The following is a 42,444-nucleotide window of genomic DNA, read 5'->3' as shown; positions in this document are numbered from 1 at the left end:
CATCAACGCAAACGTCGCCGCGGTCTGCACCGTCTCCGGAACACTCACCACCGCAACCGAGACCAGGATCTTTTCGAGCTCCGCACACTTGGCCGGACTCGTGTACTTGCCGGCTTGGCGCAGCGCGTCACGGATCACCGTGATGTGCCCGTCGGTGATCGTGGCATCGGCCAACGCCGCCGCACACCCCGGCAACAACGGCGCCAACACCTGCCCGTCCATGGCGTGGCGCGGCCCCAACTCCTTGGCGGCCTTGACCCGCCGACCCGCCTCCGCCTCGGACAGCCGCATCCGCGTCGAGAGCACATCGGCCCAGGTTTTCCCACCGATCTCGTGCGCGGTGGCCCGATCCATCAACGTCGCCAGGATCCGGTGATCAACCGCCGCATCGGCGCGGGCACGTTCTTCGCGATCGGACTGGATCGCCAACAACTCCGCGGTATCAAAACACGTGAAATCGGCATCCAACAACGCCTTCACCGATGCAGCGCGGTCGGCCAGCGCATGCTGCACCGCTTCCCGACTCGCCACCGCATCCGACTCCATGACCTCAACATATGCGCGACCACCGACAAAACAGGTCGACATGTGACACCAGAGACCAACGGGGCCAAAGAAACTCGAGTCGCTCGAAAGTCGCTCGCAGATGGGCACTTTCAGCGCCACGTGGGCACTTTCAGTGCCAAGCTACATCGAGCGCGAAAGCACCCGACCGAACTGCAGCAGCCGTTCCATCTGCGCCAGCCCGCCGTTGTCGACGGTCTTGGTGTACCGGAAGGACTCGCAGTACAGATCGCTGTCGGTGACCGAGGTCCGCCGCGCCCGGGTGATCAGCTGGGTGTACATCCGCAGCCGCACCTCGGCGAGCCGCCGCGTGCCGTCGGCCAGGACGTCGAACTGGGTGCTCAGGATGTGATCGCTGATGGTCGACAGCAGGATGGTCCGCACCGAGGAGGTCAAGGTCCGGCGATCGTCGTCGTAATCGTCATCGGCGCGCCAGAGGATCAGCCGCAGCCCGTCGGTGGCCACCACCTCCTGCCACAACGCCGTGCCCCAGGACTCCTCGGACTCCCCTCGCGACATGATGAACGCCGCGATGCCCGGGAACTCGACCACCGAACGCAGCTGATCGAGCGCCAACTCAGGATCACGCAGGTACACATTCGCGGCGTCCTGCAAGCTCATGTACGGCGCCCAGTCCTGCGGCACGCTCATCGGTCGCTCACTACTCCGAACTCTGAGATGGCCGCAGCGCCGCGGCGGCCGCCCGAATCTGCGGGGTCACCAACATCACCTGCCCGAGCACACCGTTGACGAAGCCGGGCGAGTCATCGGTGGACAGTTCCTTGGCCAGTTCGACGGCCTCGTCGACGGCCACCGGCTCCGGGACGTCCTCGGCGTGCAGCAGCTCCCACACCGCGACCCGCAGGATCGCGCGGTCCACGGCGGGCAGCCGGTCCAACGTCCAACCCTGCAGATGTGTGGCGATCAGATCGTCCACGTGCGCGGCGTGTTCGGTGACACCATAGGTCACCGTCACGGTGTACGGGTTCAGCGGCGAGATATCGGCTTGGGTGTGCGACAGGGCATTACGCCCGTCGGCCGCCTCCGCAGCGGTGATCCCCCGTGCCTCCGCCTCGAACAGCAGGTCGACGGCACGCTTACGAGCCTGATGGCGACCCTTGTCGCCCTTACGGTCAGACATGATGTTCAGGCGTTGACGCGGCCCAGGTATGAGCCGTCGCGCGAATCCACCTTGAGCTTGTCACCGGTGTTGATGAACAGGGGCACCTGCAGCTCGGCCCCGGTCTCCACGGTGGCGGGCTTGGTGCCGGCATTGGAGCGGTCGCCCTGCAGGCCCGGCTCGGTGTGGGTGACGACGAGCTCGACGGTCACCGGCAGCTCCAGGTACAGCGGCGCGCCCTCGTTGAACGCGATCTGCACGGTCATGCCCTCCAGCAGGAAGTCGGCCAGCCGGCCCACCAACGCCTCGGACAACGGGTTCTGCTCGTAGTCCTCGGAGTCCATGAAGACGAAGTCGGTGCCATCGCGGTACAGATAGGTGGCATCGCGGCGGTCGACGGTGGCGGTCTCGACCTTCACACCGGCGTTGAACGTCTTGTCGACGACCTTGCCGGACAGGATGTTCTTGAGCTTGGTCCGCACGAAGGCCGGGCCCTTGCCGGGCTTGACGTGCTGGAACTCGGTGATCTGCCACAACTGGCCCTCGATGTTGAGGACGAGTCCATTCTTGAAGTCGGCGGTTGATGCCACGGTGTGTACAGCTCCTAGATCAGGTGAGTACGGCCAGTTCCTTGGGGAACCGGGTGAGCAACTCGGGTTCGGGTGCGTCCTGGCTGCCGACGACCAGTGTGTCCTCGATTCGGACACCACCCCGGCCGGGCAGATAGACGCCGGGCTCCACGGTGACCGCAGCGCCAGCAAGCAGTGTACCGACGGCTGACGCGCTGATTCCCGGAGCTTCGTGTATCTGCAGTCCGACACCGTGACCGAGTCCGTGCCCGAAGTGCTCGGCATGGCCCGCATCGGCGATCACCTGACGTGCGGCACCGTCGACGGCCTGCAGGTCCGCCCCCGGCGCGACCGCCGCGCGGCCGGCCGCCTGCGCGGTCGCGACCAGGTCATAGATATCGCGCTGCCAGTCCGCGGCGTGGCCCAGCACGAAGGTCCTGGTCATATCGGAGTGGTATCCGGCGACCAGCGCGCCGAAGTCGATCTTCACGAAATCGCCGTCGGCCAGCACCGTGTCGGTGGGCCGGTGGTGCGGAATCGCCGAATTCGCGCCGGCGGCGACGATGGTCTCGAAGGACACCCCGTCGGCGCCGTGGTCGAGCATCAGCGATTCCAGTTCCCGTCGCACCTGCTTCTCGGTGCGGCCCGGGCGTAGACCGCCGGAGGCCAGCAGATCGTGCAGGGCGGCATCGGCGGCCTCGCAGGCCAGCCGCAGGATGGCGATCTCACCGGCATCCTTGATCTCGCGCAGCTTCTCGACCATGCCGGCCGCTCGGACGAATTCCAGGCCGTCCCCGGCGCGCTCCAACAAGGTGAATCCGTCGACGGTCACCACGTGGCTCTCGAAGCCGAGTCTCCGCACACCGGCGGCGGCCGCGCGGCCGGCCAGGCACGGTCCGCAGGCCCGCTCGATGACCAGTTCGGCATCCGGTGCCTGCGCGGCGGCCTGCGTTACATATCGGCCGTCGGTTGCCAACACCGGCGTGTCTTCGTCGACGCGCACCAACAGGGCCGCGTTGGAACCGGTGAATCCGGACAGATAACGCACATTGACCAGGTCCGTTACCAGCATGGCGTCCAGTTCGGCGGCGGCCAGCCGACGTCGCAGCCGGTCCCGGCGCTGAGAAATCGTCACGGTAGATGACGCTACTCGCTAGGCTGTCCGCTCATGAGCAAGTGGTTGCTGCGCGGACTCGTGTTTGCCGCGCTCGTCGTGGTGCTGCGATTGATCCAGGGCGTGCTGGTGGATTCGTTCCCGACACAGGCAGGCTGGATCAGCCCCACACTGGGTCTGTTCCTGGCGATTCCGGTGTTGTTGTGGGCCTTCAGCGACGGCCGTGCCGATGCGCGGGCCCAGATCGACCCGGACCGCCGCCAGGACCTGGCCATGGTCTGGCTGGTGGCCGGCCTGATCGCCGGTCTGCTCGGCGACCTGGTCTGCTGGTTCATCGGGCTGTTCTACCCGGCGCTGTACACCGGCAACCTGCTCAGCGAGCTGACCTCGTTCGCGGCGTTCACCGCACTGCTGGTGTTCGTCGCCGGTGTCGTCGCGGTGACCATCGGCCGCTGGACGGTCGACCGCAAGGCCCCGCCGTTCGTGCGCCGTCGTGAGGGCGACGAGGACCGGGCCGACACCGACGTCTTCGCCGCCGTACAACCCGGGCCGGAAGAAACCGCCAAGTCCTAGAGGCGACGGCCTAGCGGGTGCCGACCACGGAGTAGGCCGCGGCCAGCAGCGTCGGGTCCGGCCCCTCCAGTCGGCCCGGCTTGGCGAGACCATCGAGCACCACGAACCGCAACACCCCGGACCGGTTCTTCTTGTCGCCGGCCATGTATTCGAGCAGCTGCGGCAGCGCATCGGTGTCATAGGTGGTCGGCAGACCGAGTGCGGCCAGCACCCGGGCATGCCGGTCGGCGGTGTCATCGTCCAGACGCCCGGCGAGGCGCCCCAGTTCGGCCGCGAACACCAGCCCCACCGACACCGCGGCACCGTGGCGCCACTTGTACCGCTCGCGCCGCTCGATGGCGTGCGCCAGGGTATGTCCGTAGTTCAGGATCTCGCGCAGCGCGGATTCCTTCTCGTCGGCGGCCACCACCTCGGCCTTGACCGCGATGGCACGCCGAATCAGTTCGGGCAGTACCGATCCGGCCGGGTCCAGTGCAACCTCCGGATCGGCCTCGATGAGGTCGAGGATCACCGGGTCGGCGATGAATCCCGCCTTCACGATCTCGGCCATCCCGGCCACGATCTCATTGCGCGGCAATGTTTCCAGCGTGGCCAGATCGACGAGCACCGCCAGTGGCTGATGAAACGCACCGACCAGGTTCTTGCCCGCGTCGGTGTTGATGCCGGTCTTACCGCCGACCGCGGCGTCCACCATGCCCAGCAAGGTTGTCGGCACGTGCACGATGTCAACCCCGCGCAGCCAGGTCGCCGCGGCGAAGCCGGCCACGTCGGTGGCCGCGCCGCCGCCCAGGCTGACGATCGCGTCCCTGCGTCCGATCCCGATGCGCCCCAACACTTCCCAGATGAAGCCGACGACGGGCAGTTCCTTGCCCGACTCGGCGTCCGGGATCTCGATGCGGTGTGCGTCGACACCGAGGTCGGCCAGGTGCTCCCGGATCGCCTCGGCGGTCTGCGCCAGGGTCGGCTGATGCAGGATGGCGACCTTGTGCCGGCCGGTCAGGGTGCGGCCCAGATCCGCCAGCAGACCGGTGCCGATGATGACCGGGTACGGCCGGTTGACCAGAACATCCACGGTGACGGGTTCACTCATTGCGCGCCTCTGCTCGTTTGGCCAACGCCGCCGGGGTGGGCGGGGCGTCGGTGGTCGGTGCGGGATTCAAGATGGTGGGGCCGCGCCGCCAGGCCGGCCGGCGCCGGCGCCGCGGGCGGGCTGGGCCGCAGCCCTGCAACCGGGTGACGATATGGCGCACCACGGCACCGGGATTGCGCCGGTTGGTGTTCACCCGCATGGTGGCCACCTCGCGGAACAGCGGGACCCGTTGGTCCATCAGCGACCGGTACTTCTCGGCCGGGTCGTCCCCGGCCAGCAGCGGCCGCGCACTGCCCGCGGTCCGCCGAACACCTTCTGCAGCACTGATTTCCAGGTAGATGACGGTGTGCCCGGCCAACGCCTCACGCACCGCCGGGGTGGTCACCGCACCACCGCCGAGGGATATCACGCCGTCGTGTTCGGCCAGGGCGGTGCGCACCACGTCGGCCTCGATCTGACGGAAGCCGGCCTCACCCTCGGTGAAGATCTCCGCGATACTCCGGCCGGTGGTCTCCACGATCGCAACATCGGTGTCCAGCAACGGAACTCCGAGTGCCTTGGCCAGCCGCCGTCCGATGGTGGACTTGCCGGATCCCGGCATGCCCACCAGAACAGCCTTGGGTGCCATGGTTATCCCGCCTGAGCGGGTTCGCGCTCCGCAACGGCACGCAGATAGCTCTCGATATTTGCCTTGGTCTCGGCCAGCGAGTCCCCACCGAACTTCGCCAGTGCGGCCCGGGCCAGCACGAGGGCGACCATGGTCTCCACGACCACTCCGGCGGCCGGGACGGCACACACATCGGAGCGCTGGTGGATGGCGACGGCCTCGTCACCGGTGGACATGTCGACCGTCGCGAGGGCGCGCGGCACCGTGGAGATCGGTTTCATCGCCGCACGTACCCTCAGCTGCTGCCCGTTGGTCATGCCACCTTCCAGGCCGCCGGCCCGGTTGGTGGAGCGGATGATGCCGTCCGGCCCGGGGTAGATCTCGTCGTGGGCGACGCTGCCGCGGCGGCGCGCCGTCTCGAAACCGTCGCCGATCTCGACGCCCTTGATGGCCTGGATGCCCATCACGGCGGCGGCGAGCTGGCTGTCCAGTCGATCGTCCCCACTGGTGAATGAGCCCAGCCCGACGGGCAGGCCGGTGACCACCACCTCGACGATGCCGCCGAGGGTGTCACCGTCCTTCTTGGCCGCCTCGATCTCGGTGATCATGGCTTCCTCGGTGTCCTTGTCGAACGCCCGCACCGGGCTGTCGTCGATGGCGGCCAGATCCTGCGGCAGCGGCGGCGGACCGTCATAGGGCTTGGACGCACCGATCGAGATGACATGCGAGACGACCTCGACCCCGAGCGCCTGCTGCAGGAACGCCCGGGCGATGGTGCCCGCGGCGACGCGCGCCGCGGTCTCCCGCGCGCTGGCGCGCTCCAGCACCGGGCGGGCATCGTCGAATCCGTACTTGAGCATGCCCGCATAGTCGGCGTGGCCGGGACGCGGCCGGGTCAGTGGCGCGTTGCGGGCGGCATCACCGTCGAGCTGGTCGGCGGGCACCGGGTCCGAGGCCATCACGGTCTCCCACTTGGGCCACTCGGTATTACCGATCTCGACGGCGATCGGGCCACCCAGGGTGCGACCGTGGCGGACTCCGGCCAGCAGTGTGACCTGGTCCTTCTCGAACTTCATCCGGGCGCCGCGGCCATAACCGAGGCGGCGGCGCTGCAGCTGGGTGGCGATATCGTCCGAGGTGATGGACAGCCCGGCGACCATCCCTTCGAGCATCGCCACCAGGGCGCGGCCGTGGGATTCACCAGCAGTAGTCCATCGCAACACGGGAGCCATTCTCCCATAACCTGTTGTTCGGATTTGTCATGCCAAAGCCAGCGCGCAGGCCGCCGCGCTCGCCAGGCACATCGACGGACCGTGCGGCACGGGTTGGCGGCGCCCGAGGACCGACGCCGTCAGCGCCCACAGGGCAGTCAACAGTGGGGCGCCGATGGCCGCCAGCGTCCAGACGTCCATCCCGAATGCTCCGGTGAGCGCACCCGATCCGAGTGCGAGCTTGACGTCACCAGCCCCGAGATCGGTCGGGGCCACCAGATGGATCAGCAGATACAGGCCGAAAAGGACCACTGCACCCAGCAGCGCCGGCCAGCCCCGCCCGCTCAGCACGGCGACGGTGAGGATCACCCCGGCCCCCGGCAGGGTCAGCACGTTCGGCAACCGGTGCTCACGCAGGTCGTACAGACTGAGGAGCGTCAGCCAGATTCCGACGGCCACCAACCCCATGGATCGAGGCTAGGTCGCCGCCAGGGCCGCTCTCATCACTTCTTCGGGGGCCGGCATCCCGGTGAACTGCTCGACCTGGGCGATGGCCTGGTGCAGCAGCATCTGCAGACCCGAGATCACCCGTCCGCAATCGGCTGCGACGGCCGCGGCGAGCGGGGTCGGCCAGGGGTCGTAGAGCGCATCCAACAGCACCGGGACACCCGCGACGGTGTTCGCGTAGCTGCCGCCGACGTCGGCGGGCAGTGTGCTCACGGCGACGTCCAGACCGGTGACCGCCGTACCGAGCTCGACCCAGCGGATGTTCAGCCCCAGGCGTTCCCCGACGGCCAACAGGGGCGCCGCCTTGTCGGGGTTGCGGGCCACCACCGAGATGTCCTGCACGCCCAGGCGCGCCAGTCCCGCGACCGCCGCGGGTGCGGTACCGCCGGAGCCCAGGACCGCGCCGTGCCGCGGGTCGACGACCTCGGCGCACAGTGCGCCGACGACGCCGTCGATATCGGTGTTGTCGGCCCGCCAACCCGTGGCGGTGCGCAGCAGGGTGTTGGCGGATCCGACCATCGCGGCGCGATCGGTGACCTCATTGGCGACCGCCAGGGCGGCGAACTTGCCCGGTTTGGTGATCGACAGCCCGACCCATTCCGGGCCGAGCCCGGCGACCAGTCCGGGGAGCTGCTCGGCGGCGCATTCGATGCGGTCGTAGCTCCAGGTGGTCAGCCCGAGGGCCCGGTAGGCGGCCAGGTGTATGTCCGGGGACCGGGAGTGCGAGATCGGTGAACCGAGTACGGCGAGCCGCCGTACCTCAGCTCGTACGTCGGCGGGCCGACTATCTGGCACTGTCCAGGACACCGTTCTGCAATGCCAGTTCGATATTGGCCAGGTGCTCTTCGTAATCGCGGGTGAAGTTGGTGGTCCCCTGCAGATCGACGGTGACGAAGTAGAGCCAGTCCCCGATCGCCGGATTCTCGGCCGCGGAGACCGCCGGGCCACCGGGCGAGCAGATCGGTGTCTTCGGCAGCCCCAGCGAGGCGTAGGTGTTCCACGGTGTCACCCGCGCCCGGTCGGCATCGGTGGTGGCCACCTCGGTGCGGTCCAGCGAGTAGTTGACGGTGGAGTCGAACTCCAGTTTCCGGTTCTCGGCCAGTCGGTTGTAGATGACCCGGGCCACCTTGGAGAAGTCCTGCGGCTTGGATTCGCGCTGCGTCAGCGAGGCGACGATGAGGACCTCATAGGGGGTGATGTCGGCGGCGGTGGCCGCATCCAGCAGCCCGTTGGCCTCGTACAGCGCTGTGCTCGAGCCGATCAGTGCGGCCAGGATGTCCTGCGCCGAACCCGACGGATCGACGTTCCAGCTGCCCGGCGCGATCAGGCCCTCCAGCCGGCGATGGTCACTGCCCATCGCGTCGATGCCCGGCGTCGCCCAGACCGGCACCGACAGTGCGGTGGGATCCGCGGTGCCGGCGGCCTGCTTCAGATCGTCGGCGGCCACACAGGTGCGGTCGCCGTCGAGGTCAACACAGGACGCATTGGAGATCAGCGTCAGGATTCCCTCGGTCACCGCGTTGGTCCTGACGTCGGCGACGTCGTCGAGCTGACGGCCCTCCGGGATGACCAGCTGACCGACGCGGTTGGCCGGGTCGGCCAACCGCTCCACAGCACTCGCCGCCGGAATCTCGGTGCGCACCTTGTAGAAACCGGGCTGGATGGCCGCGATCGCCGGGTTGGACGCGGCGGCCGTCACGAAGGTCTGCGCCGAGGACACCACGTTCTGCTGCTGCAGGGTCTGGCCGATGGCGGTGGTGGTGTCGCCCGTGTGCACCTCGATGACGACATCGTCGACACCGTCACCGGCGAAGTCGTCGGTGGAACCGAACATGTTGTGCCACAACCGTGATCCGACGAACACCGCGCCAACGACGACCACCACCAGGATCACCACGGCCAGGCCGGTGTACCACCGGCGGCGTCGCGCCAGCCGCCGGGCCCGCGCGCGGCTCGCCCGGTTCATCCGGCGACGCGGCGGTCCGACGGCGATCGGCTCATGGCGATCTTCGGCCCAATGCTCGCTTGGCTCGCGATCCCACTCGTCATTCATCGGCAACCCTTAATGCGGACCTGCGTTGGTCCAACCAGATCTGCAGAATTCCCACTGCTGCAACCTGATCGACCATGGCCCGCTGGTTCTTGGCGCGTACGCCTGCATCGCGCAGCGCCCGTTGTGCACTCACCGTGGTCAGTCGTTCATCGGCCAGCCGCACCGGTATCGGTGCGATCAGCTCGGCCAGCTTGTCGGCCACCTCGATGGCGTCCTGCGCCGACGAGCCAGAACGGTCCGCCAGGGTACGCGGCAGGCCGACGATGACCTCGACCGCGCCCACGTCCTGCACCAACGCCACCAGCCTGCGCAGGTGGCGGCCGGTCCGCTCCCGCTTCACGGTCTCGATCGGGGTCGCCAGGATCCCGTCCGGGTCGCTGCCGGCCACGCCGATCCGCACGGTGCCCACGTCGACACCCAGCCGTCTACCCCGCCCCGGATCATCGGGACCGGGCCGGTCGGGGCCACGGGAAGCGGGATCGGCCACGCCGCTAGCTCCGGGCGATCTCTGCGCGCAGCGCGGCCAATGCCGCGTCGATGCCCGCCGCCCCCTTGCCGGAACCCTGTGCCAGATCGGCCTTGCCACCCCCGCGGCCGTTCACCGGACCGCCGAGCACCTTCACCAGGTCCCCGGCCTTCAGACCCAGATCCTGGGCACCGGCGTTTACTGCGACCACGAACGGCACGCTGTCCTCGTCGCCCTCTGTTATCAGGGCCACCACCCCGGCCTGGGAGCCCAGCTTGCCCTTGATATCGCCGACCAGGCTGCGCAGGTCGGCGGCCGACACACCGGACATCCGCTGCGCGACCAGCCGGACCTTGCCGACCAGCTCGGCGCCGGCGGCGGCATCGGCAGCGGCCGCGCGGGCGCCGGCCAAGCGCACCTTGTCCAGTTCCTTCTCGGCGGCGCGCAGCCGTTCGATCAGGTTGGCCACCCGGCCCGGCACCTCCTCCGAAGGCACCTTGAGCGACGAGGCCAGACCGGCCATCAGGGCGCGTTCCTTGGACAGGTGCCGGAAGGACTCCAGCCCGACATAGGCCTCGACCCGGCGCACACCGGAGCCGACCGAGGATTCACCGAGCAACGTCACCGGACCGATCTGGGCGGAGCTGCGTACGTGGGTGCCACCACACAGTTCCAGCGAGAACGGGCCGCCGATGTCGACCACCCGGACCACGTCGGGGTAGTTCTCGCCGAACATCGCCATGGCGCCCATGGCCTTGGCCTTCTCGAGTTCGGTGTTGAAGGTGTTCACCTGGTAGTCGGCCTGGACAGCCTCATTGGTGACCTCCTCCACCTGGGCACGCTGCGCGTCGGTCAGGGCGCCCTGGAAGTTGAAGTCGAACCGCAGGTATCCGGGGCGGTTCAGCGAACCGGCCTGAACGGCGTTGGGACCCAGTACCTCTCGCAGCGCGGCATGCACCATGTGGGTACCCGAGTGGCCCTGGGTGGCACCGTGTCGCCATTTCGCGTCGACCGCGGCGGTGACAGTGTCGCCCTCGACGAACTCACCGGATTCCACCCGGACCCGGTGCGCCCACAGCGTCTTGGCGATCTTCTGCACGTCGGTGACACCGGCCTGCGCGGTCGCCGACGACCCGGTCCCGGAGATGGTGCCCTCGTCCGCGATCTGACCGCCGGACTCGGCGTAGAACGGGGTCCGGTCCAGGATCAACTCGACCACCCGGGACTCTTGGCCCTCGCCACCGTGGCTGACCACGGGCACCCGCACACCGTCGACGAAGATCCCGAGAACCCGGGCCTGCGAGGACAGTTCGTCGAAGCCGGTGAACTCGGTGGGCCCGCCGTCGACCAGGTCGCGGTACGCCGACAGATCGGCATGGGCCTGCTTGCGCGACGCGGCATCGGCCTTGGCCCGTTGCCGCTGCTCGGCCATCAGGCCGCGGAAGCCCTCCTCGTCCACCGACAGGCCCGCCTCGGCCGCCATCTCCAGGGTGAGGTCGATCGGGAATCCGTAGGTGTCGTGCAGCGTGAACGCATCCGAACCGGACACGACCGTGTTGCCCGCCGACTTGGTGGCCTGCGCGGCATCGTCGAACAACTTCGAACCGGCCGCCAGCGTCCGGTTGAACGCGGTCTCCTCGGCCACCGCGATGCGGTGGATGCGGTCGAAGTCGGTGACCAGTTCCGGGTAGGACGGTCCCATCTCGTCACGGACGGTGACCATCAACTCGCTCATGATGGGCTGCTCGACACCGAGCAGTTTGGCCGCGCGGATGATGCGGCGCAGCAGTCGGCGCAGCACGTAACCGCGACCCTCGTTGCCGGGGGTGACACCGTCGCCGATGATGATCGCCGCGGTACGGCTGTGGTCACCGATGATCCGGTAGCGCACATCGTCGGTGTGGCTGCCCTGGCCGTATCCGCGGGGAGCGTATTCGGCAACCTTGTCGATGACGGGCCGGACGAGGTCGGTCTCGTAGACGTTGTCCACACCCTGCAGCAGGCAGGCGATGCGCTCGACACCCATGCCGGTGTCGATGTTCTTGCGCGGCAACGGGCCCAGGATCTCGAAGTTGTCCTTGCTGGTGCCCTCACCGCGCTCGTTCTGCATGAAGACGAGATTCCAGATCTCGATATAGCGGTCCTCATTGGCCTCGGGCCCACCGTCGACGCCGTATTCGGGTCCGCGGTCGTAGTAGATCTCCGAGCACGGTCCGCACGGGCCGGGGATGCCCATCGACCAGTAGTTGTCGGCCATCCCGCGGCGCTGGATGCGCTCCAGCGGCAGTCCGGCGACCTCCTGCCACAGCCCGATCGCCTCGTCGTCATCGAGATAGACTGTGGCCCAAAGCTTTTCCGGGTCGAACCCGTAACCACCGTCGTCGACCGAGTTGGTCAACAGGGTCCAGGCCAGCTCGATGGCGCCCTTCTTGAAGTAGTCCCCGAAGGAGAAGTTGCCGGCCATCTGGAAGAAGGTGTTGTGCCGGGTGGTGATGCCGACCTCGTCGATGTCCGGCGTGCGGATGCACTTCTGGACGCTGGTGGCCCGGTCGTACGGCGGGGTGCGCGCGCCCAGGAAGAAGGGCACGAACTGCACCATGCCGGCATTGACGAACAGCAGGTTCGGGTCGTCGAGGATCACCGAGGCGCTGGGCACCTCGGTATGTCCCGCCTTCACGAAATGATCGAGGAAGCGTTTCCTGATCTCGTGTGTCTGCACGTGCTGCTGTCCTTACGGTTTAACCTGCGAATACAACGACCCGACCACAGTACCGTTTGGGAATCTCAGCCCGACACGAAGCTCAGTCGCACCGATCGGCGCGGGTTGTCCCTGTTCAGATCCACCAGCACGATGCTCTGCCAGGTGCCCAGCAGCGGTGTGCCATCGCCCACCGGCACGGTGACCGACGGGGACACCAGGCCGGGCAGCACGTGATCGGCGCCATGGCCGGGTGAGCCGTGTGCATGGCGGTAGCGGCCGTCGCGCGGCAGCAGACGCTCCAGCGTGTCGATCAGGTCGTCGTCGGAGCCGGCGCCGGTCTCGATGACCGCGATGCCCGCGGTGGCATGCGGGACGAACACATTGCACAGCCCGTCACCTCTGCCTGCACAGAACCGCTCCACCTCGGTGGTCAGGTCGACGAAACGGCGGCGCGAGGTATCGAGATCGAGGACTTCGGTTTGCACGATTCGAGCCTACGAGCAGCTTCTGGAATTGACACAGGCGTTTATTGCCGATCGGGCGAGGGTACTTCTGCGGCAATCGAACACAACACGGAGGAATCATGACCGTCACCGGCATCTTCACCGCAGTTCTGATCGGCATCGTGGTCGGCGTCCTGGGCCGGCTCGTCCTTCCCGGTAAACAGAAGATCGGCATGCTGCTGACCATCCTGGTCGGCATCGTCTCGGCGCTCGTCGGCACCGCGCTGGCCCGGGCCATCGGTATCCCGACCGCGACCGGCGGGGTGGACTGGCTCGAGCTGCTGGTCCAGGTACTTGTCGCCGCAGCGGGCGTCGCACTGTTGACCGCCCTGATGGATCGACGCCGGACCGGGCTGTTCGGCAGCCGCCGGTCGGGCATCCTGCGCTGACAGCGCACCCAAGACCGACCATTGTGTACCGGGCGCGGCCGGAGGACAGTTGATGTCACCGGCCGCGCCGCCGGGGCGCTGCCCCGTTCTGAAGGGGGTGGATCGTGTTCGCACGCTCTACCACGGTGATGGCGCGTATCGATTCCATCGATGCCGGCGTCGCCTATGTCCGTGACGAGGTCATGCCCGCAGTCCAGGAGATGGCCGGCTGCGTCGGGCTCTCCTTGATGGCAGATCGCAAGACCGGCCGATGTATCACCACCACGGCCTGGAACAGTGCCGAGGATATGTACGCCAGCGCCGACGCTGCGATGACACTGCGGACCCGCGCCGCCCAACTGTTCGGAGCGCCCGCCACCGCCGAGCACTGGGAGATCGCGGTGCTGCACCGTGAGCACAGCTCCGATCCGGGGGCCTGTGTCCGGGCGACGTGGGTGACGGTGCCACCGAACCTGTTCGACGCCGGGATCGAGTACTACCGCAGCGCGGTGCTGCCCCAGATCGAACATCTGCCCGGGTTCCGCAGCGCCAGCCTGCTGGTCAACAAGGCCGGTGGACGCGCAGTGTCCTCGGTGTCGTTCCACAGCCGTGATGCCATGGAGTCCAACCGCGAGCTGGCCTCGACGCTCAAGGCCGAGTCGGTCCGGGCCGCGGGTGCCAGCGCCGTCGACGATGACGAGTTCGAACTCGTCATCGCCCACTTGCGGGTACCGGAGCTCGTCTGAACTACAGCGTTGCCAGCAAGGCGTCGAGCTTCACATAACCGTCGGTCATGCCGCCCTCCATGCCCGAGGACAGCAGCGCGTCGCGGGCCTCGGTGTTGGGACAGATGGACCGGCCGCGCAGCCGGGATCGGCCGTCACCGAGATCGTCGAACCAGAGGAACTCGATGTTGACCATGTCCGGGGCGCCCTCGAACTCGAAGGTCTGCAGGATGAACTCGTCGTCCCGCACGGTGTGGAAGGTGCCGTTGAAGGAGTAGGTGCCGCTGTCGTCGGAGTGCGAGTACCGATATCCGCCGTGGCTACGGAAGTCCCACTCGCCGATCTGCATGGTCAGCCCGTGCGGGCCCACCCACTGGGTGAACAGGTCCGGGTCGGCGTGCGCGCGGAACAGCGCGGCCACCGGCGCGTCGAAGTCGCGGCTGAACTCCATGGCCAGGGTGTCCACGGGGGCGGTGAGGTCGAGTGCCTTGGTCACGATGTCTCCTTGTCGGTGAGCGAGGCCAGCAGGTTGTCCAGCCGGCGGTAGTTGCGTTCGGCGTCCAGCCGGTATTTGTCGATCCACTCGGTGAGTCGTTCGAGGGCGACGGCATCCAGATGCACCGGACGCCGTTGCGCCTCCCTGCTGCGAGTGACCAGACCGGCCTTCTCCAGTACCTGAATGTGTTTGGACACCGCCTGTTTGGTGATGTCGAACGGTGCGGCCAACTCGTTGACCGTGGCCGGCCCGCGGGCCAATCGGGCGACCATGGCACGTCGCACCGGATCGGCCAACGCCAGGAACGCGCGGTCCAGATCGTCATCGAGCATTCCCATGATCAACCTTTAAGTTGGACAACTAATTGGTTGATTAATACTATCAGCGACGCCGCCCGAATGGTCAAGGGTTCTGCCGACCCGGCGTTACCGCCCGCGGCGGATGATGGCCCGCAACTTCTCCACCCTGGTCGAGATCTCACGCTCCATGCCGTAGCCGGTCGGCCGGTAATAGTCGACACCCACCAACTCGTCGGGCGGATACTGTTGAGAGGCAACACCTCCCGGTGCATCATGGGCGTACTTGTAGCCCACCGCATTACCCAGCTTCTGTGCACCCGCGTAGTGTCCGTCCCGCAGATGCGGCGGTACCAGACCGGCCTTGCCCGCCCGGATATCGCCCATTGCCGCGCCGATGGCCACGGTCACGGCGTTCGATTTGGGGGCGGTCGCCAGATGCACCGTCGCGTGCGCCAGCGTCAGCTGCGCCTCCGGCATGCCGATCAGCGCGACGGTCTGGGCGGCCGCCACCGCAGTCGGCAGCGCCGTCGGGTCGGCCATCCCGATGTCCTCGCTGGCCAGGATCAACAGGCGGCGCGCGATGAATCGCGGGTCCTCCCCCGCAGTCATCATCCGGGCCAGATAGTGCAGGGCGGCATCGACATCGGAGCCCCGCACCGATTTGATGAACGCGCTGATCACGTCGTAGTGCTGGTCGCCGTCGCGGTCGTAACGTACCGCCGCCTGATCCAGCGATTGCTCGACCACCTCGACCGTGATGGTGCCGCCTGGGCCGCCGGAGGTTTCCGCCGCGACCTCCAGCGCGGTCAGCGCCCGGCGCGCATCGCCGGCCGACAGCTTGACCAGCAATTCCAGCGCATCGTCGTCGAGCGCGACCTTGCCGGCGAGTCCGCGCTCGTCGGCGGCCGCCCGCTGCAGCACGGTCCGGATGTCGTCTGTGGTCAACGGCTGCAGTTGCAGGATCAGCGACCGTGACAGCAGCGGCGCCACCACCGAGAAGGACGGGTTCTCGGTGGTCGCCGCGACCAGCAGGACCACCCGGTTCTCCACCGCCGCCAGCAGCGCATCCTGCTGGGTCTTGGAGAACCGGTGCACCTCGTCGATGAACAGCACGGTCTGCTGCCCTCGGATAGCCGCACGCCTGGCCTCGTCGATGACGGCACGCACCTCCTTGACCCCGGCCGACAGTGCCGAGAGCGCCTCGAACCGGCGGCCGGTGGCACCCGAGATCAGCGAGGCCAGTGTGGTCTTGCCGGTGCCGGGTGGGCCGTACAGGATGACGCTGGCCGCACCGGACCCCTCGACCAGACGCCGCAATGGCGAACCGGGTTTGAGCAGGTGCTGCTGGCCGACGACATCGTCGAGGGTGCCCGGTCGCATCCGCACAGCGAGCGGGCTGGCGGTCGCGGGCAGGGCATCACCGGGCGGTGCATCACCCGGCATGTCGAACAGACTGTCGGCCACACCCCAACGCTAGTTGGTGGCCGGCGCCGTCACGAAGTCGATCAGTTCCTCGACCCGCCCGATCAGCGCCGGCTCCAGGTCATTCCAGTCGCGCACCCGTCCGCGGATCCGCTGCCAGGCCCCGGCGATATCGGCCTGATCGGCATGCGGCCAGCCCAGCGCGTCGCAGACCCCGTGCTTCCAGTCCGTTCCGCGCGGGATCACCGGCCACGCCGTGCGGCCGATCCGTTCGGGTTTGACGGCCTGCCAGATATCGATGAACGGATGCCCGACCACCAGGACGTCGTCACCCGCCGACCCATTTCCCGTCGCTCCGCTCGCCCCAGCCCGCATCACGTCGGCGGCGATCCGCGATTCCTTGGACCCCTCGACCAGGTGGTCGACCAGCACACCGAGTCGCCGCCCGGGTCCGGGCCGGAACTCTTGGACAATGGCGCGCAGGTCGTCCACCCCGCCGAGGTACTCGACGACGACACCCTCGATGCGCAGATCCGCGCCCCACACCTGTTCGACCAGTTCCGCGTCGTGGCGGCCCTCCACATAGATCCGGCTGGCCAGTGCCACCCGCGCCTTGGCACCGGCCACCGCGACAGATCCAGACGCGGTGCGCGCAGGTGCCGCCGGGGCCCGCTTCGGCACCGTGAGGATCACCGGTCGCCCGTCGACCAGGAATCCCGGTCCCAACGGGAACGACCGGATCAGCCCCTTGCGATTCTCCAGGTCCACCCGGCCGTTCTCGATGCGGACCACGGCGCCGACGAACCCGCTGGTCGGATCCTCGACCACGAGGCCGCGGTCGGCGGCCTGCTCGGTGGAACGAACACGCTTGGGCGTATGCGGATTTCGGGACAGGATGTCGGAGCCATATCGATCGGTCACGCGGGCGATCCTAGGAAGCTCCGCCACGGACCGGCCGGTGCGACATGCCGCCGTCACAGCATCGAGATGTGCGCGCTTGACTTGAACCGCTTCAAGTTCGGCACAGTGGTTCCCATGACCACCGAACTCGCCGGCGACCTGACCATCCAGCAGCTGTCCCGGCGCACCGGCCTGGCCGAATCGGCCCTGCGCTAATACGAGCGCGACGGTCTGCCGCCGAGCAGGCGGTCATCGCGACGTTCGTCGAACTCGGCGACACACTGTTGGAACAGGAGGCGCACCATGTCCGCTGACATCGCCCCCAACCTGGTCACCGGAGGATCGGGATTCATTGCCGCACATACCGGAGTTGACGGTCATCAACCCGGTCGGGGTGTTCGGCCCGGCGCTGGGATCCGGCCTGTCGACCTCGGTGGGCATCATCGCGCCGGCGCGCCGATGACGCTGCCGGAGATCGCGGCCACCCTGCGGGACCGACTCGGTGCCGCGGCAGATCTCCAATGCCAAGGCCGTCACGCAACTGGGCCGGCACCCCCGCCCGGCGACCGACGCGGTCACCGCGTCGGCGCAGAGCTGCTGGACCGCTAGCTGGGCCCACCTACGGCCGCCAGCTTGGCCGGCGACGAGGTGATCTCGTCGATAACGGTGTGGATGAACCGCATCTTCTCCAGTACCGCCGGCGGTAGCACAAACGGGTACAGGTCCTCCCGGCCCATCGACCGGTTGACCATGTTCAGCGCCCAGGCCAGCGGCAGCCACATCTCGATGATGGTGTCGAAACCGCTGGGGCCCAAGACCCTTCGATCGAAGGTGGCGCCGGCCGGGGCCAGGCCGAACGCCGCGGCGGTGTCCATGGTGTCCCGGATGTGCAGATAGTGGGCGAAGGTCTCGGCCCAGTCCTCGGCCGGGTGCATGGTGGCATACGACGACACGAAGTCGTTCTCCCAGCCGGCCGGTGCGCCCTCGCTGTAGTGCCGGTCCAGCGCCGCCTGATAGTCCAGGTCGGGATCGCCGAACAGGGTGTTGAAACCCTCGAGGTACTCCGGTGACGGACTGACCAGCCGGTAGAAGTAGTAGTGCCCGATCTCGTGCCGGAAGTGCCCGAGCAGCGTCCGGTAGGGCTCCTCCATCGCGACCCGCAACTGCTCGCGGTGCACATCGTCACCCTCGGCGAGATCCAGGGTGATCACCCCGTCGGCGTGACCGGTGAAGACCTTCTCTTCGTCACTGCTGAGCAGATCGAACGCCAGCCCGTACTGCGGGTCCTCGTCGCGGCCGACGATCGGCAGCTTGAGTTCGTGCAGCTCGGCGATGAGGCGACGCTTGGCCTTCTCGGCGGAGGCGAACGCGGCCAGCGCGACGGTGTTCTGATCGCCGGGCCGGGTCCTGGTCAACGCGCAGGACACGCAAAGATGAGCCACCGGTCCCTTCTCCACCAGCCAGTTGCATTCGGCCAGATGCAGATTCGCGCACAGCTGATACTGCTTCTCATCCACGGCGCCGGCGTGCTCGCTCTCCGCTTCGGGTGCGATCACCAGCAGCGCCATGTCGTCCAGCGAGAAGCCGAGCGAGGAATTGCACGACAGGCACAGCGAGTTCTCGAACGCCAGCCGCTGCCCGCACGCCGGACAGTTGAAATCACGCATCGCGGACCCTCCCTAGTTCGGTGCGACGTCGACCGATACGTCGATCACGCTACTCTCCGACTCGGTGTAGATGATGCCGCGCAACGGCGGCACGTCGGCGTAGTCACGTCCGAACCCGACCACCACATAACGTTCGTCGACCATCTGGTCGTTGGTGGGATCCATACCCAGCCAGACGTTCTGCGGTGTCCACACCGCCGCCCAGGCATGCGTCGCGTCCACACCCACCATGCGTTCCTTTCCCGGCGGCGGGTCGGTGGCCAGGTATCCGGAGACATAACTGGCGGCCAGCCCGTTGGCGCGCAGGCAGGCGATGGCCAGCCGCGCGAAGTCCTGACATACCCCCTCGCGGGCGCGCAAAACCTCGGCCACCCCGGTGGACACCGTGGTGGAACCGGACCGGTAGGTGAAATCGGAGAAGATCCGTGCGTTCAGGTCGGTGAGCACCTCGATCAACGGGCGTTCCGGGGTGAAACTCGGTGCCGCATAGGCCCGGACCTCGTCGGTGATCTCCGGTGGCGACAGGTCCAGGGTGAACTCGGTGGCCAGTGCGCCGTCCGGACCGACCGGGCGCGCGATCTCCCACGGCGCCCGGGCCGACCCACCGGCATATCGGTCCGGCGCAGGCGGGTCCACCTCCACCAGCGAGTGGCTGGTGACGATCAACGTCCGGTGCCGCTCCGTGACGTGGAAATAGGAGCTGACATTGCCGTAACCGTCACGGCTGATCGAGCTGTCGGCGGCCTCCGGGTCGATGACCAGCTCATGGGACAGGCAGCGTTGGTGCCCCGAGTCCCGCGGGGTGAGGAAACCCCGGCCGTAGGAGGACGTGACATCGTCGGAGTACCGATAGGTGGTCCGGTGCGTGATCGCGTAGCTGCGGGTGCTCACGGCAGCAGCCTCCGTTCGTCGGGACCCCACAGCGGTTGCATACCGCTGGGCAGCGACAGGTGCGCGGCGGTGACCAGATTGGACAGCTCGCGCAGGTCGGCATGCAGTCCGTCGAGCAGTTCGGCCAGCACCGCGCGGGTGCCGTCGCGGGCGATGATCTCCAGGTCCTCCGGATCCACCCGGCGCAGCTTGGCCGCGATGTCGTCGGCGAGGCGTTCCGACCTTGACGAACCCGATGACGATGGCATCCGGCGCAGGTTCTGGCGCACCCGCTCGAACTGGTAGACCAGCGATCGCGGGTTCTCGCCGTCGAAGAGCACCAGATCGGCCACCGCCGCCACGCTGACCTTGCCGAGGTTGCGCCGGCGGTAGATCACCGAGGACTCACACGCCACCAGCATGGACTCGGTGACGGTCTGCTCGGCACCGGGGCTGCGCACGGAGCACAGCGTGGCCCGCAGCAGTGCGGTGAGGCCCAGCCCGCGCTCGAGACGTTTGCCTATGTCCATCATCGTCCAGCCGACGTCCTGCACCATCGACTCGGCGGCCATCCCGGACAGCGCCAGCATGCCGGCCAGCGTCTGGGTGTGCGCGGTCAACAGATAGGCATCCCCGGCGGCCTGGGATTCCGGTTGCGCGCCACGGGTTCCCACCGCGCGCTCGACGGCCGCCAGCACCATCCAGGTGTCATTGGACATCTGGTCGCGCACACCTCGGGCAGCCTGGCCCAGCCGTTCCACCGACTGCGCCAGCGAACCCGGCCTGCGCCGATCGGCGGTCAGCGCCCACAGCGTGCTGGGTGCCACCGCGATGGCCTCGTGATCGTCGTTGCCGATGCCGGTGTCGGTGCCGGTGATCTTGCCGATGGCGGCCAGAAGCACTGGCACACACTGGCTTTCGGCCATGTCCTGGCGGTACCGGTATTCGTGGTAGCGCTCCCGGGTCACGGTTAGCAGTCGGGCCATGTGCTCGGCGCGTTCGGCGTAGCGCCCCAGCCAGTACAGGTCGGCCAGCACCCGCGGGGAGCTGACGGCGCGGGTCGGACTCGGTGTCATGAGCGGCAGATCGGCCGCCGGGGTGGGCACCGCCTTGGCTCGATCCGGGGTGCGGACCCAGACATCCTTGGCCGCGACGGTGTCCAGGGTATAGGCGGCGTTACCCGGTGCGGGCAGGAACCCCAGCCCACCCATCATCGGCGCGTACCCGCCACGCTGAGCGACGGTGAACAACCGCATGCCGACATCGGCGGCGGATACTCCGCCGGGATAGTAATCGGTTGGCGCCGAGGAGAATTCGGGCAACTCCTGACCGACCCACTGCCAGGGGGTGGCACCGATGCGGGCGGCGAGCTCGTCACGGGCGGCCAACGACAGCGCCGGGCCGACGATGGGCGCGCCACCGGTGACCGGCTTGATGATCAGCTCCGACAGATGCGACAGCAGATGGGACCGCTCCACATCGATTCCGCCCCAGTAGATCTGAGGTGACGGCAGCAGCGGCGTCTCGCCCACCAGCAGCTCGGACAGCTCCGGCAGGAAGCGCATCAGACCCGGGCTCTCCAGGATGCCGCTGCCCAATGTATTGACCACGGTGGCCGCGCCCCGGCGCAGCACCTCGACCAGACCGACGACGCCCAGGCGTGAGTCGGCCCGCAGTTCCAGCGGATCCGCGTAATCGGCATCCACCCGGCGCAGCACCACATCGACACGTTTGAGGGTGCCCAGCGAGCGCATCCACAGCTTGCCGTCGCGAACCACCAGGTCGGCACTCTCGACGAGCGGAAAACCCAGAACACTGGCCAGGTAGGCCTGGTCGAACGCCGTCTCGGACTGGGTGCCGGGGCTGAGCACCACCACGACGGGTTCCTCGGCCGCCTCGGGTGCGGCATCGATGAGGGCCAGCCGCAGTGCCTGCGCCCACGGCGACGCCGGGCGCGGTGCGATGCGCTCGTACAGGTCGGGGGCGGCGTGGGCGATGACGCGCCGACCGGCCAGCGCGTAACCGGCCCCCGACGGCGCCTGCGTCCAGTCGGCATTGACGACGTAGGCCCCGGAACCGTTCCGGCTCACATCACAGCCGTGCAGGAACAGCTGATGACGGCCGGGCACCTCGATGCCCTGGGCGGCCCGGACATAGGCCGGATGCGCGAACACCAGTTGCGGGGGCAGCACCCCGCTGGTCAGTGACTTGCGGGCGCCGTAGAGGTCGGTCAGCACGACGTCCAGCAGCCGGGACCGCTGCACCAGCCCGGCCTCCAGGGTGTCCCAGTCGGCGGTCGATATCAGCAGCGGCAGTGCGTCCAGGCGCCACGGTTCGGCGACCGCGTCATCGGAGGAGCCGTCCTTGTTGACGTGCACATAGGTGATGCCGTCGTCGTCGACCAGGCTGCGCACCGTGGACCGCAACCGGTCCAGCCCGTCACGGCCCCGCTCGCCGACACACTCGGCGAGCTCCTGCCAGGCCGGCCGGATGTCACCGGCGGCATCGATGAACTCGTCGTATCCGTTGCCGACGACGCCGCGCACGGCGAATAGCGCCTGCTGGGCACGCCGAGCACGGTACTCGGCGAGGACATCGCCCGCGCTCGTCGTCACGCCGGCGACTCCCATATTCGGCTCGGATGAACTGTGTGTACGGAGAACCATCAACGCAGAACGGTACGCACCCGCCGCAGATCGAGAATGCCCGGAGCACCCATGTCGGTGGACTGCCGTGCCTGCTTCTCTCTGATCTGCGCCATGTCGACGCGTCCGGCGTTGAATCCTGTCGCTTCGAAACGCCGTCCGCGTCGTGATTCGGCCTCCACCGCATTCACCGGTGGGGTTTCGTAGGCCCGACCGCCGGGGTGGGCGACGTGGTAGGTGCAGCCCCCCTTGGACATGCCGGTGACGGTGTCGATGAGTTCCAGCCGCAGCGGCACGTCGACGGTGATGGTCGGGTGCAGCGCGCTCGGCGGCTGCCAGGCCCGGTAGCGCACCCCGCCGACCTGGATATCGGCCTTGTCGGTCGCCAGCAGCGGCACCGGGTGGTCGTTGGCGGTGACCACATAGCGGTGCCGGTCGGCGCCGACGAGGCGGACCTGCACACGCTCCACCGAGGAATCGACATAGCGGGCGGTACCGCCGCCGGTCGATTCCTCGCCCAGCACGTTCCAGGGTTCGATCGCGCCGCGCAGCTCGATCTCCACCCCGTCGAACACCGCGGTGCCGATCCGCGGGAAACGGAACTCGGTGAACGGGTCCAGCCAGCTGGTCTCGAAATCCACACCGTGCGCCCGCAAATCGGCGGCCACATCGGCGATATCGTGAATCAGGAAGTGCGGCAACAGGTACCGGCCGTGCAGATTGGCACCGTGACGGATCAGCGGGGCGCGCAGCGGCTCCTCCCAGAACCGCGAGATGAGCGAGCGCACCAACAGTGACTGCACCATCGCCATCTGATAGTGCGGCGGCATCTCGAAACCGCGTAGTTCCAGCAGGCCGAGCCGGCCGCGCGGGCCGTCCGGGCTGTAGAGCTTGTCGATGCAGAATTCGGCGCGGTGGGTGTTGCCGGTGATATCGGTGAGCAGATGCCGCAGCGCCCGGTCTGTCACCCACGGCTGAGCGGCTCCCATCTCGGCCAACCGCGCGATCTCGGCGAACGCGATCTCCAACTCGTACAGCGATTCCGAGCGACCTTCGTCGACCCGGGGTGCCTGCGAGGTGGTGCCGATGAACCGGCCGGCGAACAGATAGGACAGCGATGGATGCCGCTGCCAGTAGGTCAGCAGCGACACCAGCAGGTCGGGGCGGCGCAGCAGTGGCGAGTCCGCCGGGGTGATCCCACCCAGGGTGATGTGGTTGCCGCCGCCGGTGCCGCCATGGGTGCCGTCGACATCGAAGGCCTCGGTGGACAGCCGTGCCCTCCGGGCCTCCTCGTACAGCGTCTCAAGCTGAGCCCTCTGCTCGCCGAAGCTGGTGGTGGGTGCGACGTTGACCTCGATGACACCGGGGTCCGGCGTCACCGTCATGGATGTCAGCCGGCCATCGTGCGGCGGGCCGTACCCCTCGATCACCACCGGGGTGTCGATGGCCGCCGCGGCAGCCTCGATGCGCGTCACCAGATCGACAAAATCGTCGAGTTTGTCGGTAGGCGGCAGGAACACGTACAGCAGCCCGTCCCGGATCTCGGCCACCAGCGCCGTCGGCGGCGCATCCTCGGCGTCGTCGACGGGCGCCTCGGCCTGGCGGGCGGGGCCGCGTTTGAGCGTGCCGTGCTGGGTCAGCGGGTCCGCCTCGAAGGTGCGACGCGGCGGCATCCAGCTGATCGAGTTCAGCGGCAATCGCAGGCCGGCCGGCGAATCGCCTTCCAACAACACGATCCGGCCGCGGCGCAGCTTCCAGTCCGAGCTGGCCCAACCCTCGTCGTCCTCGCGACGGTGCAGCGGCAGCACGTGGGCGGCCGCCTCGGCCACCGGCGAGTCGAGCCGGGCCAGCAGGGCCTTGCGGGCCGCGGCGTCGTCCTCGGTGAGGTCGTCGCCCACGGCGACCGGGTCACCGGCGGGCTGACGCACCGCACCGGCAAGCCGGCCCAGCGCGTCCTCGTAGGCGGGCCGCACCTGGGTGGCCGGCAGGGTCAGACCGTCGGCGATGGCGGCCAGCAGCTGGGCGTCGGCGCCGTCCGGAACTGGATCGGCTCGGGTCATCGCCCATGGGTCGGCCAGCAGGGCCGGGTCCGACCACAGCGGTTCACCGTCGGCGCGCCAGAATAACCCGATCTGCCAGCGCGGCAAGGGTTCTCCCGGATACCACTTGCCCTGGCTGCGCTGTACCAGCCCGTTGGGGGCCCAAACCTTGCGCAGCCGCTCCGCCAGCGCGGAGGCCCGCTGCCGCTTGTGCGGACCGTCGGCGGCGGTGGTCCATTCCGGATCGGTCTGGTTGTCTATCGACACGAAGGTGGGCTCACCACCGACGGTCAACCGGACGTCGCCGGCCGACAGCCGGGCGTCGACACGGGCACCGAGGTCGACGATCGAGGCCCAGGCCGCATCGGTGTATGGCAGCGTGACCCGCGGGTCCTCATGGATGCGGGTGACGACATTGCTGAACTCCATGGTGGACTCGGCCTTGCCGATGGCCCCGCTGATCGGCGCTGCCGAGGATGGGTGCGGGGTGGCCGACAGCGGGATGTGGCCTTCCCCGGCGAACAGTGCGGAGGTGGGGTCCAGGCCGATCCAGCCGGCGCCCGGGATGTAGACCTCGGTCCAGGCGTGCAGGTCGGTGAAGTCGGCGGCCGGGCCGGACGGGCCGTCCAGCGCCTCGACATCGGAGGCCAACTGCACCAGGTATCCGGAGACGAAGCGGGCGGCCAGTCCCATCTCGCGCAGGATCGAGACCAGCAACCAGGCCGAATCACGGCAGGACCCGATCTTGGTCTCCAGTGTGAAGTCCGGGGACTGCACGCCGGGTTCCATCCGCACGCTGTAGCCGACATCGGCCCGCACCGCGGCGTTGAGGTTGACCAGGAAGTCGATGGTGCGGGTGCCCTTTTCGACGTGGAAGTTCTTCACCCACTCCCGAACCAGTCGGCCGGGCCCGGACCTTTCGTCGTCCTCGTCGACGGGCCGCAGATAGGGCTCCAGGTCGGCGATCAGCTCCTTGGGGTACTCGAACGGGAACGTCTCGGCCCATTCCTCGATGAAGAAGTCGAACGGGTTGATCACCTTCAGATCGGCGATCAGCCCGACCGTGATGGTCAGCTCGCGGGCCCGGTTCGGGAAGACCACGCGGGCCAGGAAATTCCCGAAGGCGTCCTGCTGCCAGTTGATGAAGTGATCCGCGGGTTCGACCTGCAGCGAGTAGGCCTCGATCGGGGTGCGCGAATGCGGCGCGGGGCGCAACCGGATGACCTGCGGCATGATCTCGACCAGTCGGTCGTAGGTGTAACTGGTCCGGTGCTCCAGCGCCACTTTGATTCCCATGACTGCAAATCCCACCACACCACAGGGGTCACCGCAGCACGGTGCGTGCCGGGTGTCGCGCCTGTCTCTACTCGATGACCGCCACGAGGTCGAAGTCGTAGAAGGCTTCCTTGACCGCCTGCATGAGTGCGTCCTTGGTGTTGGCCGCACCGGGCTCCCAGGCGGTCACCGACATGCACACCGCGCCACCGAGGGTTCCGGTGGCCAGCAGCATGCGGCCGCCGATCCGGTCCAGATCGGTGGCGGTGATCCCGGGTTCGGGCGAATGCGCGACAAAGAAATCGGCCGGGGTGCCGTCGGGGCGGTTGACCTCCTCGGGCAGCGGGCCGCTGTTGGACGACCCGATCGGCTTGCCGACCTTCATGACCAGCTTCTCGAGGCGGCGCAGCAGGAATTTCGGTGTGTAGGGGGCCAGTGGCAGCGGGGCCAGCATTTGCTCGCGGTTCTCGGCCAGCTCGATCAGCGCGGTCTTGATACCGCCGCGGATGGGCCGCAGATCGCCGACGGCGGTCTGTGGGTCGGCCATCACCGTGATGGTGTTGAGCGCGTTGCCGCGGGTGTCCCCCTCGACCCGTTCGTTGACCGGCAGCGAGAGCATCGCCTGGCCGTCGGCGTCGACCCGCCCGGTGATGGCACCGATACGGGCCGCGATCCCTGCGAGCAGCGCATTGCTGGTTCCGCCAAGGGCAATCGCGCGGGCATCCCATTCGTCGGCGTCGACGCGCACCGACACGGTGGGCAGGCTGACCGGTTGTTCGGAATGCACGCGGGTGACGGTCACCGGCACGGCCTTGGCCGATTCGGACAGTTCGGCAGACTGGTCGCGGGCCAATTTGGCCGCCCCGATCACCGCGGCCGGGACCTCGCGCAGTGCGCGCGCTGCGATGACCAGGTCCGCGCGCAGGGCCTGCGCGCGGGTCCGTGACCGCGCGGCCGGATAGCCCAGATCACGGCCGGTGCCGTTGACGGCATGGGTGATGGACTCGATGAGGGCCGCCGCGTCGGCGACGGTGTGCGAGACCACCAGCGTGACCACCGCACCGCCCTCGACCAGTTGTTGCACACCGAGGTGCCAGGGCGGTCCGTGTTCGGGGTCGACCGGGACCTTGCCACGCTCTTCGACGTAGTCCCACACCTCGTCGCGGCGCCGCTCGGCCGCCGAGATGTCGATACCGTGCGAGTCACCGATCGGCACCCAATGGTGGCGGCCCAACGGGATCGTCGAACGTTCCAGGACCCGACCCAGCAGGGTGTCGGCCAGGTTGCGCTGGAATCGCCGCAACCCGTCGAGGTCGACGCCGCGCTCGTAGATCCAGATGTACTGGATCACCGGACCGCGTCCCAGTGCCCGTAACGCCAGGTAGGAACCCTGGTCCATATATGCCAGCGTGTTATCAGCCGGATGGTTCATACCCGGAGGGCCCTTTCTCGCCGCGTGGTGGCGTCGGCACGTTCGGGCCCCCCAGTTCGTGCCGATCCGGCCGGAATTTTAACGGATTGGTCAATATCTCGGGTGTCAATGTCCCCGAGTTCGCCAGAATCTACCCCGGATCCGCTGGCAGCGGGGTGCTACCCGTTTGCCTCAGATCGCGACACCAGCCGCATGCCGAGCTCGTCGAGCGGCACCGAATGCCCCTTGTCGCAGACAATTTCGACGTGCGCGTCGGCACCGCAGCTGCGGTGGCTCAGCCGCAGCCTGCCGTTGTTCGGCAGATGGTTGCGGCCCCATTCGAACATCGCCCACACCACCGGCATGAAATCGACACCCGCCTGGGTCAACACGTACTCGTGCCGGGTCCGCTGCCCGGACGCTCGGTAGGGCTTTTTGCTCAACAACCCGGCGGCCACCAACTCCCCCAGTCGCGCCGATGTCGCGGCCTTGGTCAGCCCGACCCGGCGCGCAAAATCGTCGAAGCGGGTGGTGCCGTAGTAGGCCTCGCGCATGATCAGCATCGTCGATTTCTGCCCGACGACGTTCATCGTCTTCTCGATCGTGCATTCACCGATCGCCGACCAGGCGTCGCGGTCTGCGAGCGGCCCGTCCAGAACTGTCATGCACATCACTCTAACGCTGGGTTGTCGTCACTGAACTCAGGTTGGTATATCTGAGTATAGTACACAGTACTCAGCGTGGAGTGAGCAGGAGGTACAGATCATGTCCGGATTCTCGGATCGCGATGCGGTCATCGTCGGTGCGGTACGCACCCCGGTCGGTAAGGGCAAGGCGAACGGTGCCCTGCACGGGGTGTTACCCGCGGATCTGTTGGCGCACAGCCTGCGCGAACTCATCCAGCGCACCGGTGTGGACCCCGTCCTCGTCGACGATGTGATCGCCGGGGCCGTCACCCAGGTCGGTGACCAGGCCGTCAACATCGCGCGAAATGCGCTGCTGGGTGCCGGTTTCCCCGAGACGGTGCCCGGCACCACGGTGGACCGCCAGTGCGGCAGCAGCCAGCAGGCGATCAGCTTCGCCGCCCAGGGTGTGCTCGCGGGCGCCTACGACATCGTGATCGCCGCCGGTGTCGAGTCGATGTCGCGGGTGCCGATGGGCTCCTCGGTGCTGCCGGGCAGCGACCCGTTCGGTCATGACATGGCCGCCCGCTACCCCGAAGGCCTTGTGCCGCAGGGCATCAGCGCCGAGTTGATCGCTGCCAAGTGGCAGTTGTCCCGGGCCCAGCTCGACGAGTTCTCGGCGTCCAGTCACGAGAAGGCCGCCCGCGCCACCAAGGACGGGCTGTTCGACAACGAGCTCGCGCCGATCGCCGGCCTGAGCACCGACGAGATCATCCGTCCCGGCACGACGGTGGACACTCTGTCGGGCCTGCGGCCGGCCTTCTACAACGAGGCCTACGCGGCTCGGTTCCCGCAGATCAACTGGGACATCACGCCGGGCAACTCGTCACCGCTGTCCGACGGCAGCGCCGCAGTCATGATCACCAGCGGTGCCACCGCACGCCGGTTGGGCCTGCGCCCACTGGCACGCATCCACACCACCACGGTGGTCGGGTCCGATCCGCTCCACATGCTGACCGGCGTCATCCCGGCGACCGAGAAGATACTCACCCGGGCCGGTCTGCAGCTGTCCGATATCGACCTGTTCGAGGTGAACGAGGCGTTCGCCCCGGTGGTGCTGAGCTGGGCTGCCGACACCGGTGCCGACCTTTCGAAGGTGAACGTCAACGGCGGCGCCATCGCGATCGGCCACCCGCTGGGCGCCAGCGGTGCGCGCATCATGACCACTCTGGTCAACGCGCTGTCGCAGCGCGGCGGCCGGTATGGCCTGCAGACCATGTGTGAGGGCGGTGGCATGGCCAACGCCACCATCATCGAGCGCCTGTAGGCCTCACCATTCGACGGTCGGGCTCAGCCCGAAATCGCCGAACGCCGCGGAGACCGCCTCGGCCAGCGACTCCGCGGTGTTCGGACCGCCGACCTTCCAGGACGCGATGCTGATCGCGGCGGTCCCGTTCGTGATCGTCACACCGAGCGCCAGATGCCCGCCGCGACGGGCGAAGGCGTCCTCGGTGACCCCGTTCTCGATCATCCGGCCGATGAAAAAATCGGCGTCGGCCCCGTCGATGCGGCTCAGCGCCGGGGGCATATCGCCGGCATTCGAGCAGCCGATCGGCCGGCCCTCCTGGAGCACTGCCTTCTCGACCTGTGCCATCAGGAATTTGGGGACGAACGGGATCAGTGGCAGCGGTGCCATCACCGCATCGCGGATCTCCTTCATCTCGACCAGCGCATCCTTGACGGCTTTGCGCAGCGGTCCGAGATCGGTGGTGACGGTGCCCGGGTCGACCGTCACCGTGATGACGTTGAGGGCGTTCCCGCGGGTGTCGCCCTCGGTGCGTTCGCTGACCGGGAAGGTGAGCATCACGTTGCCGTCGGCATCGACGCGGCCCAGCGCATGACCGAGGCGGGCGGCCAGCGCGGCGACCAGGGCGTTGCGGGTGCCACCCAGGTCGGCGACCTTCTGGTCGAAACTCGCCACGTCAATGCTGGCCGCGACCATCGGCACGGTGACGGCGTCGGTGGCTCCCGTCGTGACGGGCTTGTCCCGCTTGGCCGGTTTCGGTTTGCCTGCGGCCTGCTGTCGTTGCAACCGCACAGTGCCCACGATCGCCGACGGAATCCCGGGCAGCACCCGCGCCGTGGTCCCGATGTCCTCACGCAGCGCTCGGCGCCGGGTCCGGGACCCGGCAGCCGGATAACCCAGCTCGAACGGCACTCCCTCGACCGCCGAGACGATCGACAAAGTCGAGGCGGCACCGTCGGCGACGGTGTGCGAGAACACCAGCGACACCGCTGCCCCACCGCCGACCAGTGGTTGCACGGCCAGGTGCCAGGGCGGGCCGGTCTCCGGGTCGACCGGGATCTTGGCCCGTTCGTTCACCCACTCCCACACCTGTGCCCGGGTGCGTTCGGTGGCAGCCACCTCGATACCGGCCGGTTCCGGGCAGCTCACCCAGCGGTGCCGACCGAACGGCAACGGTGACGGCTCGATGCGGCGACCGAGCAGTGTCTGTCCCAGGTTGCGCTGGAACCTTCGTAACCCGTCCATGTCGACATCACGGTCGTAGATCCATACCGATTGACCGACAGGCCCCCGCTTCAATGCCCGCAGCGCGACGTAGGACGCGTGATCCATGTAGTCGACCGTGTTCGGCGCGAGCATGCGCACCACCCCCATCCCCCGAAGCATCGGGGGTGAGAGTACGGCCTGTTCACGTGCGGACGAGCTCGAACAGCGGGATCGACCGCGATGTCTTGGCCTGGTAGTCGGCGAACACCGGCGCCACCTCGACGATCTTCGGGTAGGTCGCGTCACGTTCGGCGTCGGGCAGTTCCCGGGCGGTGACGTCATAGGCGTCGGTGCCCACCTCGATGCGCGCGGCCGGGTTGGCTCGCAGATTGTGCACCCAGGCCGGGTCCTTCGGCGCGCCGGCGTAGGAACCGACGATCAGCACCTTGCCGTCGACCTCCAGATAGGCCAACGGCGAGAGCCGCGGCTGCCCGGACTTGGCGCCGACGGTGTGCAGCAACAGCAGCGTGCCGCCCTCGAACGGGCCGCCGACCTTGCCGGCGTTGGCCCGGAACTCCTCGACGATCTGACTATTGAAATCGTCGAGCGCGGCGACGTCGGCGACCAGCTTGTCCTTGTCGAGTTCACTCATACTTTTTCCAGCTTCTCCGGCTTGGCGTCTATTCCCGCTTCCTTACGCTGTTGCGCGGTGATTGGGGCCGGCGCATCGGTCAGCGGATCGACACCCCCACCGGACTTCGGGAAGGCGATGACCTCACGGATCGAGTCGACCCCGGCCAGCAGCGCGACGATGCGGTCCCAGCCGAAGGCGATACCGCCGTGCGGCGGGGCGCCGAAGGTGAAGGCGTCCAACAGGAATCCGAACTTGTCCTGGGCTTCGGCGTGGTCGATACCCATCATCGCGAAGACCCGCTCCTGCACATCGCGGCGGTGGATACGGATCGAGCCGCCGCCGATCTCGTTGCCGTTGCAGACGATGTCGTAGGCGTTGGCCAGCGCGGAGCCGGGATCGGTGTCGAAGGTGTCCACCGACTCCGGCTGCGGCGCGGTGAAGGCATGGTGCACCGCTGTCCAGGCGCCGGAGCCGACGGCGACGTCCCCGGAGGCGGTGGCGTCATCGGCCGGTTCGAACAGCGGCCAGTCGACCACCCAGGTGAACGCCCAGGCGGCCGGGTCGATCAGGTCGAGGCGCTTGGCGATCTCGATGCGGGTCGCGCCCAGCAGCGCACGCCCGCCCTTGGGTGTCCCCGCGGCGAAGAACACACAGTCACCGGGAGCGGCGCCGACGTGCGCGGCCAGACCGTCACGCTCGGCGTCGGACAGGTTCTTGGCCACCGGTCCGGTCAGCGAGCCGTCCTCGCCGATCAGCACATAGGCCAGGCCCTTGTGCCCGCGCTGCTTGGCGAACTCCTGCCAGCCGTCCAGGGTGCGCCGGGGCTGCGAGGCGCCTCCGGTCATCACGACCGCACCGACGTAGGGCGCCTGGAACACCCGGAAGGTGGTGTCTTTGAAATACTCGGTGCATTCGACGAGTTCGACGCCGAAGCGCAGGTCGGGCTTGTCGGAACCGAAGCGGCGCATGGCCTCGGCGTAGCTGATCCGCGGCAGCGGGGTGGGCAGTTGGTAGCCGATGGTCGACCACACGGCCCGCAGGATCTGTTCGGAGACGGCGATGACGTCATCGGCCTCGACGAAGCTGAGCTCCATGTCCAGCTGGGTGAACTCGGGCTGGCGGTCGGCGCGGAAATCCTCGTCGCGGTAGCAGCGGGCGATCTGGTAATAGCGCTCCATGCCTGCGACCATCAGCAGCTGCTTGAACAGCTGCGGGCTCTGCGGCAGCGCATAGAAGCTGCCGGGCTGCAGCCGGGCGGGCACCAGGAAGTCCCGCGCGCCCTCCGGGGTGGACCGGGTCAGCGTCGGGGTCTCGATCTCGACGAAATCATGCTCGGCCAGCACGCCGCGGGCGGCGGCATTGACCTTGGAGCGCAACCGGATTGCCTTACCCGGCCCCTCCCGGCGCAGGTCCAGGTAGCGGTACTTCAGGCGCGCTTCCTCACCGGCGGTCTCGTCGAGCTGGAACGGCAGCGGCGCGCTCTCCCCCAATACCGTCAGCTCGACGGCGTTGACCTCGATGTCGCCGGTGGCGATCTCGGCGTTGGCGTTGCCCTCGGGCCGCACCTCGACCACACCGGTGACCGCGACGCAGAACTCGGCGCGCAGCCGGTGCGCCTGCTCCAGTACGGCCTCGTCGCGGAACACCACCTGCGAGACCCCGGAGGCGTCGCGCAGGTCGATGAAGATGACACCGCCGTGGTCACGCCGACGGGCCACCCAGCCCGCCAGGGTGACGGTCTGACCGGCGTCGGTGGACCGCAACGAACCGGCGGGGTGACTGCGCAGCACGTAAAACTCCTGTGTGTCGATATGGCGATGACGACTGCTCAGTCTAGAGACGCCTCCATCCGCGGCTCGATGCCGTCCCGGTTAAGGTCGGCAGGTGGCGATGTATCCGTGCGAACGTGTCGACCTGGACTTCATCTCCGATGCCCCGTTCCGCTTCGTCAGCACCGTGGACCTCGCGATCACCCCGGAGCAGGTGTTCGAGGTGCTCTCCGACGCGCAGTCCTGGCCGCAGTGGGCATCGGTGATCACCAAGGTTGTGTGGACCAGCCCACAGCCGTATGACATCGGCACCACCCGCACGGTGACCATGCGCGGCGGGATCGTCGGCGACGAGGAGTTCCTGGCCTGGGAACCGCACAGTCACATGGCGTTTCGCTTCAATCAGGCCTCGACTCGCAGCATCACCGCGTTCGCCGAGGACTACTGGATCGTGCCCACCGCGGGTGGTTGCAACCTCACCTGGGTGATGGCGATGCGGCCGCGGGGTCGCGTCGCCAAACTGGGAATGACCGCGGGCAGGCCGGTGATGGCGTGGATGTTCCAGCGGTTCCTGCACAATCTGCGGCGCTACACCGACGCCCGTTACTAGCCGTCAGTAGACGCCCGCCCAGGCCGCCCGCCGCGCGACGTCGGGATCCTCGACGGTGGTATCGCGCGTCGACCGGATCACCAGGGTCTTGCGGGTGTCGGTGTCGAAGCGCGGCCACTCGCTGAGCCCGGCGGTCGCGAAATCCAGCCACAGCCGTTGCATCCGCCGGCCCACCGCGGGCTGTACGCGGCGGCCCAGCGGGTGCAGTTTGCGACCCAGGTACGAGCTGTAGCTGTGCTGGATGTGCACGATCTCGCTGCCGTGGGTGGCGCCGAGCCCCAACACCTTCAGCGTCCAGGTGGTGTGGTCGAACCGGTACATGTGGGTCGGCGCGTCGGCGCTGTAGGCGTCGACGAAGGCCCATGTCGGGGCGCCGAACATGGCGTCGGACCCGAAATCGATCAATGTCCGGCGACGCGGAAAACCCGGATACCCGGCCAGCACCTGATCACGGGCGTCCGGCGCCCAGCGCGTGAAGAACCCGTCGACCCCGCTCGCGGTCGTCGGCAGCATCGGCGGCTTGCCCCAGGCGAACATCGACGCCTCGTGACTGTTGGTCCCGATGATCAGCGGTATCGGGGTCACCGCGCCGCGGCGGGCTGCCTCGATCGGATGGTGTGGCAGCAGGTCGACCCCGTGTGTCAGCCCGTAGGCCAAGGTCGGGGTGTGCGCCACACTGTCCAACTGCAATTGCCCGGCGGCACGGCGTAATCGGCGCTGCGGCAGCGCCTTGACCTCGTCGGCCTCGACACCCAGTTCGGCGAGGAAGGCATGCGCCTGGCGGGCCCGCGACTCGCGGTCGGCGATCAGCGGCAGCGCCGGGCTCTGGGCGATGGCCCGGTCGAACAACCCGGCCGCGGCGGGGCTGGCCAGCAGTGCCAGCACCGAGGTGGCACCGGCGGACTCGCCGAACACCGTGACCTGGTTCGGATCTCCACCGAACGCACCGATGTTCTCGCGGATCCACTGCAGCGCGGCGATCTGGTCACGCAGGCACAGGTTGTCCTCGAAACCCGGCCCCAGATCGCCGAGCTCGAATCCGCCGAACACCCCGAGCCGGTAGGTCACGTTGACGACCACGACATCGCCGCTGGCGGCGAGCCGGGATCCGTTGTACAGCTGCAGTTGCCCGGCCCCGTACACGAAGGCACCGCCGGGGATCCACACCATCACGGGCAACGATGCGGACACATCGGGTGACCAGACGGTGACCGTCAGGCAGGCCTCATCGCGGACCTTCGGGTCATCGCGCCCGCCGCCGACAAACGACCGGCCCTGCGGGGGCAGCGGCCCGTGTTCGATGGCGTCGCGCACCCCATCCCACGGTTTGAGCGGTTGCGGGCCCAGGAAGCGCAGATCCCCCACCGGTTGTTCGGCATAGGCGACTCCGCGCCACACCCCGACACCACCCTCGGTGGTACCGCGGAGCAGGCCGTGCGACGTCGGCACGATCGTCGACAGTTCGGCGACAGAGGGCACATCAGAATCGTAGTGTGGAAAAGTGGACCCGGCTTGAACAAGACACGGTGCCGACACTGCAGATGGGTTGGTGGGGACGATGACCTTCAACGAGGGCATGCAGATCGACACGAGCACGACGTCGAGCAGTGGCCGCGGCGGCGGGGGCGGCCGGCGGATCGCACTCGGTGGCGGGATCGGCGGGCTGTTGCTGGTGGTCGTCGCGCTGTTCCTGGGTGTCGACCCCAACAGCGTGCTGCCGCAGGACCAGGGCATGTCCACCGAGGGGGTGTCCTCCCCCGGCTTCGACCTGAGTCAGTGCAAGACCGGCGCCGACGCCAACGAGCTGGTGCAGTGCCGGGTGGTCGCGACGGGCAACTCGGTGGACGCCGTCTGGCAGCAGCTGCTGCCCGACTACCGCCGCCCGCAGGTGCAGTTGTTCAGCGGTTCGGTCAACACCGACTGCGGTCCGGCCACCAGCGAGGTCGGCCCGTTCTACTGCCCCGCCGATCAGACGGCCTACTTCGACACCGACTTCTTCGATATTCTGCGTGACCAATTCGGTTCCAGCGGTGGGCCGTTCGCCCAGGAGTATGTGGTGGCGCACGAGTTCGGCCATCACGTGCAGAACCTGCTCGGCGTGCTGGGCCGCGCCCAGCAGGACCCGACCGGCCCGACCGGCGGTGGGGTGCGCACCGAACTGCAGGCCGACTGCTATGCCGGGGTATGGGCCCACTATGCCGCGATCACCAAGCAGGAGGGCACCGATGTGCCGTTCCTGGAGCCGTTGAGCGACAAGGACATCGCCGATGCGCTGTCGGCGGCGTCGGCGGTCGGCGATGACCGGATCCAGCAGGCAGCCACCGGCCGGGTCAGCCCGGAATCGTGGACGCACGGGTCCTCCGAGCAGCGCCAGCACTGGTTCACCGTCGGGTACCAGACCGGCGACCCGAACCAGTGCGAAACCTTCGCACCCGGCGCCCTGCGTTGACCGACGAGCACATCGAGCCCGACACCAAGGACTGGACCTGGGTGCTGGATCGCCCCTGCCCGGACTGCGGTTTCGACCCCGCGGCGGTGCAGCCGAGCGAGGTGGCCGGACTCGTCGAGCGTGATGCCGCCGACTGGATGCACCGACTGGCCGGCGCACACGTGCGGGAGCGTCCGGCACCGGGGGTCTGGTCACAACTGGAGTACGGCTGTCACATCAGGGATGTGCACCGCATCTTCGACCGCCGGGTGCAGTTGATGCTCACCGAGGACGTACCGCTGTTCCCGAACTGGGATCAGGACGCGACCGCGATCGCCGATGACTACCCGGCCCAGGATCCCGCGGTGGTGGCCGGCGAACTGTTCGACGCCGCCACCACGGTCGCCCGGGCCTACCGCGAGGTGCCCGACGACGCCTGGCCCCGGCGTGGATTACGCAGCAACGGAAGCGAATTCACCGTCGCCAGCATCGCCGTATATCACCTGCACGACATCGTGCACCACGCCTGGGATGTCCGACCCTGAACTCAGAGCCGGGACTGTTCCTTGATACCGGTGTCGCTGGTGCGCAGCGGGCGGATCAGTCCGTCCTGGCTGAACGAGGCGATCAATTCGCCCTCCTCGGTGTGCACGGTGCCGCGGACATACGACATCCCGGCACCCACCTGGGTGCTCTCGTGTCCGTAGAGCAGCCAGCCCTGCCACGTGACCGGTTCGTGGAAGCTGACCGACACCGTCATCGGCGCGGTCGACACCGTCAGGTGTGCCTGCGCGGTGCCGATACCCTCGTGTGCTCGCATGGTGGTCGAAATCCCCAGGTGTCCGGTGAAATACGCGATCAAGGCCTTCGCGAGATCATCGCGTGCCGGTATCGGATCGTAGTGCAGCCAGGCATGCAGCTCCGGCGGGCCGACCTCGTCGGGGCTGTTGACGTCCACGACGTCGACCAGCCGCAGCTGCCGTCCGGTCATCGGCATCGCGGAGACATTGGCCTGCTGCGGCCCCGCGACATCCGGCCGCGGCAGGTGGTGACGGATGACGTCACCGGAGGGCACGTCGGCCAGCACGGTGACGGTGATGCACCGCTTGCCGTTCTGCGAGGCGGTGATCACCGCGGTGGCCGTGGACCGGCCCTCGGAGACGACGTCGATATCGAGTTCGACGGGCGGCCCAACGAGCACCACCCGGGCGAACACCGCGTACACCGATCGCACCGACTTGTCCGGGAATCGCTTGGCGGCCGCGACGATGGCCTGGGCCAGGACCTGTGTGCCTTCGACGACCTGACGATCATCGGCACCGGCGAGACCGGTCTGCGCGATGAAGCGGTTCTCCCCGTCTGGCTGCGGTTCGAACAGCTCGAGCAGACCCTCCAGCGTCCACTCGACCGCCTGGGCCTGATCCGAAGTCGTCATCGTGTCCCTTTCCTGGGTGCCGGCAAGTCCACATGGGGACTCTACAAAAACGGTAACGTCATTCTCATCGCTTGCACAACGGGTACGACAGGCAGGGACCCAGATGGCTGACGCCGAGGAAACCGAATCCCGGCAGGTCCGGTTCATGAGATCGGCGCTGGCGATTCTCGGCGAAACCGGTCGCACCGACTTCACCGTGCTGGAGGTGGTGGAGCGGTCGAAGACTTCGCTGCGGTCGTTCTACCAGCACTATTCGACCAAGGACGAGCTGCTGCTGGCCCTCGTCGACAAGATCATGTCCGAATCGACGGCGCGCTGGCGCGCCGATGTCGCCGACCTGGACGCGGTGTCGGCACTGCAGGTGCTGGTCGACCGCATCAGCGCGCCGGCCGCGTCGACCAAACAGGACAGCATCAATCGCGGGCTGACCTTCTTCAACGACCACCTGGCCGAGTCACTGCCCCAGGAGTACGCCCGAGTGCTGGCGCCGCTGCATGCGCTGATCAGGGACATCATCGCCGCCGGGATCGCGGAGGGGGTGTTCCGCGGCGGACCCGAGACCGCGACGGACAGCACCGCGGCGTTGATCATGCAGACCGTGCTGGGCGCACTGCGACTGCAGGTGCTCGGTGCCGAACTGACCGGCACGCCGATCGAGGGCACACAGATCTTCGAATTCTGCGTTCACAGCCTGCTCGTGGACCCTTCGCGCCCCGTTTGACGCGTGGTAATGTCATTACCGATATTTGGGAATATGACTCTCATAGAGCGGCAAACGTCATGAAGAACCCCGAACAGATGCTGTTCGCCTCGACCGCGCAGGCCTTCCTGGAGAAGGAGGCACCGCTCTCCCGGGTGCGTGAGATGCAGTCCGCCGGCGTGTCCTTCGAAACCGATTGGTGGCAGCGCGCGGCCGAACTCGGATGGTCGAGCCTGCTGGTGCCCGAGGAACTCGGCGGTGGCAGCGTTTCCGGTGACGGCGTCGCCGATCTGGCGCTGCTGGCCGAGCAGGCGGGACGCAGCGTGGCACCAGGTCCGCTGCACCCCGTCAGCGTGGTGTTGGCCGGTCTGGTCGAGGCGCCGGACGGGCACGAGGACACCATCGAGGGGTTGGTTGCCGGGGAGGCGATCGCCAGTTGGGCGGTCTACGAACCCGGACATCCGTGGTCGCCGCTGCAGCCCGGGTTGACGGCGACCGCGGTGGACGACGCGTACCGACTGGACGGTGTGAAGGACCGGGTCGAAGCCGGAGACGTCGCCTCCGCGTTCCTGGTCACCGCGACGCTGGACGGGGTGGTGCGCCAGTTCGTCGTGCCTGCCGACGCGGCCGGGGTCACGGTCGAGGCACAGAACTCGGTGGACATGGTGCGACGTTATGCGCGAGTCACTTTCGACGGGGTGGTGGCGCCGGCGGTGGTCGGTTCCGCGGAGCAGACGCCGGCGATCATCGAGCGGCAGCGCCAGATCGCGTTGGTGCTGCAGTGCGCCGAGATCGTCGGGATCCTGGATTCGGTGCTGGCGATGACGCAGCAGTGGTTGTTGGATCGGCACAGTTTCGGCAGGCCGTTGGCGTCGTACCAGGCGTTGAAGCACCGGTTCGCGGATATGAAGCTGTGGTTCGAGGCCTGCCGCGGGACGACCTCCGGTGCCGTCGAGGCGGTCGGCGCCCGGTCAGCGGATGCCCCGAAGTTGGTCAGCGTGGCGAAAGCCTATGTGGCCGAACGCGCTCCGGTGATGCTGCAGGACTGTGTGCAGTTGCATGGCGGGATCGGGGTGACCTGGGAGCACGACCTGCACCTGTATCTGCGTCGGGCGTCGTTGAACCGCGCGATGTTCGGCTCGCCGGAAGACCATCACCGCACCGTGTTCGAACTGAGCCGGAAGGTTTCCGCATGACCGATACCGTGGCCTCCACCGAAACCGTCGCCGACTTCGCGGCGCGGGCACGCCAGTGGCTGACCGACAACCTGCCGCCCATCGACCCGGAGAACCCGCCGTTCTCGGTGCGTGCCGAGCAGCAATCGTGGGATCGGGCCAAGGAGTTGCAGCGCAAGCTGTACAAGGGCGGTTTCGCGGGGATCTGCTTCCCCCGCGGATACGGCGGTCTCGGTTTGGATTACGCGTATCAACGGGCATTCAACGCCGAGTGCCGATTCTTCGAGATGCCGCTGATCCTGAACACACCGTCGTTCACCATCTGCTCGGCGACCATCCTGGATGTCGGTAGCGAGGAGCAGAAGCGCGATCGGATCTCGGCGGCCATCCGGGGTGAGGAGGTCCTGTGCCAGTTGCTGTCCGAACCCAGCGGCGGGTCGGACCTGGCTGGGGTGATCACCCGGGCCGACCGTGTCGGCGACAAGTGGATCATCAACGGCGCCAAGACCTGGAGCACATCGGCGTTCGCGGCGGATTACGGGCTGATGCTGGCCCGTACCGACTGGACGGTGCCCAAGCACGAGGGGCTGACGATGTTTCTGGTGCCGCTGAATGCGCCCGGGATCACGATGCGTCGGATCACCGAGGTGAACGGCAACGAGGAGTTCTGCGAGGAGTTCTTCGACGGACTCGAGCTCGGCGATGACGCCGTGGTGGGGGCCGTGAACGACGGTTGGACGGTGGCGTCGCGGCAGCTGCACCACGAGCGACGCGCGGTCGGTGGCGGTTCGGAGTTCGCCAGCGGGACCGGGGCCGAGAATGCCAGTGAGATGCCGCCCAACCATGTGGCGCTCGCCGAGGCGACCGGGCAGGCCGACGATCCGCGGGTGCAGGATCTGGCCGGGCGGGCCCTGGCGAGGCGGATCGTCAAGGACCAGCTGATCGAACATGTCACCAAGTCGATCGGCAACGGTTCGCTGCCGCCGAATGCCGGGACGCTGATCCGGTTGATGCACGCCGAGACCACCGAGCTCGAGGTGGACACCGCGCTGGCCATCGCCGGTACCGCCGGCGTGATCGACGACGGTGACGGCCTACTCGACATCGGGGTGCGGTACCTGTCGCGGCAGACCGGGTCGCTGGGCGGCGGGACCTCGGAGATGGCGCGCAACGTGATCGGCGAGCGGATCCTCGGCTTCCCCCGCGAGCCGGCCGCCGATCGCGGGGTGCCGTTCAATCAGGTGAAGCGGAACAAGAGCTAACTCCGGATGAACTCCAGCAGGTCGGCGTTGATGACGTCGGCGTGTGTGGTGGGCATGCCGTGCGGGAAACCCTCGTAGGTCTTCAGGATCCCGTTGGGCAGCAGCTCGGCCGACAACGGGCCGGCATCCGCGTAGGGCACGATCTGGTCGTCGTCGCCGTGCATGACGAGCACCGGGATGGTGATCTTCTTCAGATCCTCGGTGAAATCGGTCTGCGAGAACGCCACGATGCCGTCGTAGTGGGCCTTGGCACCGCCCATCATGCCCTGGCGCCACCAGTTCTGGATCACGGCCTCCGAGGGCTCGACACCCTCGCGGTTGTATCCGTAGAACGGGCCCGACGGCAGCGCCCGGTAGAAGTCGGATCGGCTGGCCGCCAGCTGCGCCTGCAGATCGTCGAACACCGACTTGGGCAGGCCGCCCGGGTTGGCCTCCGTTTGCACCATGAGCGGCGGCACGGCCGCGATCAGCACGGCCTTGGCGGCGCGCGCCTCGCCGTGGCGGGCCAGGTAATGCGCCACTTCGCCGCCGCCGGTCGAGTGCCCGATGTGCACCGCGTCCTTCAGATCGAGATGCTCGACGACGGCGGCCAGGTCGTCGGCGTAGTGATCCATATCGTGACCGTCGGCCACCTGGGCCGAGCGTCCATGACCACGCCGGTCGTGCGCGATGACACGGAAACCGTGCGACAGGAAGAACAGCATCTGGGTGTCCCAGTCGTCACCCGAGAGCGGCCATCCATGGCTGAAGACGATCGGCTGGCCGGTCCCCCAGTCTTTGTAGAAGATCTCGGTTCCATCGGCGGTGGTGATCGTCGGCATGTCGGCAGTCTATTGCGCACCGCCAGGGCCCGCTTCCCTCTGCAAATATTTCCCGAAATATTCATCGGTGCAATACTTTTCGACTCGAATCAGGGAATAATCGGTTGTCCCGCGCCGCCGGGGATGGTCACCATGGATGCCATGGCCGATATCGATCGATTCATCGCCGATGGCTTCATCAAGATCGAGCGAGCCTTCGACCGCGAACTCGGCCTGAACTGCCAGAGCCAGTTGTGGCGCACCGTCGGCCTCGACCCCGGCGCGCCGGACACCTGGACCGAGTCCCTGATCCGGGTCGACGGAATGGCCACCCCCGAGTTCACATCGTCGGCCAACACCGACAAACTCACCGCGGCATTCGACGCTCTCGTCGGGCCGGGTGGCTGGCGACCACGAGTCGGCATGGGGACCTTTCCACTGCGCTTCCCGAGTGCGGAGCCGCCACGCGAGGCGGGGTGGCATGTCGAGGGCTCCTTCTACGACGCATCGGGTCCACGGCTGAGCCTGCGATCCAAAGGTCGCGCCCTGCTGATGCTGTTCCTCTACTCCGATGTCGGGCCCGACGATGCGCCTACCGAGATCCGGGTTGGCTCGCACCTCGCGGTGCCGAAGGTGCTCGCCGAATACGACTCCGACGGCGCGCCTTGGATGTCGGTATGCGAGCGGGTGGTCCCGGAGACCGAGGATCACCCCATCGCGAAAGCCACCGGCCGGATCGGCGACGTCTACCTGTGCCATCCGTTTGTCGTCCACACCGGCACCGCCCATCGCGGCACAGTGCCGCGGTTCATGGCCCAGCCGCCTTTGGAGCCGACCGGCGAGCTGGATCTCGACACCGACCACCCGAGCCCGGTCGCCGCCGCCGTCCTGAATGGACTGCGTCAGAAGGGTGGTGGGTCGTTGTCGGTGTAGGTGGTGTTGGGTCGACCTCGTTTTTGGCGGTCCCCGCCCGACCCTTGTCGGTGGTGCCGTTGGCGATTCTGTTCGAGGGCGATTTCGAGTGCGTTGCGGGTGCGTTCGGCGTTGATGCGGTATTCGCGGTCGTGTTTTCGGGTGCGTTGTCGTGTCGGGATGGTGGGTTCGCGGTCGTGGTTGTCGATGAGGCTGATGTGGCGTCGCCGCGGGATCTCGGTGTGAAACGAGTTGTGCGGGAACAGCACCGATGCCAGGGGTCTGGTGGTGTAGGTGTGTCCGGTGGGCGCGGCCCAGGTTGTTGAGCCGTCCGAATGAGCGGTGGGGGTCCAGCCGGTGTTCAGGGTCTTGATGAGGTGATGTTCGCG

General features: G+C 67.8%; 40 protein-coding genes and 2 pseudogenes. 11 read left to right on the top strand and 31 right to left on the bottom strand.

What is annotated here, in order from left to right:
• The 5 genes from ACLBYA_RS30980 to ACLBYA_RS30960 form a co-directional block, all read right to left on the bottom strand.
• The coding region (locus tag ACLBYA_RS30980; protein ID WP_447713307.1) for a DUF222 domain-containing protein at window positions 1-546 on the bottom strand (546 nt) is incomplete at its 3' end.
• Window positions 547-687: 141 nt separating this feature from the next.
• The gene (locus ACLBYA_RS30975) at window positions 688-1,215 is read right to left on the bottom strand and encodes a hypothetical protein (protein WP_447713306.1); all 528 of its coding nucleotides are present in this window, start codon (window positions 1,213-1,215) and stop codon (window positions 688-690) included.
• A 10-nt stretch (window positions 1,216-1,225) separates the two neighbouring features.
• Window positions 1,226-1,705, bottom strand: coding sequence for a transcription antitermination factor NusB (nusB, locus tag ACLBYA_RS30970; RefSeq protein WP_447713305.1), 480 nt, complete (start codon window positions 1,703-1,705; stop codon window positions 1,226-1,228).
• 5 nt (window positions 1,706-1,710) lie between these two features.
• Entirely contained in the window at window positions 1,711-2,274 is a 564-nt protein-coding gene (gene efp / locus ACLBYA_RS30965) for an elongation factor P (protein WP_447713304.1), read from the bottom strand.
• 19 nt (window positions 2,275-2,293) lie between these two features.
• Window positions 2,294-3,388 carry a M24 family metallopeptidase gene (locus ACLBYA_RS30960; RefSeq protein WP_447713303.1) on the bottom strand — a complete coding sequence of 365 codons (1,095 nt, stop codon included), beginning with the start codon at window positions 3,386-3,388 and terminating at the stop codon, window positions 2,294-2,296.
• A gap of 33 nt (window positions 3,389-3,421) precedes the next feature.
• On the opposite strand from ACLBYA_RS30960, the gene ACLBYA_RS30955 reads away from it, so the two are divergent.
• Window positions 3,422-3,940 (top strand): B-4DMT family transporter, encoded by a 519-nt coding sequence (locus tag ACLBYA_RS30955; RefSeq protein WP_447713302.1) that lies wholly within the window; start codon window positions 3,422-3,424, stop codon window positions 3,938-3,940.
• A 10-nt stretch (window positions 3,941-3,950) separates the two neighbouring features.
• Here the strand turns inward: ACLBYA_RS30955 and aroB are convergent, their stop codons facing one another.
• The 9 genes and pseudogenes from aroB to ACLBYA_RS30910 all read right to left on the bottom strand — a co-directional run bounded on the left by aroB (window position 3,951) and on the right by ACLBYA_RS30910 (window position 13,060).
• Window positions 3,951-5,030, bottom strand: coding sequence for a 3-dehydroquinate synthase (gene aroB / locus ACLBYA_RS30950; RefSeq protein WP_447713301.1), 1,080 nt, complete (start codon window positions 5,028-5,030; stop codon window positions 3,951-3,953).
• A 118-nt stretch (window positions 5,031-5,148) separates the two neighbouring features.
• Window positions 5,149-5,658: pseudogene (locus tag ACLBYA_RS30945) on the bottom strand (shikimate kinase); the annotation flags it as partial.
• Window positions 5,659-5,660: 2 nt separating this feature from the next.
• A complete protein-coding gene (gene aroC / locus ACLBYA_RS30940; RefSeq protein ID WP_447713300.1) occupies window positions 5,661-6,860 on the bottom strand; it encodes a chorismate synthase in 1,200 nt (399 codons plus the stop codon).
• A gap of 36 nt (window positions 6,861-6,896) precedes the next feature.
• On the bottom strand, window positions 6,897-7,316 hold the full coding sequence (locus ACLBYA_RS30935; RefSeq protein ID WP_447713299.1) for a prepilin peptidase: 420 nt from the start codon (window positions 7,314-7,316) through the stop codon (window positions 6,897-6,899).
• Between the two features lie 9 nt (window positions 7,317-7,325).
• Window positions 7,326-8,150 carry a shikimate dehydrogenase gene (locus ACLBYA_RS30930; RefSeq protein ID WP_447713298.1) on the bottom strand — a complete coding sequence of 275 codons (825 nt, stop codon included), beginning with the start codon at window positions 8,148-8,150 and terminating at the stop codon, window positions 7,326-7,328.
• Window positions 8,140-9,408: an endolytic transglycosylase MltG gene (locus ACLBYA_RS30925; RefSeq protein WP_447713297.1), complete on the bottom strand. Its 1,269-nt coding sequence runs from the start codon at window positions 9,406-9,408 to the stop codon at window positions 8,140-8,142. Before ACLBYA_RS30925 ends, ACLBYA_RS30930 begins: the two co-directional genes overlap by 11 nt.
• A complete protein-coding gene (gene ruvX, locus ACLBYA_RS30920) occupies window positions 9,401-9,895 on the bottom strand; it encodes a Holliday junction resolvase RuvX (protein WP_447713296.1) in 495 nt (164 codons plus the stop codon). The genes ACLBYA_RS30925 and ruvX overlap by 8 nt, the downstream gene beginning before the upstream one ends.
• 4 nt (window positions 9,896-9,899) lie before the next feature.
• Window positions 9,900-12,593: an alanine--tRNA ligase gene (gene alaS / locus ACLBYA_RS30915; RefSeq protein WP_447713295.1), complete on the bottom strand. Its 2,694-nt coding sequence runs from the start codon at window positions 12,591-12,593 to the stop codon at window positions 9,900-9,902.
• Between the two features lie 65 nt (window positions 12,594-12,658).
• Window positions 12,659-13,060, bottom strand: coding sequence for a secondary thiamine-phosphate synthase enzyme YjbQ (locus ACLBYA_RS30910; protein ID WP_447713294.1), 402 nt, complete (start codon window positions 13,058-13,060; stop codon window positions 12,659-12,661).
• A gap of 98 nt (window positions 13,061-13,158) precedes the next feature.
• On the opposite strand from ACLBYA_RS30910, the gene ACLBYA_RS30905 reads away from it, so the two are divergent.
• A complete protein-coding gene (locus ACLBYA_RS30905; protein WP_447713293.1) occupies window positions 13,159-13,467 on the top strand; it encodes a GlsB/YeaQ/YmgE family stress response membrane protein in 309 nt (102 codons plus the stop codon).
• A gap of 104 nt (window positions 13,468-13,571) precedes the next feature.
• A complete protein-coding gene (locus ACLBYA_RS30900; protein WP_447713292.1) occupies window positions 13,572-14,192 on the top strand; it encodes a hypothetical protein in 621 nt (206 codons plus the stop codon).
• Window position 14,193: 1 nt separating this feature from the next.
• On the opposite strand, the gene ACLBYA_RS30895 is transcribed toward ACLBYA_RS30900, so the two are convergent.
• The 10 genes from ACLBYA_RS30895 to ACLBYA_RS30850 all read right to left on the bottom strand — a co-directional run bounded on the left by ACLBYA_RS30895 (window position 14,194) and on the right by ACLBYA_RS30850 (window position 27,860).
• Window positions 14,194-14,667, bottom strand: a complete 474-nt coding sequence (locus ACLBYA_RS30895) for an SRPBCC family protein (protein ID WP_447713291.1) — start codon at window positions 14,665-14,667, stop codon at window positions 14,194-14,196.
• Window positions 14,664-15,005: an ArsR/SmtB family transcription factor gene (locus ACLBYA_RS30890; protein ID WP_447713290.1), complete on the bottom strand. Its 342-nt coding sequence runs from the start codon at window positions 15,003-15,005 to the stop codon at window positions 14,664-14,666. The genes ACLBYA_RS30895 and ACLBYA_RS30890 overlap by 4 nt, the downstream gene beginning before the upstream one ends.
• 87 nt (window positions 15,006-15,092) lie before the next feature.
• Window positions 15,093-16,409 carry a replication-associated recombination protein A gene (locus ACLBYA_RS30885; protein WP_447713309.1) on the bottom strand — a complete coding sequence of 439 codons (1,317 nt, stop codon included), beginning with the start codon at window positions 16,407-16,409 and terminating at the stop codon, window positions 15,093-15,095.
• Between the two features lie 30 nt (window positions 16,410-16,439).
• Window positions 16,440-17,309: a DUF3097 domain-containing protein gene (locus ACLBYA_RS30880; protein ID WP_447713289.1), complete on the bottom strand. Its 870-nt coding sequence runs from the start codon at window positions 17,307-17,309 to the stop codon at window positions 16,440-16,442.
• Window positions 17,310-17,893: 584 nt separating this feature from the next.
• On the bottom strand, window positions 17,894-18,955 hold the full coding sequence (locus ACLBYA_RS30875) for a zinc-binding metallopeptidase family protein (protein ID WP_447713288.1): 1,062 nt from the start codon (window positions 18,953-18,955) through the stop codon (window positions 17,894-17,896).
• 12 nt (window positions 18,956-18,967) lie between these two features.
• Window positions 18,968-19,876 carry a transglutaminase family protein gene (locus tag ACLBYA_RS30870; protein WP_447713287.1) on the bottom strand — a complete coding sequence of 303 codons (909 nt, stop codon included), beginning with the start codon at window positions 19,874-19,876 and terminating at the stop codon, window positions 18,968-18,970.
• The gene (locus ACLBYA_RS30865) at window positions 19,843-22,455 is read right to left on the bottom strand and encodes a circularly permuted type 2 ATP-grasp protein (protein ID WP_447713286.1); all 2,613 of its coding nucleotides are present in this window, start codon (window positions 22,453-22,455) and stop codon (window positions 19,843-19,845) included. The genes ACLBYA_RS30870 and ACLBYA_RS30865 overlap by 34 nt, the downstream gene beginning before the upstream one ends.
• A gap of 35 nt (window positions 22,456-22,490) precedes the next feature.
• Complete coding sequence (locus tag ACLBYA_RS30860) at window positions 22,491-25,805, bottom strand: transglutaminase family protein (protein ID WP_447713285.1); 3,315 nt, start codon at window positions 25,803-25,805, stop codon at window positions 22,491-22,493.
• A 67-nt stretch (window positions 25,806-25,872) separates the two neighbouring features.
• Window positions 25,873-27,183, bottom strand: coding sequence for a hypothetical protein (locus tag ACLBYA_RS30855; RefSeq protein ID WP_447713284.1), 1,311 nt, complete (start codon window positions 27,181-27,183; stop codon window positions 25,873-25,875).
• A gap of 191 nt (window positions 27,184-27,374) precedes the next feature.
• Window positions 27,375-27,860, bottom strand: coding sequence for a winged helix-turn-helix transcriptional regulator (locus ACLBYA_RS30850; RefSeq protein WP_447713283.1), 486 nt, complete (start codon window positions 27,858-27,860; stop codon window positions 27,375-27,377).
• A gap of 100 nt (window positions 27,861-27,960) precedes the next feature.
• On the opposite strand from ACLBYA_RS30850, the gene ACLBYA_RS30845 reads away from it, so the two are divergent.
• Window positions 27,961-29,145 (top strand): thiolase family protein, encoded by a 1,185-nt coding sequence (locus ACLBYA_RS30845; RefSeq protein ID WP_447713282.1) that lies wholly within the window; start codon window positions 27,961-27,963, stop codon window positions 29,143-29,145.
• Between the two features lie 3 nt (window positions 29,146-29,148).
• Here ACLBYA_RS30845 and ACLBYA_RS30840 read toward each other — a convergent pair whose 3' ends face one another.
• Genes ACLBYA_RS30840 through aspS form a run of 3 tightly spaced genes read right to left on the bottom strand, consistent with a single transcriptional unit; the run spans window position 29,149 to window position 32,754 of the window.
• Window positions 29,149-30,510: a hypothetical protein gene (locus ACLBYA_RS30840; protein ID WP_447713281.1), complete on the bottom strand. Its 1,362-nt coding sequence runs from the start codon at window positions 30,508-30,510 to the stop codon at window positions 29,149-29,151.
• A gap of 22 nt (window positions 30,511-30,532) precedes the next feature.
• Window positions 30,533-30,982 (bottom strand): nitroreductase family deazaflavin-dependent oxidoreductase, encoded by a 450-nt coding sequence (locus ACLBYA_RS30835; RefSeq protein ID WP_447713280.1) that lies wholly within the window; start codon window positions 30,980-30,982, stop codon window positions 30,533-30,535.
• Window positions 30,979-32,754, bottom strand: coding sequence for an aspartate--tRNA ligase (gene aspS / locus ACLBYA_RS30830; protein ID WP_447713279.1), 1,776 nt, complete (start codon window positions 32,752-32,754; stop codon window positions 30,979-30,981). Before aspS ends, ACLBYA_RS30835 begins: the two co-directional genes overlap by 4 nt.
• 100 nt (window positions 32,755-32,854) lie before the next feature.
• Between aspS and ACLBYA_RS30825 the strand changes: the two genes are divergently transcribed.
• On the top strand, window positions 32,855-33,343 hold the full coding sequence (locus ACLBYA_RS30825; protein ID WP_447713308.1) for an SRPBCC family protein: 489 nt from the start codon (window positions 32,855-32,857) through the stop codon (window positions 33,341-33,343).
• A 3-nt stretch (window positions 33,344-33,346) separates the two neighbouring features.
• Here ACLBYA_RS30825 and ACLBYA_RS30820 read toward each other — a convergent pair whose 3' ends face one another.
• Entirely contained in the window at window positions 33,347-34,822 is a 1,476-nt protein-coding gene (locus tag ACLBYA_RS30820; protein WP_447713278.1) for a carboxylesterase/lipase family protein, read from the bottom strand.
• A 79-nt stretch (window positions 34,823-34,901) separates the two neighbouring features.
• On the opposite strand from ACLBYA_RS30820, the gene ypfJ reads away from it, so the two are divergent.
• Together ypfJ and ACLBYA_RS30810 are read left to right on the top strand one after the other, a co-directional pair.
• The gene (gene ypfJ / locus ACLBYA_RS30815) at window positions 34,902-35,792 is read left to right on the top strand and encodes a KPN_02809 family neutral zinc metallopeptidase (protein ID WP_447713277.1); all 891 of its coding nucleotides are present in this window, start codon (window positions 34,902-34,904) and stop codon (window positions 35,790-35,792) included.
• Window positions 35,789-36,316 carry a DinB family protein gene (locus ACLBYA_RS30810; RefSeq protein WP_447713276.1) on the top strand — a complete coding sequence of 176 codons (528 nt, stop codon included), beginning with the start codon at window positions 35,789-35,791 and terminating at the stop codon, window positions 36,314-36,316. The genes ypfJ and ACLBYA_RS30810 overlap by 4 nt, the downstream gene beginning before the upstream one ends.
• A 2-nt stretch (window positions 36,317-36,318) precedes the next feature.
• On the opposite strand, the gene ACLBYA_RS30805 is transcribed toward ACLBYA_RS30810, so the two are convergent.
• A complete protein-coding gene (locus ACLBYA_RS30805; RefSeq protein ID WP_447713275.1) occupies window positions 36,319-37,206 on the bottom strand; it encodes an acyl-CoA thioesterase in 888 nt (295 codons plus the stop codon).
• Between the two features lie 103 nt (window positions 37,207-37,309).
• Between ACLBYA_RS30805 and ACLBYA_RS30800 the strand changes: the two genes are divergently transcribed.
• From ACLBYA_RS30800 to ACLBYA_RS30790, 3 genes are read left to right on the top strand one after another with little or no spacing between them, the layout of a single operon-like run.
• Window positions 37,310-37,927, top strand: coding sequence for a TetR/AcrR family transcriptional regulator (locus ACLBYA_RS30800; RefSeq protein ID WP_447713274.1), 618 nt, complete (start codon window positions 37,310-37,312; stop codon window positions 37,925-37,927).
• A 59-nt stretch (window positions 37,928-37,986) separates the two neighbouring features.
• Window positions 37,987-39,102 carry an acyl-CoA dehydrogenase family protein gene (locus tag ACLBYA_RS30795; RefSeq protein WP_447713273.1) on the top strand — a complete coding sequence of 372 codons (1,116 nt, stop codon included), beginning with the start codon at window positions 37,987-37,989 and terminating at the stop codon, window positions 39,100-39,102.
• Entirely contained in the window at window positions 39,099-40,343 is a 1,245-nt protein-coding gene (locus tag ACLBYA_RS30790) for an acyl-CoA dehydrogenase family protein (RefSeq protein WP_447713272.1), read from the top strand. The genes ACLBYA_RS30795 and ACLBYA_RS30790 overlap by 4 nt, the downstream gene beginning before the upstream one ends.
• Here the strand turns inward: ACLBYA_RS30790 and ACLBYA_RS30785 are convergent.
• Complete coding sequence (locus ACLBYA_RS30785; RefSeq protein WP_447713271.1) at window positions 40,340-41,164, bottom strand: alpha/beta fold hydrolase; 825 nt, start codon at window positions 41,162-41,164, stop codon at window positions 40,340-40,342. The two genes, ACLBYA_RS30790 and ACLBYA_RS30785, sit on opposite strands and share 4 nt — an antisense overlap.
• Before the next feature lie 141 nt (window positions 41,165-41,305).
• Here ACLBYA_RS30785 and ACLBYA_RS30780 point away from each other — a divergent pair, with 141 nt between their 5' ends.
• The gene (locus tag ACLBYA_RS30780; protein ID WP_447713270.1) at window positions 41,306-42,076 is read left to right on the top strand and encodes a phytanoyl-CoA dioxygenase; all 771 of its coding nucleotides are present in this window, start codon (window positions 41,306-41,308) and stop codon (window positions 42,074-42,076) included.
• On the opposite strand, the pseudogene ACLBYA_RS30775 reads toward ACLBYA_RS30780, so the two are convergent.
• A pseudogene (locus ACLBYA_RS30775) lies at window positions 42,046-42,444 on the bottom strand (hypothetical protein); the annotation flags it as partial. The gene ACLBYA_RS30780 and the pseudogene ACLBYA_RS30775 overlap by 31 nt on opposite strands.

This window comes from Mycobacterium sp. C31M (genome assembly GCF_053345865.1).
The sequence above is the reverse complement of the archived record's forward strand: the minus strand, read 5'-3'. Positions and strand labels throughout refer to the sequence as shown.

Coding starts and splice junctions, on each gene's coding strand:
- ypfJ (WP_447713277.1), top strand. CDS start 34,902: ATGACCTTCAACGAGGGCATGCAGATCGACACGAGCACGACGTCGAGC.
- ACLBYA_RS30865 (WP_447713286.1), bottom strand. CDS start 22,455: ATGGGAGTCGCCGGCGTGACGACGAGCGCGGGCGATGTCCTCGCCGAG.
- ACLBYA_RS30885 (WP_447713309.1), bottom strand. CDS start 16,409: ATGCCGGGTGATGCACCGCCCGGTGATGCCCTGCCCGCGACCGCCAGC.
- ACLBYA_RS30780 (WP_447713270.1), top strand. CDS start 41,306: ATGGCCGATATCGATCGATTCATCGCCGATGGCTTCATCAAGATCGAG.
- ACLBYA_RS30850 (WP_447713283.1), bottom strand. CDS start 27,860: ATGACAGTTCTGGACGGGCCGCTCGCAGACCGCGACGCCTGGTCGGCG.
- ACLBYA_RS30905 (WP_447713293.1), top strand. CDS start 13,159: ATGACCGTCACCGGCATCTTCACCGCAGTTCTGATCGGCATCGTGGTC.
- nusB (WP_447713305.1), bottom strand. CDS start 1,705: ATGTCTGACCGTAAGGGCGACAAGGGTCGCCATCAGGCTCGTAAGCGT.
- ACLBYA_RS30975 (WP_447713306.1), bottom strand. CDS start 1,215: ATGAGCGTGCCGCAGGACTGGGCGCCGTACATGAGCTTGCAGGACGCC.
- ACLBYA_RS30840 (WP_447713281.1), bottom strand. CDS start 30,510: ATGCTTCGGGGGATGGGGGTGGTGCGCATGCTCGCGCCGAACACGGTC.
- ACLBYA_RS30825 (WP_447713308.1), top strand. CDS start 32,855: ATGTATCCGTGCGAACGTGTCGACCTGGACTTCATCTCCGATGCCCCG.
- ACLBYA_RS30805 (WP_447713275.1), bottom strand. CDS start 37,206: ATGACGACTTCGGATCAGGCCCAGGCGGTCGAGTGGACGCTGGAGGGT.
- ACLBYA_RS30800 (WP_447713274.1), top strand. CDS start 37,310: ATGGCTGACGCCGAGGAAACCGAATCCCGGCAGGTCCGGTTCATGAGA.
- ACLBYA_RS30835 (WP_447713280.1), bottom strand. CDS start 30,982: ATGAGTGAACTCGACAAGGACAAGCTGGTCGCCGACGTCGCCGCGCTC.
- ACLBYA_RS30875 (WP_447713288.1), bottom strand. CDS start 18,955: ATGCGTGATTTCAACTGTCCGGCGTGCGGGCAGCGGCTGGCGTTCGAG.
- ACLBYA_RS30955 (WP_447713302.1), top strand. CDS start 3,422: ATGAGCAAGTGGTTGCTGCGCGGACTCGTGTTTGCCGCGCTCGTCGTG.
- ACLBYA_RS30790 (WP_447713272.1), top strand. CDS start 39,099: ATGACCGATACCGTGGCCTCCACCGAAACCGTCGCCGACTTCGCGGCG.
- ACLBYA_RS30785 (WP_447713271.1), bottom strand. CDS start 41,164: ATGCCGACGATCACCACCGCCGATGGAACCGAGATCTTCTACAAAGAC.
- aroB (WP_447713301.1), bottom strand. CDS start 5,030: ATGAGTGAACCCGTCACCGTGGATGTTCTGGTCAACCGGCCGTACCCG.
- ACLBYA_RS30845 (WP_447713282.1), top strand. CDS start 27,961: ATGTCCGGATTCTCGGATCGCGATGCGGTCATCGTCGGTGCGGTACGC.
- ACLBYA_RS30890 (WP_447713290.1), bottom strand. CDS start 15,005: ATGGGAATGCTCGATGACGATCTGGACCGCGCGTTCCTGGCGTTGGCC.
- ACLBYA_RS30795 (WP_447713273.1), top strand. CDS start 37,987: ATGAAGAACCCCGAACAGATGCTGTTCGCCTCGACCGCGCAGGCCTTC.
- ACLBYA_RS30925 (WP_447713297.1), bottom strand. CDS start 9,408: ATGAATGACGAGTGGGATCGCGAGCCAAGCGAGCATTGGGCCGAAGAT.
- ACLBYA_RS30935 (WP_447713299.1), bottom strand. CDS start 7,316: ATGGGGTTGGTGGCCGTCGGAATCTGGCTGACGCTCCTCAGTCTGTAC.
- ACLBYA_RS30860 (WP_447713285.1), bottom strand. CDS start 25,805: ATGGGAATCAAAGTGGCGCTGGAGCACCGGACCAGTTACACCTACGAC.
- ACLBYA_RS30855 (WP_447713284.1), bottom strand. CDS start 27,183: ATGGACCAGGGTTCCTACCTGGCGTTACGGGCACTGGGACGCGGTCCG.